This window comes from Prauserella salsuginis, from assembly GCF_024648885.1.
Lineage (GTDB): Bacteria > Actinomycetota > Actinomycetes > Mycobacteriales > Pseudonocardiaceae > Prauserella > Prauserella salsuginis.
The window spans coordinates 1,092,960-1,136,177 of record NZ_JANBBF010000008.1 but is presented as its reverse complement, the minus strand read 5'-3'; the positions used below and the strand labels follow the sequence as shown (position 1 = coordinate 1,136,177).

Annotated in this window: 41 protein-coding genes and 1 pseudogene (1 of these 42 cut by a window edge); 18 read left to right on the top strand and 24 right to left on the bottom strand. The window is 70.7% G+C overall.

The genetic code is table 11. The features are described 5' to 3' along the window. Positions 1-426: 426 nt before the first annotated feature. The 5 genes from LY40_RS06760 to LY40_RS06740 all read right to left on the bottom strand — a co-directional run bounded on the left by LY40_RS06760 (position 427) and on the right by LY40_RS06740 (position 4,454). Positions 427-786, bottom strand: a complete 360-nt coding sequence (locus LY40_RS06760; protein ID WP_258936242.1) for an Imm1 family immunity protein — start codon at positions 784-786, stop codon at positions 427-429. A 172-nt stretch (positions 787-958) separates the two neighbouring features. After that, entirely contained in the window at positions 959-1,930 is a 972-nt protein-coding gene (locus tag LY40_RS26345) for a GlxA family transcriptional regulator (RefSeq protein WP_258936241.1), read from the bottom strand. 12 nt (positions 1,931-1,942) lie between these two features. After that, complete coding sequence (locus tag LY40_RS06750) at positions 1,943-2,551, bottom strand: cysteine hydrolase family protein (RefSeq protein WP_258936240.1); 609 nt, start codon at positions 2,549-2,551, stop codon at positions 1,943-1,945. Positions 2,552-2,697: 146 nt separating this feature from the next. Next, positions 2,698-3,522: an ABC transporter permease gene (locus tag LY40_RS06745; protein WP_258936239.1), complete on the bottom strand. Its 825-nt coding sequence runs from the start codon at positions 3,520-3,522 to the stop codon at positions 2,698-2,700. Further along, positions 3,519-4,454, bottom strand: a complete 936-nt coding sequence (locus tag LY40_RS06740) for an ATP-binding cassette domain-containing protein (RefSeq protein ID WP_183778197.1) — start codon at positions 4,452-4,454, stop codon at positions 3,519-3,521. Before LY40_RS06740 ends, LY40_RS06745 begins: the two co-directional genes overlap by 4 nt. A gap of 77 nt (positions 4,455-4,531) precedes the next feature. Between LY40_RS06740 and LY40_RS06735 the strand changes: the two genes are divergently transcribed. Further along, entirely contained in the window at positions 4,532-5,326 is a 795-nt protein-coding gene (locus tag LY40_RS06735; protein ID WP_183778195.1) for a TetR/AcrR family transcriptional regulator, read from the top strand. A 158-nt stretch (positions 5,327-5,484) separates the two neighbouring features. Further along, positions 5,485-6,420 carry a neutral zinc metallopeptidase gene (locus tag LY40_RS06730; protein WP_258936238.1) on the top strand — a complete coding sequence of 312 codons (936 nt, stop codon included), beginning with the start codon at positions 5,485-5,487 and terminating at the stop codon, positions 6,418-6,420. Between the two features lie 16 nt (positions 6,421-6,436). Here the strand turns inward: LY40_RS06730 and LY40_RS06725 are convergent, their stop codons facing one another. Continuing rightward, positions 6,437-7,321 carry a PP2C family protein-serine/threonine phosphatase gene (locus LY40_RS06725; protein ID WP_307876538.1) on the bottom strand — a complete coding sequence of 295 codons (885 nt, stop codon included), beginning with the start codon at positions 7,319-7,321 and terminating at the stop codon, positions 6,437-6,439. 294 nt (positions 7,322-7,615) lie between these two features. On the opposite strand from LY40_RS06725, the gene dnaE reads away from it, so the two are divergent. Next, positions 7,616-11,182, top strand: coding sequence for a DNA polymerase III subunit alpha (gene dnaE / locus LY40_RS06720; RefSeq protein ID WP_258936237.1), 3,567 nt, complete (start codon positions 7,616-7,618; stop codon positions 11,180-11,182). A gap of 203 nt (positions 11,183-11,385) precedes the next feature. Then, positions 11,386-12,798 carry an MFS transporter gene (locus LY40_RS06715; protein ID WP_183784749.1) on the top strand — a complete coding sequence of 471 codons (1,413 nt, stop codon included), beginning with the start codon at positions 11,386-11,388 and terminating at the stop codon, positions 12,796-12,798. Here the strand turns inward: LY40_RS06715 and LY40_RS06710 are convergent. The 5 genes and pseudogenes from LY40_RS06710 to LY40_RS06690 all read right to left on the bottom strand — a co-directional run bounded on the left by LY40_RS06710 (position 12,791) and on the right by LY40_RS06690 (position 17,474). After that, positions 12,791-13,537: an SIR2 family NAD-dependent protein deacylase gene (locus tag LY40_RS06710; protein ID WP_183778188.1), complete on the bottom strand. Its 747-nt coding sequence runs from the start codon at positions 13,535-13,537 to the stop codon at positions 12,791-12,793. The genes LY40_RS06715 and LY40_RS06710 overlap by 8 nt on opposite strands. Positions 13,538-13,803: 266 nt before the next feature. Then, positions 13,804-14,430: pseudogene (locus tag LY40_RS06705) on the bottom strand (DedA family protein); the annotation flags it as partial. Between the two features lie 120 nt (positions 14,431-14,550). Further along, positions 14,551-15,564: a lipoyl synthase gene (gene lipA / locus LY40_RS06700; protein ID WP_183778187.1), complete on the bottom strand. Its 1,014-nt coding sequence runs from the start codon at positions 15,562-15,564 to the stop codon at positions 14,551-14,553. Positions 15,565-15,601: 37 nt separating this feature from the next. Beyond that, complete coding sequence (locus LY40_RS06695) at positions 15,602-16,555, bottom strand: oxidoreductase (RefSeq protein WP_258936236.1); 954 nt, start codon at positions 16,553-16,555, stop codon at positions 15,602-15,604. Positions 16,556-16,937: 382 nt separating this feature from the next. Continuing rightward, complete coding sequence (locus LY40_RS06690; RefSeq protein WP_258936235.1) at positions 16,938-17,474, bottom strand: hypothetical protein; 537 nt, start codon at positions 17,472-17,474, stop codon at positions 16,938-16,940. 153 nt (positions 17,475-17,627) lie between these two features. Between LY40_RS06690 and LY40_RS06685 the strand changes: the two genes are divergently transcribed. After that, positions 17,628-18,230, top strand: a complete 603-nt coding sequence (locus tag LY40_RS06685; protein ID WP_183778184.1) for a TetR/AcrR family transcriptional regulator — start codon at positions 17,628-17,630, stop codon at positions 18,228-18,230. Positions 18,231-18,578: 348 nt separating this feature from the next. Next, entirely contained in the window at positions 18,579-19,511 is a 933-nt protein-coding gene (locus LY40_RS06680; RefSeq protein ID WP_183778183.1) for an LLM class F420-dependent oxidoreductase, read from the top strand. Positions 19,512-19,599: 88 nt separating this feature from the next. Here the strand turns inward: LY40_RS06680 and lipB are convergent, their stop codons facing one another. The 5 genes from lipB to lpdA all read right to left on the bottom strand — a co-directional run bounded on the left by lipB (position 19,600) and on the right by lpdA (position 25,522). Continuing rightward, positions 19,600-20,343, bottom strand: a complete 744-nt coding sequence (gene lipB / locus LY40_RS06675; protein ID WP_258936234.1) for a lipoyl(octanoyl) transferase LipB — start codon at positions 20,341-20,343, stop codon at positions 19,600-19,602. After that, positions 20,340-21,017: a phosphatase PAP2 family protein gene (locus tag LY40_RS06670; protein WP_258936233.1), complete on the bottom strand. Its 678-nt coding sequence runs from the start codon at positions 21,015-21,017 to the stop codon at positions 20,340-20,342. The genes lipB and LY40_RS06670 overlap by 4 nt, the downstream gene beginning before the upstream one ends. A gap of 12 nt (positions 21,018-21,029) precedes the next feature. After that, the gene (locus LY40_RS06665) at positions 21,030-21,917 is read right to left on the bottom strand and encodes a TIGR01777 family oxidoreductase (RefSeq protein ID WP_183778177.1); all 888 of its coding nucleotides are present in this window, start codon (positions 21,915-21,917) and stop codon (positions 21,030-21,032) included. 347 nt (positions 21,918-22,264) lie between these two features. After that, the gene (gene sucB, locus LY40_RS06660; protein WP_258936232.1) at positions 22,265-24,091 is read right to left on the bottom strand and encodes a 2-oxoglutarate dehydrogenase, E2 component, dihydrolipoamide succinyltransferase; all 1,827 of its coding nucleotides are present in this window, start codon (positions 24,089-24,091) and stop codon (positions 22,265-22,267) included. 57 nt (positions 24,092-24,148) lie between these two features. Next, positions 24,149-25,522, bottom strand: coding sequence for a dihydrolipoyl dehydrogenase (lpdA, locus tag LY40_RS06655; protein WP_183778173.1), 1,374 nt, complete (start codon positions 25,520-25,522; stop codon positions 24,149-24,151). 250 nt (positions 25,523-25,772) lie between these two features. On the opposite strand from lpdA, the gene LY40_RS06650 reads away from it, so the two are divergent. Then, positions 25,773-26,144, top strand: a complete 372-nt coding sequence (locus tag LY40_RS06650) for an oxidoreductase (protein WP_183784747.1) — start codon at positions 25,773-25,775, stop codon at positions 26,142-26,144. Positions 26,145-26,388: 244 nt separating this feature from the next. Then, entirely contained in the window at positions 26,389-27,963 is a 1,575-nt protein-coding gene (locus LY40_RS06645; protein ID WP_258936231.1) for an alkaline phosphatase D family protein, read from the top strand. A 92-nt stretch (positions 27,964-28,055) separates the two neighbouring features. Here the strand turns inward: LY40_RS06645 and LY40_RS06640 are convergent, their stop codons facing one another. The 4 genes from LY40_RS06640 to LY40_RS06625 all read right to left on the bottom strand — a co-directional run bounded on the left by LY40_RS06640 (position 28,056) and on the right by LY40_RS06625 (position 31,278). After that, positions 28,056-28,442 (bottom strand): type II toxin-antitoxin system death-on-curing family toxin, encoded by a 387-nt coding sequence (locus tag LY40_RS06640; protein WP_183778171.1) that lies wholly within the window; start codon positions 28,440-28,442, stop codon positions 28,056-28,058. Then, positions 28,443-28,643 (bottom strand): hypothetical protein, encoded by a 201-nt coding sequence (locus LY40_RS06635; protein ID WP_258936230.1) that lies wholly within the window; start codon positions 28,641-28,643, stop codon positions 28,443-28,445. A 76-nt stretch (positions 28,644-28,719) separates the two neighbouring features. Further along, entirely contained in the window at positions 28,720-29,733 is a 1,014-nt protein-coding gene (locus LY40_RS06630) for an SMI1/KNR4 family protein (RefSeq protein WP_258936229.1), read from the bottom strand. 51 nt (positions 29,734-29,784) lie between these two features. Beyond that, positions 29,785-31,278 carry a leucyl aminopeptidase gene (locus LY40_RS06625; RefSeq protein WP_183778165.1) on the bottom strand — a complete coding sequence of 498 codons (1,494 nt, stop codon included), beginning with the start codon at positions 31,276-31,278 and terminating at the stop codon, positions 29,785-29,787. 110 nt (positions 31,279-31,388) lie between these two features. On the opposite strand from LY40_RS06625, the gene LY40_RS06620 reads away from it, so the two are divergent. Continuing rightward, complete coding sequence (locus tag LY40_RS06620) at positions 31,389-32,450, top strand: hypothetical protein (RefSeq protein ID WP_258936228.1); 1,062 nt, start codon at positions 31,389-31,391, stop codon at positions 32,448-32,450. A gap of 11 nt (positions 32,451-32,461) precedes the next feature. Here the strand turns inward: LY40_RS06620 and LY40_RS06615 are convergent, their stop codons facing one another. Next, positions 32,462-32,821 carry a hypothetical protein gene (locus LY40_RS06615; RefSeq protein ID WP_183778161.1) on the bottom strand — a complete coding sequence of 120 codons (360 nt, stop codon included), beginning with the start codon at positions 32,819-32,821 and terminating at the stop codon, positions 32,462-32,464. A gap of 60 nt (positions 32,822-32,881) precedes the next feature. On the opposite strand from LY40_RS06615, the gene LY40_RS06610 reads away from it, so the two are divergent. Further along, entirely contained in the window at positions 32,882-33,985 is a 1,104-nt protein-coding gene (locus LY40_RS06610; protein WP_183778159.1) for a branched-chain amino acid aminotransferase, read from the top strand. A 289-nt stretch (positions 33,986-34,274) separates the two neighbouring features. Here the strand turns inward: LY40_RS06610 and cobT are convergent, their stop codons facing one another. Genes cobT through LY40_RS06595 form a run of 3 tightly spaced genes read right to left on the bottom strand, consistent with a single transcriptional unit; the run spans position 34,275 to position 36,543 of the window. Then, positions 34,275-35,309 carry a nicotinate-nucleotide--dimethylbenzimidazole phosphoribosyltransferase gene (cobT, locus tag LY40_RS06605; protein ID WP_258936227.1) on the bottom strand — a complete coding sequence of 345 codons (1,035 nt, stop codon included), beginning with the start codon at positions 35,307-35,309 and terminating at the stop codon, positions 34,275-34,277. A 4-nt stretch (positions 35,310-35,313) separates the two neighbouring features. Further along, positions 35,314-36,273 carry a sugar-binding transcriptional regulator gene (locus tag LY40_RS06600; protein WP_183778155.1) on the bottom strand — a complete coding sequence of 320 codons (960 nt, stop codon included), beginning with the start codon at positions 36,271-36,273 and terminating at the stop codon, positions 35,314-35,316. 3 nt (positions 36,274-36,276) lie between these two features. Continuing rightward, on the bottom strand, positions 36,277-36,543 hold the full coding sequence (locus LY40_RS06595; RefSeq protein ID WP_183778153.1) for an HPr family phosphocarrier protein: 267 nt from the start codon (positions 36,541-36,543) through the stop codon (positions 36,277-36,279). Positions 36,544-36,800: 257 nt separating this feature from the next. Between LY40_RS06595 and srlA the strand changes: the two genes are divergently transcribed. The 8 genes from srlA to LY40_RS06555 all read left to right on the top strand — a co-directional run. Then, positions 36,801-37,451: a PTS glucitol/sorbitol transporter subunit IIC gene (srlA, locus tag LY40_RS06590; RefSeq protein ID WP_228725936.1), complete on the top strand. Its 651-nt coding sequence runs from the start codon at positions 36,801-36,803 to the stop codon at positions 37,449-37,451. Continuing rightward, positions 37,448-38,560, top strand: coding sequence for a PTS glucitol/sorbitol transporter subunit IIB (locus LY40_RS06585; protein WP_183778151.1), 1,113 nt, complete (start codon positions 37,448-37,450; stop codon positions 38,558-38,560). Before srlA ends, LY40_RS06585 begins: the two co-directional genes overlap by 4 nt. Before the next feature lie 33 nt (positions 38,561-38,593). After that, positions 38,594-38,968, top strand: a complete 375-nt coding sequence (locus LY40_RS06580; protein WP_183778149.1) for a PTS glucitol/sorbitol transporter subunit IIA — start codon at positions 38,594-38,596, stop codon at positions 38,966-38,968. Continuing rightward, positions 38,965-39,360, top strand: a complete 396-nt coding sequence (locus tag LY40_RS06575) for a transcriptional regulator GutM (protein WP_258936226.1) — start codon at positions 38,965-38,967, stop codon at positions 39,358-39,360. The genes LY40_RS06580 and LY40_RS06575 overlap by 4 nt, the downstream gene beginning before the upstream one ends. Positions 39,361-39,747: 387 nt before the next feature. Further along, positions 39,748-41,049 carry an NAD(P)H-dependent oxidoreductase gene (locus LY40_RS06570; protein WP_183778145.1) on the top strand — a complete coding sequence of 434 codons (1,302 nt, stop codon included), beginning with the start codon at positions 39,748-39,750 and terminating at the stop codon, positions 41,047-41,049. Then, the gene (locus LY40_RS06565) at positions 41,046-42,077 is read left to right on the top strand and encodes a thiamine pyrophosphate-dependent dehydrogenase E1 component subunit alpha (RefSeq protein WP_258936225.1); all 1,032 of its coding nucleotides are present in this window, start codon (positions 41,046-41,048) and stop codon (positions 42,075-42,077) included. Before LY40_RS06570 ends, LY40_RS06565 begins: the two co-directional genes overlap by 4 nt. Further along, positions 42,074-43,144, top strand: coding sequence for an alpha-ketoacid dehydrogenase subunit beta (locus tag LY40_RS06560; RefSeq protein ID WP_183778143.1), 1,071 nt, complete (start codon positions 42,074-42,076; stop codon positions 43,142-43,144). The genes LY40_RS06565 and LY40_RS06560 overlap by 4 nt, the downstream gene beginning before the upstream one ends. Next, positions 43,138-43,218: the beginning of a dihydrolipoamide acetyltransferase family protein gene (locus LY40_RS06555; protein ID WP_258936224.1), read on the top strand. It continues 1,278 nt past the right edge of the window; 81 of the gene's 1,359 nt are visible here — the first part of the coding sequence; its start codon is at positions 43,138-43,140; its stop codon lies off the right edge, out of view. The genes LY40_RS06560 and LY40_RS06555 overlap by 7 nt, the downstream gene beginning before the upstream one ends.

Genomic DNA, 43,218 nt, shown 5'->3' with positions numbered 1-43,218 from the left:
CACCGGCGAGCACGACCGCACCGAACGCGACCATGGCCGGGGTAGCAGATCAGGCGGGCGACGATCCAACTCGGCGGAGCGGACGAGGCGCGAGTGCGGGCGACGGTAGGAACGGGCGAGACTGTCGAACATGGCGAGTGCACTCCGATGTCGAGGGGCAAGGAGTGCGCCGTGCAAAGAAGATCGTTTAGCGAACCCATAACTTTGGGTGCAACGCTCGTGGCCGACCAGCATTCATGCAGGTCGAGCACACCGCTCGGGCCAACATGTCTTACAAGCAGGGGGTCGCTGGTTCGAACCCAGCTGTGCCCACCATATTTGACCAGCGGAAACGCTGATTCGGGGCTGCGTTTGCTGCGTGCACGAACGCACCGCGACTCGATAACTTCGCCCCATGCGTGACAACGGGAGTCGTTGATCCCGTTGTCACGACCGGTCTTCGGCCCACTGTATGCAGGTCGGCCGCTGACCGGTTACGACGAACTCGCCTACGACGCGGTGCATCGTCTCGACGGGCGCCTCGGCGCCTGCCTCCTGCGGGTGGTGGTGGCCGTCCCACGTGAAGTAGTCGATCGGCTCGGTGTTCACGCCATCGGCGGGAACGAGCATGGTGTCCCAGTCGGCCCACACGAGGCATCCGCGGTCGCCGCGGATGCCCACGATGAGCATCCGGTCGTCGGCGCGAGGTCGAACCGCACGCCCGCGCCGTCGGGCCGGGCGATGTCCGGCCTGGGCCATGACGCGCAGCAGCTCGTTTGTGTCGTCGACGGTGGCGACGTCGTGCAAGCCTGTGGTGTGAGCGCGGACGTCATGCGGTCCCCCGTGGGTCTGCGTGAACGGCTGGCCGGTCTGTCGCGCCGTGCACGGTCAGGGTGTGCCCGGTCGGAAGGCAGCGCGGCAGCACCGCGCGGCAGCTGAGGGAACCGGCGACACCTTCGGGGCCTGCCGGAATCGCTCCTCACGCGTGCGGAGGTGCGTCCGCGACCGTTGCCGTGTCGTCGCCGTGCGCCGCCTGCGTGCGGATGCGGCGCAGCATGCGGGCATCGGCGAACCCGACCGCGTGGGCGGCGGCCTCTGCGGTCGCCCCCTGATTGAGCAGGTGGTCGGCGCGTTCCAGCCGGAGCGCGTGCTGGTATCGCAGCGGCGTCAACCCGGTGGCGCGTACGAACAGCCTGGTCACCGTGCGCTGGCTGCAGCGCGCCGCCTCGGCGAGGGTGGCCAGCGGGAGCGACTCGGTGAACCGCGCGTCGATCACGTCCTGCACCCGGTGCACCGCATCGTCGAGATGCCCGCGGTGCCGCAGCATCACGCTCTCCTGGTGCTGATCGCCGTTCCTGCGGGCGTAGACGACCATCTCGCGCGCCACCCGCGCCGCGACGCCGGGACCCTCCCGGGTCGCGAGCAGGTGCAGCGCCAGGTCGATACCGCTCGCGACGCCCGCCGACGTCACGACCCGCCCGTCGGTCACGAACAGCACGTCCCGCACCACGCGGGCAGTCGGGTAACGCCGCGCGAGCTCGTCCTGCAACTCGTGGTGCGTCGTGCAGCGGCGCCCGTCGAGCAGCCCCGCACGCCCGAGCGCGTCGGCTCCGGAACACACGCTCGCGACCGTGCCGCCGCCGCCGTGGTGCCGCCGCAGCCGTTCGGCCGTCTCCGGGTGCACCGCAGGCCAGCCGGGTGGCCGGCCGATGCGCGATCCCGGCACCACGACGAGGTCCCCGGCGTAGAGGTCGGGCCACGCGGTCTCGGCCCGCAACGGCAAGCCCTGGGCGCTGTGGACGTCCCCGCCGTCGTCGCGGGACCAGGCGGGCTGGGCCACGTAGTGCAACGCGTGGTCGCAGCCGAGCTCGGCCGCGGTGGAGAACACCTGCGCCGGTCCCGCGAGGTCCAGCAGGTGCAGCTGCGGCAGGAGCACGAACACGACACGCACGATCCGGTCAGCCTACGCCGGCCAGCCCGAACCGGTCACCTCGGCGACGCTGCGGATCGTGGCGAACCGTCCGGACAACGCGTACTCGGTGCGCGCGATGATCTCGCCGGTCTGCAGGGTGCGCGGGTCGGCGAGGAGCTCGCCGACCGAGCGCCCTGCTGGAGCGTCGCGGTGCGCGACCGGATTGGTCGCCGTGGCGTCTGTGACGAAGTCGACGTCGTAGCCCAGGTCGGCAGCGATCCGCGCGGTCGTCTCACAGCATTGCTCGGTCCGGATGCCGCACACCGCGAGCTCCCGCACTCCCAGGCGGGTCAGGATCCGATCGAGACCGGTCGTGGTGAACGCGTTGTGTGCCGTCTTGGTCAACACCGGCTCGTCCCCGGCCGGTGTCAGGTCCGCCATCGGACGGACGTGCCCGCTCGAAGGGTCGAAGACGTTGCCGGTCCCCGGTTCGGTGTGCAGCACCCACACGACCTGGTCCCCCTCGGCCCTCGCGTGGTCGACCAGCGTGGACACGGGCGCGACGATGTCGGGATTCGAGATCGTCGGCCACAGCTCGTGCCGCCGGAACGACTCCTGCACGTCGACGACCAACAGCGCGCGATTCCCGGATCCGTTCATGCCTGCGAGTCTGGTGCGGCCCGCGTCACGGCGGAAGGCACGATCAGGCCGGTCGGGTGCACGATCCGGTCAGCCTCACCGCCGCGAACGCGGCATGAGTGGCATCGACGGAGTGGCATTGCCGCTTTGGCACGCCGTGGCCGGTGTCAGCGGGCGATCTTCCTGGGGAAGAGCACGGCGGCGAGCCACACCGCGACGGCGATGAACCCACCGCACCAGAGGAGGCCGATCCACCATTCGTCGCCCGGATTCCCGCCGCTGAGCAGGACGCGGGAGGCGTCGATGATCGGCGTCATCGGTTGATGACCCGCGAAGCCCTGCAACCATCCGGGCATCGTCTCCACCGGCGCGAAACCCGAGGAGACGTAGGGCAGGAACAGCAGCACGAAGCCGTAGCCGCTCGCGGCCTCCGCCGACCCGGCCACCATGCCCAACACGGCGAAGACCACGGTGATCACCAGGATCCACAGCGCGATGAGCCCGACCGCGCCCGCGAACTCGGCGATACCCACCTCGGTGCGGAACCCCAGGCCGAAGGCGATGGCCAGCACCACTCCGGTGGCCAGCAGATTGCGCACCATCGACGCCGCGGTGTGCCCCAGCAGCACCGTCACCGCGGGGAACGGCATCGTGCGCAGCCGGTTCATGAACCCGGTCGTCATGTCGTTGGAGACGACGACGGCGGTGTACGACGCGCCGAAACCGGCGGCCGTGAGGGCGACGGCGGGCAGTACGTACGCCAGGTAGTCGCTGCGGTCGCCGCCCTGCCCCGCGGCGATGGACTCGCCGAAGATGAACACGAAGATCAGCATGAGCATCACCGGGAGCAGGATCGCCATCAGCAGCGACTCGGTGTCCCGGAACGAGTGCTTCAGGCTGCGGCCGGTGAACACGCGCAGCCCGGTCAACGCTCCGGCGCCGTTGCCGGGGGACGCGGCCTGCACCTCTCTCGGTGGTGTCGTCGTGGTCATGCCGCCACCTCTTCCCGGTCCGCGTCTTTCTGATCTGGGGCGCCGGCCTGTTCGCCGGTGAGTTCGAGAAACACCTCGTCGAGGGTGGGGCGGCGGACGGTCACGTCCACGTCGGGCCGAGTGCGCGCGACGGTGTCGAGGTGGCGGGCGACGTCGATCGCCGACCCGCGGGTGGGGATCTCCTCGAGGATGTGGCCCGCGTCGTCGTGGAGCTGGATGGTCGACCCGCCGATCCGGCCTTTCAGCTGCGCCGCGGTGCCGTCGGCGACGATGTTGCCTTCGTGGAGCACCACGATGCGCTCCGCGAGCGCGTCCGCCTCTTCGAGGTACTGCGTGGTGAGGAAGACCGAGGCCCCGGAATCGGCCAGTGCGGTGATCTCGTCCCAGAGGGCCTGCCTGCTCCGTGTGTCCAGCCCGGTCGTGGGCTCGTCCAGGAAGATCAGCTGCGGGTGTGCGATCAGTCCGGCCGCGATGTCCAACTTGCGGCGCATGCCGCCGGAGTAGGTCGCGACGCGTGCGTGCGCTGCCGTGCTCAGTTCGAACCGCTCCAGCAGGTCGTCGGCGCGTCGCTGGGCATCGCGGCGGGAGAGCCCGAAGAGCTGGCCCATCATGAGCATGTTCTCGGTGCCGCTGAGCTTCTCGTCCACGGCTGCGTACTGCCCGGTCAGCGAGATGAGGCCCTGGAGGGTTTTCCGGTCCCGCCGCGGGTCAAGGCCGAGCACCCGGACCTCGCCCGAGTCGTAGGGGAGGAGGGTCGAGAGGATGTTGACCAGGGTCGTCTTGCCCGAGCCGTTGGGGCCGAGCAGGGCGTGGACGCCGGGCGGCAGCGTCAGGTCCAGGTCGGTCAGCACGCGGTGCCGGCCGTAGCTCTTCGACAGCCCCCTGATCCGGAGGAGTGGCGTATCGGTGTACGCCGGATCTGTGTATGCCATACACCGAGTATGTCATACACTGTTTATTACGTACACTCGTGGCGGCCGGTGGTATCGGTGATGAGAAGATGCGCGGCATGGTCGAACCCACCGAGACCGGACTGCCGCGACCCGTCACCGTCGCCTGGGGTATGCAGGAGGTGCCCCAACGCGGCCCGAACCGCGGACTGAGTCACGAACGGATCGTGGCCGCCGCCATCGAGATCGCCGACACCGAAGGGCTGGCCGCGGTCACCATGCAGGCGGTGGCGAAGTCGCTCGGGTTCACGACGATGTCGCTCTACCGGTACGTCTCCGGCAAGGACGAACTGCTGCGCCTGATGCAGGACGCCGCACTCGCCGTGCCGGAGCAGGTCACCCTGCCCGGCGACTGGCGTGAGGCGCTCCGGGCCTGGGCCGGTCTCGTGCGTGACGGCTTCCGCGGCCACCCGTGGGTACTGGGAATTCCCCGCGGTCAGATCTCGGTGCTGATGCCGAACAGCGTGCGCGTGGCCGATCTGGGCCTCGCCGCGCTGCGGGAGCTGCCGCTCGACGACGAGGAGAAGGTCGGCGTCATCCTGATGGTGTCCCAGCACGTGACGTCCACTGTGGAGCTGGAACTGAGCCTCGCCGACGAGGGCACCGTGGCGGTGTCGCGGGAGGGCCTGGACCTGCTCGGCGAGGTCATCACGCCGGAGCGGTTCCCGCACCTGGCGCCCGTGCTGCAGGCGGGCCACTTCCTGGACACCGAACCCGCAGCCACCTCGAGGGAAGGCGCCGAGGTCGACCACGGACTCGACGCCGACTACGGCTACGGCCTGGATCTGATCATCGCGGGCCTCGAACAGCGGGTGCGCGACGTCTCGTCCGGCGCGGCCGACGACGACGTCTGAACGTCGGCCCTGACGGTCACCGCGGCGACCGGTCCCGGGGTGAGGCCGCCGCATCGGGCGCGGCCGCTGCGCATGGACCGGACAACCGCGCGACGGGTTACGCTCGACGGCGCCCCGGCCGTTTCCCCCGACGGCCTCACCCCGACCCGAGGTTGTCCGTGGACCCCGACGACACCAGCATCGGACGCGCCGGTGCGGACCACCCCGAGCCCGCATCCGCGCGCGGTACGCGGTCGCGCTGGCTGCCCGTGGCGATCGCGGTGGCGGCGGCCCTGCTGATGCTGGCCGCCGTGGTCGTCGTCAGCGACCTCGCCGCGGGTGACGGCGACACGGCGTCGGACATCACGCCCGCTGCCGATCCGAGCGCTCCGGACTCGGCTGCGACCGCGCTGCGCGACAGCGGGGCGCAACTGGCCACCGTCGACTGCGACCCCGCCGACCTGCGACAGGGCCGCGACGCCGCCCGTGCCTACTACCGCGACGTGCTCGACTGTCTCGACCGCGCGTGGCGGCCGGTGCTCGATCGCATGGGGGTCGAGCACCGGCCTGCGTCCGTCGACGTCGCCGACGTCCGCACGACCGAATGCGGCGAACTGCCGCCCGCCGACCGTGCGCTCGGCCTGTACTGCGACGCCGACCACACGATCCATCTGCCGTACTCCCGGCTGGCCACGGCCGTCGGCGGCACGGACGAGCCCGCGTTCCTCGCCACGCTCGCGCACGAATACGGCCACCACATTCAGGCGCTCACCGGTGTGTTCACCGAGGCGGGCAATGCGATGTCCGATGTGGGCGCGGCGGCGGAGAGCGAAGTGGGCAGGCGGTTCGAACTGCAGGCGACCTGCTTCGCGGGTCTGTTCCTCGACGCCGCGCGCGACACCGGGTTGGGGGATCCGAGCCGCGGTCCCGAGGTCGCCGTGCAGGACTTCGCCGATTGGAGCGGCGTCGAGAGCCACGGCGGTGCCCGCCTGCAACAGCAGTGGGCCTCCACCGGATTCACCGGCGACTCGGTCGCCGCGTGCGACACCTGGAGCGCCCCCGCCGCCGACATCGGCGGCGCGGGGGAGCGGAGTGGTGCGCCCGCGTCACCGTGAGCGCACGTGCGGGCCGTCAGTCCGACTCGGTTGCGGTTCCGCCGCCCGCGCCGGCCGTGTCGGTGTCATCCGTGCTGCCGGTGTCAGCTGCGTCGGCGTCGCCGGTGTCATCGCTGGCGTCGGCCGCGTCCTCGTCGCCGGTCGACCCGTCGCCGGCAGCCGGGTCGACCACGTGCACCACGACGCACGTGATGTTGTCCGGACCGCCCGCCTCGTTGGCCAGTTCGATGAGTGTCGCCACGGTGTCGGCAGGCTCGTCGGTCGAGCCCAGGACCGCGCCGATCTCCTGGATGGACACGACGTCGGTGAGCCCGTCGGAGCACAGCAGGTACCGGTCACCCGGTTGCGCCTCGTGCATCTCGAGGTCCGGCTCGGCCGCCTGGCCCGCCAGTAGCGCCTTGATCAGCACCGACCTGCCGGGGTGTACGGCCGCGCTCTCCTCGTCGAGCTTGCCCTCGTCGACGAGTGACTGGACGAGCGTGTGGTCGCGGCTCAGCTGCGTCAGCTCGGCGCCCCGCAGCCGGTAGGCACGCGAGTCCCCGATGTGCCCGAGCGCGAACTCGCGGCCCAGCCACAGCATGACGGTGAGCGTGGTGCCCATGCCGGAGAGTTCGGGGTCGGCGCCGACCCGCTCGTCGAGCACGCTGGAGGCCTGCGTGAACACGGCGGCCAGTTCCTCGAGCGGGTTCAGGTCACCGTTCTCGGCGAGCCGGGTGTCGAGCTCGCCGACGGCGTCGACCGCGATCGCGCTGGCGACCTCGCCCGCCGCGTGCCCGCCCATGCCGTCGGCCACGGCGACCAGGTGCGCGGTCGCCAGCGCCGAGTCCTCGTTCCCGCTCCGCCGTTGGCCGACGTCGGAGCCTGTTGCGCACCTCAGCTCGAGCGCCTCGTCACGTGTCATGTCTGCAGTGAACCATCACCGCCGCGCGCGTGTGACGGTGGCACGGGAAGAACGGGGCATTTCGCGCACATCACCCTGACCTCGTGGGGTGAATGATCGCGTTCGGCCGCCGGATCGGTGCGTATCGTGATCGACTCGGTGGCATTCCGTGGTGGCTCCGACAGGTGGTGCGAATCGCACTCGACGGGCGTCCGGGATGTCGTCGCGTGAGCCCGACGGCGGCCCATTAGGGTGGGCACTTCACCGAGTTTCGCGGGCCCGCGCACGCGCGCGGTCGAAGGGGAGGTTTCGCCGGTGTCCACGGATTCCTTCGTCCACCTGCACGTGCACACCGAGTACTCCATGCTCGATGGTGCGGCGAAGATGGCTCCGCTGTTCCAGGAGGCCTCGCGGCTCCAGATGCCGGCCGTCGGGATGACCGACCACGGCAACATGTACGGCGCCGACGAGTTCTACCAACAGGCGAAGCAGGCGGGCATCAAGCCGATCATCGGCATCGAGGCCTACATCGCGCCGGAGAGCCGTTTCCACAAGAAGCCCGTCTTCTGGGGGCAGAGCAACCAGCGCGGCGCCGACGAGTCCGGTGAGGGCGGTGACGTCTCCGGTGGTGGTGCCTACACCCACATGACGATGCTCGCCCAGAACGCGACGGGGCTGCGGAACCTGTTCAAGCTGTCGTCGCTGGCGAGCATGCAGGGCTACTACCGCAAGCCCCGCATGGACCGCGAGCTGATCGCCGAGAACGCCGAGGGCATCATCGCCACCACCGGCTGTCCTTCCGGTGAGGTGCAGACGCGGCTGCGGCTCGGCCAGCCGGAGAAGGCCTTGGAGGCCGCGGCCGACTACCGGGACATCTTCGGCAAGGAGAACTTCTTCCTCGAGTTGATGGACCACGGCCTGGCCATCGAACGTTCGGTGCGCGAGGGCCTGCTGAAGATCGGCAAGGAACTCGGGCTGCAGCCTCTCGCCACCAACGACTCGCACTACGTCACCAAGGACCAGGCCGACGCGCACTCGGCGCTGCTGTGCGTGCAGTCCGGCAAGACGCTGTCCGACCCCAACCGGTTCCAGTTCAACGGCGACGGCTACTTCCTCAAGTCGGCCGAGGAGATGCGCGAGTACTGGGACTCCGAGGTGCCCGGCGCGGCCGACGCGACGTTGATGATCGCCGAGCGTGTGGAGTCCTATGAGGACGTCTACGCGCACAAGGACCGGATGCCGCGGTTCGAGGTGCCGGAAAGCTACAACGAGTCGAGCTGGCTGCACCACGAGGTCATGCGCGGTCTCGAATGGCGTTTCCCCGAGGGCGTTCCGGACGGCTACGAGGAACGCGCCGAGATGGAGCTCGGCGTCATCGCGCAGAAGGGTTTCCCCGCCTACTTCCTCGTCGTCGCCGACCTCTGCAACTACGCCCGCAGCGTCGGCATCCGCGTCGGCCCCGGTCGTGGCAGCGCGGCGGGCGCGCTCGTCGCCTACGCACTCGGTATCACCAACCTGGACCCACTGCCGCAGAACCTGCTGTTCGAGCGGTTCCTCAACCCCGAGCGCGAGTCGATGCCCGACATCGACATCGACTTCGACGACCGCAGGCGCGGCGAGATGGTCCGTTACGCGACCGAGAAGTACGGCGCCGACAAGGTCGCGCAGGTCATCACGTTCGGCACGATCAAGACGAAGGCCGCGATCAAGGACGCCGCCCGCGTCCATTACGGCCAGCCGGGCTTCTCGATCGCCGACCGGATCTCGAAGGCCCTGCCGCCGCCGATCATGGCCAAGGACATCCCGCTGGCCGGCATCGTCGACCCGGAGCACGAGCGTTACGGCGAGGCCGCCGAGGTGCGCTCGCTGATCGAGAGCGACCAGGAGGTCTCGACGATCTTCGAGACCGCCCGGGGGCTCGAAGGCCTGATCCGCAACGCGGGTGTGCACGCGTGCGCGGTCATCATGTCCAGCGAGCCGCTGGTCGACACGATCCCGCTGTGGCAGCGCGACGACGGCGCGGTCATCACGGGCTGGGACTACCCGTCCTGTGAGGCCATCGGCCTGTTGAAGATGGACTTCCTGGGGTTGCGCAACCTCACGGTCATCGGCGACGCCATCGACAACATCAAGGTCAACCGCGGCGAGGAGATCGACCTCGACCGGCTGGGCATGGACGATCCGGAGTCGTACAAGCTGCTGGGCCGCGGTGACACCCTCGGCGTGTTCCAGCTCGACGGCGGCGCCATGCGCGATCTGCTGCGCCGGATGCAGCCCACGGGCTTCGACGACATCGTCGCCGTGCTCGCGCTGTACCGGCCGGGTCCGATGGGTGTGAACGCCCACAACGACTACGCCGACCGCAAGAACGGGCGGCAGGAGATCACCCCGATCCACCCTGAGCTCGAAGAGCCCCTGAAGGAGATCCTGGCCTCGACCTACGGCCTGATCGTCTATCAGGAGCAGATCATGCAGATCGCTCAGAAGGTCGCCGGTTACTCCATGGGCCGAGCGGACGTGCTGCGCCGGGCGATGGGTAAGAAGAAGAAGGAGGTCCTCGAGAAGGAGTTCGAGGGCTTCCACGCCGGCATGCGCGACCAGGGCTTCTCCGACGAGGCCATCCAGGCGCTGTGGGACACGATCCTCCCGTTCGCCGGGTACGCGTTCAACAAGTCGCACGCCGCCGGGTACGGCCTGGTCTCGTACTGGACGGCCTACCTCAAGGCGAACTACCCGGCCGAGTACATGGCCGCGCTGCTGACGTCGGTGGGCGACAACAAGGACAAGTCGGCGGTCTACCTGTCGGAATGCCGCAGGCTCGGCATCAAGGTGCTGCCGCCGGACGTCAACGAGTCGGGTCCGCGATTCACGGCCGTCGGCGACGACATCCGCTTCGGCATGGGCGCGGTGCGCAACGTCGGCGGCAACGTCGTCGACTCGATCATCAAGACCCGTGAGGAGAAGGGCAAGTACTCCTCGTTCACCGACTTCCTCGACAAGTCGGAGCTCGTGGCGTGCAACAAGCGCGTCCTCGAGTCGCTGATCAAGGCGGGCGGGTTCGACTCGCTCGGCAACACGCGGCTGTCGATGGTGCGGGTGCACGAGGACGCGGTCGAAGCGGTCGTCCCGCTGAAGCGCCAGGAGGCGATGGGACAGTTCGACCTGTTCGGCGCGGGAGCGCCGGACGAGGGCGCAGAGGCCGCCGCATCGTCCTCGCCGCTGGCGCACCTGAAGTTCGACGACGAGGAGTATCCGCGAAAGCAGAAGCTCGCCTACGAACGGGAGATGCTCGGCCTGTATGTGTCGGGCCACCCGCTGGACGGCGCCGAGCGGATCCTGCGCAAACACGCGAAGAAGCCCATCGCGGCGATCCTCGCCGACCCGCCGAAGGAAGGCGAGATCGAGATCGCAGGCCTGCTGACCTCGGTCGAGCGGCGCGTCAACAAAAAGGGTGAACCGTGGGCGATCTGCACCGTCGAGGACATGGACGCCTCGCTCGAGGTGCTGTTCTTCCCGAAGTCGTACGCGATCTTCGCCGCCGACCTGGTGGAGGACAACGCGGTCGTCGTCAAGGGACGCGTCAACTGGCGTGAGGACAAGATGTCGGTGTTCGGCGGCGGTCTCGTGCCGCTGGACCTGTCCGACATCGCCGCGGGCGACGAGGAACCGCCGCTGATGCTCGTCGCCTCGGCCGAGAAGCTGGACCAGAGCGTGGTCGTCGAGCTCAAGCAGACGCTCAAAGCGCATCCGGGGGAGACGCCGGTGCGGCTGAAGCTGGTCGGCAAACGCGAGACGCTGTTCGCGCTGTACGACTATCCGGTGAAGGTCAGTTCGATGCTGATGGGCGAGCTCAAGGGCATCCCGGGCATCATGGCCGGCTGACGTCCGGGCGGCCGCCCCAAGGGCACCTTGGGGGCGTTCGACGCCCCGGAACCTCCCTCGACCAAGCTCCGCCACGGTGGCCGGCTGACGCCGGCGCTCGCGATCGCCGCCGCGCCCGCCTGACGTCGGGGTCCTACCGTGGCGATGTGAGCGAAACCGACGTAGCCACACCGGATCCGCGACGCTGGCGGGCCCTCGCCGTCATGCTGACCGCCGGGTTCATGTCGTTGCTCGACGTCAGCATCGTCAACGTCGCATTGCCGTCCATCCAGGACGCTCTGGACGCGACCGTCGCGGGCACGCAGTGGGTCGTGTCCGGCTACGCGCTGACGTTCGGGCTGGTGCTCGTCACGGGCGGCCGACTGGGCGACGAGCTCGGCAGAAGGCGGATGTTCCTCTTCGCACTGTCGGCGTTCGTCGTCACCAGCGGCATCGCGGGCGCCAGCTCGAGCGAGGGCATGCTGATCGCGGCGCGGTTGGCCCAGGGTGTCGCCGCCGGCATGCTCGCGCCGCAGAACACGGGACTGATCCAGGAACTGTTCCACGGCGCCGAACGGGGCAGGGCGTTCGGCATGTTCGGCGCTACCGTCGGCCTTTCCACGGCCGTCGGCCCGGTGCTGGGCGGGCTGATCATCGCGGCGTTCGGCGACGACGGCTGGCGCTGGGTGTTCTACGTCAACCTGCCGATCGGCCTGGTCGCGCTGGCGTTGGCGGCACGGTGGGTGCCGAAGCGGGAACCCGCACGCCGCGGTGTGGTCTCGCAGCTGGACATCCCCGGCATCGTGCTGCTCGGCCTGGCGGTCCTCGGGGTGCTGTTGCCGCTCGTGCAGTCGGAGCACGGCGGACTGACCTCGCTGTGGTGGATGTTCCCGTTGGCCGGAGTGTTCGCATGGCTGTTCGTGGCCTGGGAACGCGCGGTCGTGCGGCGCGGCCGGATGCCGGTGCTGCACCCACGGCTGTACACGAGCACGCCCGGCTATGCCCTCGGTGCGACGGTCGGTGCGACGTACTTCTGCGGGTTCGGCGGTATGTGGCTGGTGTTCGCGATGTTCTTCCAGCAGGGACTCGGCTACTCGCCGTTGGAGTCGGGACTGCTGGTGACACCGTTCGCGCTCGGCTCCGCCGTGTCGTCGGCGCTCGCCGGCCGTGCGGTCGCCCGATGGGGCAGGCGGGTGACGCTCACCGGGCTCGGCCTCGTGGTGATCGGCGTCGGGCTCGTCGCCGTGTTGGTGCCACTCGTGCCGGACGCCGCGGTCGGCTACGCGGTCGCGGCGCCGCTGCTGCTCGGCGGCATCGGCGGCGGCATGGTGATCGCGCCGAACACGACGCTGACCCTGGACCGCGTGCCGACGAACATGGCCGGCGTGGCCGGGGCCGCACTGCAGACGGGGCAGCGGCTCGGCACGGCGCTCGGCGTGGCCGTGCTCGGTGCCGTGTTCCACGCGGGCGTGACGGGCGGCGAGGGCTACCGCACCGGCCTGGCGATGGCCATGCTGTGCACGGTCGGGTTCACGCTCGTGGCGATGACCATGGCGCTGTTCGACGCGCGGCGGCATCCGCAGCGCAGGCTCGCCGGCCAGCAGGCTCCGGCCTCGCGCGAGGGCCCGCTCACGTGAGCTGCGGCAGCACCTCGGCCAGCGGCTCGCGCAGCACCACGTCCGCGAGGTCGTCGTACGGAGTGGGCGAGGCGTTGCAGATGATCACCGATGCGCCGGTGCCCACGGCGATGTCGACCAGCCCGGCCGCCGGATGCACGGTCAGTGACGTCCCCGCGGCCACCAGCACGTCGCAGGAGATCGCGGCGACGCGGGCGCGGTCGAGCACGTCGGCGTCGAGCGCCTGACCGAACGAGATGGTGGCGGATTTGAGGATCCCGCCGCACACGGTGCACGGCGGATCGTCCACACCGGAGCGCACCCGGTCGAGCACACCTGCCATGTCCCGCCGATCGCCGCAGCCGAGACATTCGGTGTGGAACATCGTGCCGTGCAGTTCGATGACCGTTTCCGGATCCGAGCCGGCCCGCTGGTGCAGTTCGTCGATGTTCTGCGTGATGATCGCGGTGAGCGCGCCGCCGCGTTGCAGAGCGACGAAGGCGTCATGGGCCGGATTGGGCTTCGCCTGCCACGCCGGGTGGCCGAGCCGGGCCTGCCAGGCGCGCCTGCGGACGTCGGCGCTGGCGAGATAGTCCTGCAGGTTCGACAGCTTCTCGGCCTCGGGGTCCCGTGTCCACAGTCCGTTCGGGCCGCGGAAGTCGGGGATACCGGAATCGGTCGATATCCCGGCGCCGGTGAGCGCTGTGATGCGGCTCGCACCGGTGACCAGGTCGCGAGCGCGCCGGAGGTCGGCGTTCATGCGTTCCATGATGCGCCCGGCCGTCGTCGAGTCGGCAGGGCGGGCACCGGACCGTCTCAGCCCGGGGAGGTCGACGGCCGGTCGTCGGGATCCGCTCCGGTGGCCGGTGTGGCCGCACCATCGGCAGGGGAGGCGAGGGCACCCTCGCCGTCGGCCGTGACGGCGGTGGCGGCAGTGGCGGACCCATCGGTGGTGATGGCACCGTCGGCGGTCACGGCCGTGGCGGCACCGTCGGCGGTGATGGCACCGTCGGCGGTGACCGCGCTGTCGGCAGGGGCCATCGCCGTCATCGCCTTCTTGCGCTTGTACCGCAGCAGCGCGAACACGGCGACCGCCGCGAGGACGCCCACCACGATCATGCCGCCGGTACTCATGGCGTCCTCGACCTGCTTGGCCGCTTCACCGAGCGCCGCACCCAGCGCGATGTGCAGGGCGGACCAGCACGTGGCCCCCGCGACCGCGGCAGGCAGGAACTTGTGGAACGGCAGTCCGGACGTGCCGGACGCGGCCGGCGTCAGCGTGCGCACGACGGGGAAGAACCGGGCGAAGAACACCGCCCATGCGCCGCGGCGCTGGAGGATGCCGGTGGCCTTGTCCCACGCGTCGACGCCGTATTTCTGGATCAGCTTCGTCTCGCGCAGCTTCGGCCCGAAGCGCCTGCCGATCGTGTAGCCGATCGAGTCGCCGATGCCCGCGCAGATCGTCACGACGATCCACAGAATGAGGAACCGCGGCACCGTGGTGGCGGTTGTGGCCGCGATCAGCAGTCCCGACTCTCCCGGCGCGAGGAACCCAAGGCCGATCGTGCATTCGAGCAGCACGAGCAGACCGGTCGCCCCCACCAGCGCCGGTTGCGGCAGGCTCTGCAGCCAGTTCAGTAAGTCGGTGACCACTGTTTACCCCTGTTCGTCATCCCCACCAGACGCGGCCGCCGAAACAGGTCGCCGCGTGTGCGAGACGACACTATCGGTCGGCGCGCACACGCGGCGTCAGGGATCACCCGGAAGTCCGGGTCAGGACGAGGACTCGCGGGCCAACACGCTGCTGGCCTCCTGAGCCGCGGGCGCTTCCGCAGCCAGGTGCTGCAGGTTCTCGGAGAGCTCCTCGCCGCGGTGCGCCTTGGTCTTCGCGTAGAGCTTGCCGGCGCGGTACGACGAGCGCACGAGCGGACCCGCCATGACCCCGGGGAATCCGATCTCCTCGGCGGCCTTGGTGTGCTCGACGAATTCCTCCGGCTTGACCCAGCGGTCGACCGGGTGGTGGCGCGGCGAGGGGCGCAGGTACTGCGTGATCGTGAGGATCTCGCAGCCCGCGTCGAACAGGTCCTGCATCGCGGGCGCGACCTCGTCAGGCGTCTCGCCCATGCCGAGGATCAGGTTCGACTTGGTCACCAGCCCGGCCTTGCGGGCCTCGGTGATGACCTGCAGCGAACGCTCGTAGCGGAACCCGGGCCGGATGCGCTTGAAGATGCGCGGCACGGTCTCCGTGTTGTGGGCGAGCACCTGCGGCTCCGAGCTGAACACCTCGGCCAGCTGGTCGGGATTCGCGTTGAAGTCCGGGATCAGCACCTCGACGCCGGTGCCCGGGTTGAGCTGGTGGATCTGGCGGACCGTCTCGGCGTACAGCCACGCGCCGCCGTCCTCGAGGTCGTCCCGGGCGACGCCGGTGACCGTCGAGTAGCGCAGGCCCATCGCCTGCACGCTCTCGGCGACGCGGCGCGGCTCGTCGGTGTCGAGCTCGGCGGGCTTACCGGTGTCGATCTGGCAGAAGTCGCACCGGCGCGTGCACTGGTCACCGCCGATGAGGAAGGTGGCCTCGCGGTCCTCCCAGCACTCGTAGATGTTGGGACAGCCCGCCTCTTCGCACACGGTGTTCAGACCTTCGCGGCGGACGAGTCCCTTGAGTTCGGTGAACTCGGGCCCCATCCGGGCTCGGGTCTTGATCCACGACGGCTTTCTCTCGATCGGGGTCTGGCTGTTGCGCACCTCGAGACGCAGCAGCTTCCGACCCTCCGGCAACGCAGTCACGGCCCCCACCCTACGCGCCCGCGCGGAGCCGACAAGGTCATGCCGGGTCGGGCGTGACCCCCGTCAACTCGGCCGTGAGTTCCCACAACGCGGTACCGGCTGCCTGGTCGGTGGCCGTGGCGAGCGGGCGGACCGTGCCGGGACGGCCGCGCATCTGGCCGGGACCGAGCGGGCCGAAGTAATCGCCGCCGGAGACGCCCGGTGCGGTCGCGGCGTAGAGCTGCGGTGCGGCTCCCTGCTCGGTGTTCTGCGCCAGGAGTAGCCCGCCGAGCCGTCCGCCGACGTTCATCACGGTGCGGAGCACGCCGTTGCGCTGCGCCCGCGCCATGGCCGGTGCCAGGCCGGTGTCGCTGTAGCCGGGGTGAGCGGCGACGCTCACGACGTCGTCGCCCGCGGCGCGCAGCCTCCGGTCGAGTTCCAGCGCGAACGCCTGGTTGGCCAGCTTGGACTGGCCGTAGGCCGCCACCGGGTTGTAGCGACGGTGTTCGAAGTGAGGGTCGGCGGTGTCGATGCGTCCCGCGCGGGCGGCGAGGCTGGAGACCGTGACGACGCGTGCGTGCTGGCGCGCGCGCAGTGCGGGCAGGAGCAGCCACGTCAGCGCGGCGTGGCCCAGGTGGTTGGTGCCGAACTGGAGCTCGAACCCGTCGCGGGTCGTCTCGTGGGGCGGGGCCATCACGCCCGCGTTGTTGACGAGGATGTCGAGACCGTCCCCGGTGCGGTCGCGGACGTCGGCGGCTGCCCTGCGGACGGAGGCCAGGTCGGCGAGGTCGAGTTCCACCAGCTGCGGCTCGGTCGCCGCGCCTGCCGCGATCGTCGCGAGGGCCTGCTTGCCGCGTTCGGGGGAGCGGCAGGCGAGCAGCACGGTGGCGCCCCGTGCGGCCAGCACCCGGGCGGTGTGCAGGCCGAGGCCCGAGTTCGCGCCGGTGACCAGCACCGTCCTGCCGCTCTGGTTCGGGATGTCGGATTCGGTCCAGATGTCCGTGCGCGCCATGGCGACAACCTACCGGTGAGTAGCGAGGACGCGCCAGCTGAGCTGCCGTGCCGCCACGGTTGACGCGCAGCCACGGTTTCGCGTGGTGAGCTTCGTGGAGTCGGCCGCTCGGCCGAGCTCGATCGGAACGATGGGCCGAGCCGGAGATATCGGAACGATGGGCCGAGCCGGAGATGTGGCCGCATGCCGGCTGTCGCCGTGTCGGGCCTGCGGGCATGCGTAAGGCCAGGGTCCCGGTAACGCTCCGGGTGGCACCTGGCCTTGCGGCTCGCCCGACACCGCGTGATGTCGAACTCCCGGCCGGGAGTCCGCAGCGTTGGCCCGCCGCGGTGCATCGCCCGGATCGGTGCTCGGACTCGGATGCCGGACTCGGATGCCGGGCTCAGCCGGCCGGGGCGAGCTTGCGGAGGAGCTGGCCGACCGGATTGCGGGGCGCGGCATGGTCGGACGCACGGGTGCGCATGAGTTCGACGAGGGTGTTGCCGACCTGCGTGACCTCGTCGGCGGGTTCGCCGGGTTCGGCGAGTCCTGCCGTGATGGCCAGCATGCGCAGCTGCGCCTCGTGGGCACGGCGCAGTGGCGGATGGTCGTCCAGGTGTGCGTCCAGCACGGCGCGCAGGGTCGCGTGGTCGGAGCACGTCTTGCGCCATGCGCGCGACACGGCGTCGACATGGTCCGCGTCGCGGCCGCCCGGCAGGTCCGCGGAGTCCTCGGGGCCGCCGACCTCGGTGCGCAGTCGCCCGCTGAGTGCCTGCTGCCAGCGATAGTGCAGGGCGAGCAGCACCTTCTCCTCTGTGCCGAACTCTTCGGTCGCTCCCGGGATCTCGGCGATCGACAGTGGCGCCTCGGGATTGCGCCGGGCGCGGCGCACGACGGTGTCGAGGATGTCGCGTCGTCTGTAGTAGTCGTTCCAGCTCATGGGATCCCCCTGTTGCGTGGTTTACGCGACTCTGGGTCGGGACACATGGTCATACCGCGGGTTTGCGGCATACCGTGGGTATGGAGCCGACAGCACGAACATACCACCGGTATGGCGGTGGGAAACCCGAGTACAGTTGTGAGCGTGGTGACAATGCGGTCCAGGCGTGACGATTACTCGGAATCGACGCGAGCTGCCCTGGTCAAGAGTGCCGTCAGGCTGTTCACGGAACGCGGCTACGCGGGCACGTCGCTCGACGAGATCGCGAAGCGCGCGCGTGTGACGAAAGGCGCGCTGTACCACCATTTCAGCGGCAAACAAGCGGTGTTCGAGGCCGCGTTCGACGAGGTCGAAAGCGACGTCAAAGGGCGGCTGGAGAAGATTCTGAGCGGGCCGGAACCGCCGTGGGACCGCGCACTGAACGGGCTGCGCGAGTTCATCGGCAGCTGCCTCGACCCGGCCTACCAGCGGCTCGCGTTGCAGGAGGCACCGGTCGTCATGGGCTGGGCGCGCTGGCGCGAGGCCGAGGACCGCTACAGCTTCGGGCTCATCAAACAGGCGCTGCAGGACCTCATCGATGCGGGCGAGGTGCTCGCCGTGCCCGTCGAGGTGACGTCCCGGCTGCTGTTCGGCGCACTGTGCAGCGCAGCCACCGAGATCGCCCACTCCACCGACCAGCGCAAGGTCGGTGACGAGATCGAGGACGTGGTCGTGCGGCTGCTGAACCAGGTGCGCAGACCTGCCGCCGACGCATGACCGGCCGGCGCGAAGGGGACCGCGCCGAGGGGGCAGGCCGGGGACCGCGCCGAGGGGGCAGGCCGGGGACCGCGCCGAGGACGCTGCCGCGCGGTAGCGCGTCGTCGGGGCGGTGGTTGGGCGACGGGCGAGTGCAGAACTCACGGTACTGAGTGACTCACGGTACTGAGCGCAGATCTCGTGATGCTGAACGCAGAACTCGCGGTGTTGCGTCCAGAACTCGATGCGGCGGCCCGCCCGTCTCCCACCGCCGCCCAAGCGGACGCGCTGCGCGCGACCTTCTAGCCCGCCCGTCTCCCGCCGCCGCCCAAAGGGACGCGCTGCACGCGACCTCTTAGTCTTTGGACCGTGGAACTCAGGATCTTCACCGAACCCCAGCAAGGCGCCGACTACGAGGACCTCCTCCGGGTCGCGAAGGCAACCGAGGACAACGGCTTCGGCGCGTTCTTCCGCTCCGACCACTACCTGAAGATGGGTGACGCGTCCGGCCTCCCGGGGCCGACCGACGCGTGGCTCACACTCGCAGGTCTAGCCCGTGAGACCTCGACCATCCGGCTGGGCACGCTCGTCACTGCGGCGACGTTCCGGCATCCCTCCGTGCTGGCGATCTCCGTGGCGCAGGCCGACCGCATGTCCGGCGGCCGCATCGACTTCGGTTTCGGCTCCGGCTGGTACGCCGACGAGCACACCGCCTACGGCATCGACCTGCCGCCCACGAAGACACTGTTCGACCGCTACACCGAGCAGCTGGCTGTCATCACCGGCCTGTGGGACACACCCGAAGGGGAGACGTTCTCGTTCTCCGGCGACCACTACACGCTCGACGGCGCCCCCGGCCTGCCGAAGCCGGCGCAGCGACCGCACCCGCCGGTGATCCTCGGCGGCGGTGGCAAGAAGCGCACGCCCGCGCTCGCGGCGCGCTACGCCGACGAGTTCAACACCCCGTTCATGGACGCCGAGTCGGCGGCGGCGCAGTTCGAACGCGTCGACGTGGCCGCGAAGGAAGCCGGTCGCACCACGCCGGTCCGCCGGTCCGCCGCACTCGTCGTGGCCGTCGGACGCGACGAGGCCGAGATCTCCCGGCGTGCGAACGCCATCGGGCGCGAGGTGCCGGAACTGAAGCAGAACGGCCTCGCCGGCACACCCGCCGAGGTCGTCGACACGATCGGCCACTGGCGTGAGAAGACCGGCGTGTCGCGGCTGTACCTGCAGGTCCTCGACCTGTCGGACCTCGACCACCTCGAACTCATCGGCTCCGAGGTCGCCCGCCAGCTCGACTGAGCACCCGCGACGATGGGTGGGGTACCGGACTGCCCCCAGGGGCACTTTAGTTGCACTCAACGCAACCAAAGTGCCCTTGGGGGCATTCTCAGTTCTGGAGGGCGAACGTGACGCCGGGGGCGGATGGCTGCTGGCGGGGGAGCCAGCGGTCGTCGCTCACCGGCAACTCACCGTCGAGCGCCGCCAGCACCGCATCGCGCGCGTACGGCAACGCCTCGGCGACCGGCACGTCACGGCCGAGCTCCTTCGACAGCGACGTCGTGCCCGCGTCGCTGATGCCGCACGGCACGATCCGGTCGAACGCGCTGAGGTCGGCGTTGCAGTTGAGCTCGAATCCGTGCATGGTCACCCCGCGCTGCACGCGGATGCCGATCGCGGCGATCTTGCGTTCCGGGCCGCGGTCGTCGGCCGGCAGCCACACGCCGCTGCGGCCGTCGACACGGCCCGTGTGCACACCGAAGGTCTCGCACACGTGGATGAGGGCCTCCTCGACCCGGCGGACGTACTGCACCACGTCGACCGGGTCGGCCAGCTTCACGAGCGGGTAGCCGACGAGCTGTCCCGGCCCGTGCCAGGTGATCCGGCCGCCGCGGTCGACGTCGATCACCGGCGTGCCGTCGGTCGGCCGGTCCTCGGGCTGGGTGCGTTTGCCCGCCGTGTACACCGACGGGTGCTGCAGCAGCAGCATCGTGTCCGGACCGGTTTCGTCGGCGCGGGCGTCGGCGTACTTGCGCTGCAGTTCCCACGCCTCGAGGTAGTCGATCGTGCCGATCTCCCGCACGTCGACCGGGTCGGAAGCGGTGCGGCAGGAAAGGTTCGCGTTCGCAGTCACGGAGCCGACTCTACTCCCGGCCTTCGTGGCGGGACCGGCGTCAGTCGCAGCGCCACCGTCGTCACCAGGCCGGCACCGGCGACGCCGACGACCGCGCCCACCGTGTCGGTCAGCCAGTGCACCTCCAGCACGATGCGGCTCGCCGCGCACACCGCGACGGCGACGCCGGCCGTGGCGGCAGCCCGGCGGCGCAGCTGCGGCGCCACCCACGCCGTCAGCAGCCAGACGGCGAACCCGGTCGCCGCCACCGAGGTGACGTGTCCGCTGGGAAAGGCCCAGTCCGGGAACTGCCGGGGCCGGTCGCGCGCGAACAGCGGTTTCGCCACGGCGCTGACCATGCGACATGCGCCGAGCACGACGAGGACACGTACCAGCAGGCCCGCGAGGTATGGATCGGACCGGCGGTACCGCAGCGCGGCCACGACGAGGGCGGCGGCCAGCAGGAGGGGCAGAACCGGGCCCAGCACCATGCCGACGACCGCCGCGACGTCACCGGCCGTGGTGCGCCACACGCCGTGCAGGCCTTCGGTCAGCGCGCGATCGACGCCCGTGCCGTCACGGGCGACGAGGCCGAGCGCGGTGAACAGCACCAGCAACGCGAGGCCGGTGCTCGTCAGCCGGGTACGGCCCGTCCCCGGGTGCGGCCTGCGCGTCGACGTGGGCGGTCCGGGCATGGCATCGGAACGTCATCGGGTGACTGCGGCCAGCGCCTGGTCGATGCGTGGGTGGCTGAACGTGAATCCCGCCTCGGGCAGTCGGGACGGCACGGCACGGGGGCCCGACAGCAGCATCTCGTCGGCCGCTTCGCCGAGCACGGTCCGCAGCGCGAAGCCCGGCACGCGCCACGGTGTCGGACGGCGAAGCGCCTCGCCCAGAGCTCGGGTGAACTCGGCGTTGGTGACCGGTTCGGGCGCGGTCAGGTTCACGGGGCCGGACACTCCGGCGCCGCGCAGCAGCCACTCCATCGCGGCGACGTGGTCGTCGAGCCCGATCCACGGGAAGTACTGCTTGCCGTCACCGAGCTTGCCACCGAGGCCCAGTCGGAACAGCGTGCGCAGCGGGGCCAGCAGTCCGCCGGTGGACGACAACACGGGGGACGTGCGCAGCAGCACGACGCGGGCGCCCGCGCGCACCGCCGGCTCGGTGGCGGACTCCCACTCGCGGCAGAGGTCGGCGAGAAAACCGGATCCGGTCGGCGCGGTTTCGTCCACCTCGCGGTCGCCGGTGTCGCCGTAGACGTTGATCCCGGAGGCATTGAGCAGCACCGGAATCCCGTGACGGGCTACGGTCTCGGCGATGACCTCCGTGGGCTCGACACGGCTGTCGACGAGGTGCTGTTTCCGGGCGTCGCTCCAGCGGCTGGACGCCAGCGGCGCGCCGCACAGGTTCACCACGGCGTCGACACCGTCGAACGCGCCGTCGTCGATCCGTCCTGCGGGTGGCTCCCAGCCCCGTTCGTCGGCGGCCCGCGGGGTGCGCCGGACCAGCCGCAGCACGTCGTGTCCGGCCGTGCGCAGCCGCGTGACCAGCGCCCCGCCCAGCAGTCCGCTCGAACCCGCGACCATGACTCGCATAACGCCCCACCCTATCGGTGATGCGCCCCCGCCGCGCCGCTGTCGCTACGGACGGGCGTGGTCGAGGACGTCACGTCGTTCTCACCGCGCCGGCGTACCGGAGCCGCGCGGAATGCGCTCAACCCTCGACGTCGCATCATCCGGCGCGACGATGAATCGAGGGTCTGAACCCGATGGCGGCACCGGGTTCAGACCCTCGATTCGGTTACGGGCTCACGCCCGATTCTGCAGTTGTGCCCCGGACGATTGGTGCTCCGGCCGATTTGTGCTCCGGCCGATTTGTGCACTGACCGATCGGTGCATGCCCGATCGGGTTGTCCCCGGCGCGGCGCCGGGGACAACCGGTGTCAGAGGCCCAGCTCGTCCTCGAAGTTGCCGTCCTCGAGACGCTGCTTGATCGTCGTCACGAAGCGGCCCGCGTCGGCACCGTCGATCAGCCGGTGGTCGTAGGTCAGCGGCAGGTACGACATCGACCGCACGGCGATCGTGTCGTTGCCGTCCTCGTCGGCCACCACGACCGGGCGCTTGACGACCGCGCCGGTGCCGAGCATGCCCGACTGCGGCTGCACGATGATCGGCGTGTCGAACAGGGCACCGTTGCTGCCGATGTTCGTGATCGTGAACGTGCCACCGGTGAGCTCGTCCGGCGTGACCTTGTTGGTGCGCGCCCGCTCGGCCAGGTCCGCGATGCGGTGGGCCAGGCCGGACAGGCTCAGCTCACCGGCGTCGTGGATGACCACCGACAGCAGCCCACGCTCGGTGTCCACGGCGACGCCGAGGTTGATCGAGCCGTGGTAGGTGATCTCCTTCGTCTCCTCGTTGTAGGAGGCGTTGACGTTCGGGTGCTGCTTCAGCGCCTCGACCGTGGCCTTGGCGAAGAACGGCAGGAACGTCAGGTTCACACCTTCGCGCTCGCGGAACGCCGACTTGGCGCGCTGACGCAGCTTGGCGATCTTGCTGACGTCGACCTCGTGCACCTGCGTGAGCTGCGCCGAGACCTGCAGCGACTCCTTGGTCTTCTCCGCGGTGATCTGGCGGATCCGGTTGGCCTTCTGCACGGTGCCGCGCAGTGCGGCCTTCTCCGCGTCGGAGACCGGCGCCGCAGCGGCGGGCTTCGACGGTGCGGCCTGCGCCGCCGGGGCCGTCGATCCGGCCGGCGCGGCGGCCGGGGCCTGCTGCTGCTTCGCGTCGACGGCGGCGAGTACGTCCTGCTTGCGGATACGGCCGCCGACACCCGAACCGGTCAGGGTCGACAGGTCGATGCCGTGCTCGGCGGCGAGCTTGCGCACCAGCGGCGTCACGTACGGCGTGCCACCGCCGTCACCCTGTGCCGGAGCCGGTGCGGACTGCGCCGGCGCGGCGGGTGCCTGAGCCTGCTGGGCCGGAGCCTGCTGGGCGGGCGCCTGCTGGGCTGGGGCGCTCGGGGCCTGCTGTGCGGCAGGGGCGGGAGCCTCCTGCTGCGGTGCCGGGGCCGGTTCGGGCTCCGGCGCGGGCTCCGGCGTCGGCGTGGATGCGGGAGCCGGTGCGGACGGTGCCGCGTCGGCCGAGCCGATCACCGCGAGCTGACCGCCGACCTCGACGGTCGTGTCCTCGCCAGCCGAGATCTCCAACAGCGTGCCGGCGACCGGTGAGGGCACCTCGGTGTCGACCTTGTCCGTGGAGATCTCGAGCAGCGGCTCGTCCACCTCGACGGTGTCGCCGACCTGCTTGAGCCACCGGGTGACGGTGCCCTCGGTGACGCTCTCGCCCAGTTCGGGCAGGGTTACCGGGCTGCCGGATGCGGAGCCACCGGAAGCAGCCGCGGGCGCAGCGGCGGGTTCCGGGGCTGCCGCCGGAGCGGACTCGGCAGGTGCGGACTCGGCGGGTGCGGGCGACGCTGCGGGTGCCGACTCCGCGGGCGCGGCCGGCGCAGCGGGTGCCGACTCGCCGCCACCGGAGCCGTCGTCGACCAACGCCAGCTCGCCGCCGACCTCGACGGTGTCGTCCTCCTTGGCGATGATCTTCTGGACCGTACCTGCGACGGGCGAAGGGACCTCGGTGTCGACCTTGTCGGTGCTGATCTCCAGCAACGGCTCGTCGACCGCGACCGACTCACCCTCCTGCTTCAGCCACCGGGTGACAGTGCCCTCCGTGACGCTTTCCCCGAGCTCCGGCAATGTGACGGAGTACGCCATCGTTTGCTGACTCCCTTGGTTCGTTGTCGATGTTGGTCTTGGGTGCGAGCCGGGGCGTCAGCCGTGGACGTGCAACGGCTTGCCCGCGAGTGCGAGATGTGCCTCGCCGAGCGCCTCGGACTGGGTCGGGTGGGCGTGGATCAGCGGAGCGACGTCCTCGGGGAAGGCCTCCCAGTTGTAGATCAGCTGCGCCTCGCCGATGAGTTCGCCGACGCGGTCGCCCACGAGGTGCAGCCCCACGACCGGTCCGTCCGGCGCCTTGACCAGCTTCACCGCGCCGGAGGTCTTGAGGATCTGGCTCTTGCCGTTGCCGCCGAGGTCGTAGGTGAACGCCTCGACCTCGGCGCCGTACTGCTCCTTGGCGGCGGCCTCGGTGAGGCCAACGGAGGCGACCTCGGGGTGCGAGTACGTCACCCGCGGGATGCCGTCCTCGTCGATCGGCGACGGGTTGAGTCCGGCGATCTCCTCGGCGACGAACACGCCCTGCTGGAAACCGCGGTGGGCCAGCTGCAGGCCCGGGACGATGTCGCCGACGGCGTAGACGTTCGGGTTGCTCGTGCGCAGGCGCTCGTCGGTGACGACGAACCCGCGGTCGAGCTGGACGCCCGCCTCCTCGTAGCCGTGGCCCGCGGTGTTGGGCCCGCGGCCGACGGCGACCAGCAGCACGTCGGCCTCGAGCGTCTCGCCGGACTCGAGGGTCACCGTGACGCCGCTGTCGTCCTGCTTGGCCTCGGTGAACTTCACGCCCGTCTTGTAGCCGATCTTGCGGCGGCGGAAGGCGCGCTCGAGCTGCTTGGAGGCGAACTCGTCCTCGTTGGGCACGAGCCGCGGCAGGGCCTCGACGATCGTCACGTCGGTGCCGAAGGACGCCCACACGCTGGCGAACTCGACGCCGATGACGCCGCCGCCCAGCACGATCGCCTTCTTCGGCACGTAGTCGAGCTGGAGGGCTTCCTCGCTGGCGATGATCCGCCCGCCGAGCTCCAGGCCCGGCAGCGTCTTCGAGTACGAACCGGTCGCCAGGATGATGTTCTTGCCGGTGTAGCGGGTGCCGTCGACCTCGACGGTGGTGCCGCCGACGTAGGTTCCCGAGCCTTCGACGAAGGTGACCTTGTGGGCCTTGGCCAGCCCCTGCAGACCCTTGTACAGCCGGGTGACGATGCCGTCCTTGTACTTGTGGACCCCGGCCATGTCGACGCCCTCGAGGGTGGTCTTCACGCCGAACTGCTCGCCTTCGCGGGCCGAATCGGCGACCTCGGCGGCGTGCAGCAGCGCCTTGGTCGGGATGCACCCTCGATGCAAGCAGGTGCCGCCCAGCTTGTCCTTCTCGATCAGCGTGACGGACATGCCCAGTTCGGCGGCCCGGAAGGCCGCGGCGTAACCGCCCGATCCGCCACCCAGGATCACCAGGTCGGCTTCAGCGTCGCTCACTTGTCCAACTCCCTCGCGCAGGTTTCCTCCGGCACCCGGTCGGCCCTGTGAACACTACGCGGCGCTGTGGCGCGTCGGCTGTCCACGCGGCCTCCCAGAGGGTGTCTGTGGTGTACGCACGCGCGCACGCGCGCGCTTGTCATGCCACATCCTGTCACTTCGTGCCTGGGAGGCGCGAAGTGTGGTCGGTGAGGCTGTCCCACGAGTTCGGAAATAAGGGACAATGATCGTCGGAGGCGAACCTGGAGAGGTGATCGACGTGGGGCTGTTCGACCGGCTGCGGAGCAAGCGCGGTGGGAAACAGCGGCCCGGGACGTTGCGTGGGGCGAGCGACGCCGACACGGCCCATCTGGACGCGTGGGCGTCGCAGCGGCGTGGGGTCGAGGCGTACGTGGAGCCCAGGACGAACGTCACCGAGACGACGGTCGTGCTGGTCGCGCACGACGGTGAGTGGACCCGCAGGCGTATCGGCAGTCTGGGGCAGGCGCAGGACTTCGGCAGCAAGCGCTCGATCCCGGTGTACGAGGTGGAACGCACCGGATATCCGCAGCGCATGCGCGACTACACGAAGCGCCAGAAGATCCTGGAGCGGCGCAGGCGAGAGGCCGAACGCGACGCGTGAGGCGCAACGCTCCGGTGCTCGGCGCGGCTGCCTGCGCGCCCGGACGGCAGGCCTGTTCGGCGGTGCTGTCCGGTGGTTCCTTGGGTGGTCTCTGTTCAGCGGTGCTGCCGGGTCGTGCTGTTCAGGGTGCTGTTCAGCGGGTCGCCCGATGCATTCCATACGAGCGACCGCGACCGGCCATTCCGTGATCAGGTCGGCCTGATGACTTGTCCCTCCGATCGGTGAACACGACGGAGGAGACGTCATGAACGGCTTCGATCGACGCAGGTTTCTGGGACTCGGCTTTCTGGGACTCGGCGGCGCGGCGGGCGCCGCACTGGCTGCGGGCGGGCTGGCGGCCGGAGCGACCTGGGCCTCCCCGGCGCAGCGCTCCCGGTTCACGAGCCACCCGTTCGCGCTCGGGGTCGCGTCCGGTGATCCGCTGCCCAGCGGGGTGGTGCTGTGGACACGGCTGGCGCCCGAACCCCTCGCCGAGGACGGCTCCGGCGGGATGCGGGGTCGGGGCGCGGTGCCGGTCCGGTGGGAGGTCGCGGAGGACGAGCGTTTCTCCAGACGGGTCGCCCACGGCGTGGCCAACGCCACAGCGGAACTGGGTCACTCGGTCCACGTCGAGGTCGACACGCTGCGGCCGGACCGCGAGTACTTCTACCGGTTCCGGGCGGGCGGCGAGATCAGCCCCGTCGGGCGGACCCGCACAGCCCCCACGGCCGCCGCGAACCTCGACCGGCTGGCGTTCGCGTTCGTGTCCTGCCAGAACTATCCGGCCGGCTACTACACGGCACACCGCCACCTCGCCGACGAGGACCTGCGCGCGGTGGTGCACCTCGGCGACTACATCTACGAGGGCGGCGCGACCGGGAACATCGGCCGTGCGCACGCGCCCGCACACGAGGTCCACTCGCTGGCGGACTACCGCATCCGGCACGCCCAGTACCGGACCGACCCCGACCTGCAGCGGTCGCACGCGGCCTTCCCGTGGATCGTGACCTGGGACGACCACGAGGTCGAGAACAACTACGCGGACGAGATCTCCCAGCACGACGGCGTCGCCCCCGGCGACTTTCTCGTCCGCCGCGCCGCGGCCTACCAGGCCTACTACGAGCACCTGCCGTTGCGGCGCTCGTCGGTGCCGAAGGGCCCGGACATGCGGATCTACCGGCGGTTGCGGTTCGGCGCGCTGGCCGAGTTCAACGTGCTCGACGGCCGGCAGTACCGCAGCGACCAGGTCGACCGGAACTCGCCGGAGGCGCAGGATCCCGACCGCAGCATGCTCGGCGCGGAGCAGGAACGGTGGCTGCTCGACGGCCTCGGTTCCTCGACGGCGCGGTGGAACATCCTCGCCCAGCAGACGGTGATGGCCAGGGCCGACCGCGACCCCGGCGAGGGCCTGCGACTGCCGATGGACAACTGGAACGGCTACGAACCGGCCCGGCAGCGCCTGTTCGACGGTGTCGTCGAACGGGGCGTCGAGAACATGGTCGTGATCACGGGCGACGCCCACTGCAGCATGGCCGCCGATCTGAAGCAGGACTTCGCCGATCCGGAGTCGCCCACGGTGGGTGCGGAGTTCCTCGGCACGTCGATCAGCTCGGGCGGCGACGGCGCCGACACGGACCGGCGTGGTGAGCAGTGGCTGGCCGCCAACCCGCACATGAAGTTCTACAACCAGCGGCGCGGCTACGTGCGCTGCACGGTCGACCGCGACAGTTACCGCGCCGACTACCGCGCGGTGCCGTACGTCACGCGGCGCGGCGCGCCGGTGAGCACGCTGGCCGGGTTCGTCGTCGAGAACGGCAGGCCAGGAGTTCAGGAGGTGTGAGAGGGCCGGCGGTGGTGTCGGAGGCGGCCGGCACCACCGTCAGACGCTCGCCTCCAGCAGGCGCAGCTGCTCCTCGAGTACCGAACGGATGCCTACGTCGCCAGAAATGCGCGGAGCCCTTCGGCGATCTCAGGGACATCGATCACGCCTTTCGCCGCCGAGGTCACGAGTTGTTCGGCGCTGTCGACGTCGATGGGATCCCGCAAGCGGTGTCCGTTGACCTCGAGGAACACCCAGGCTCCGGCCCAGGCGGCTCGCTTGTTGCCGTCGACGAGTGCGTGGTTGCGGACGAGCGAATGCAGGAGAGCGGCGGCTTTGGTGAGCAGGTCCGGGTAGGCGTCCTGGCCGAACACGGTCGCCGACGGCCGGGCCACGGAAGCGGACAGGAGCCCGAAATCGCGTACGTCGACCGCGGCGCCGGAGGCGTGATGAGTGGCTGTCAGGACGTCCTCGACATCGAGGTAGTAGACAGCCGGCACTTACTTGGCCAGCCGCTCGTTCAGCTCTTCGCTGATCCGTGCGACTCGTTGTGAGGCTTCGGCCACCAGGTGTTTCCGCGACGACACGACCGACACGACGGCGTCGTGTGCGACGGTCTTCAACGACCGGCCCTCCCGGTCCGCCGTCGCACGCAGGTCGGCCATCTCCTCGTCGGAGAACTGCAGGTTCAACGCGGGCATGTGTGAACGGTACCAAAATTGGTACCGGGGTGGCACGTATGCATCGTGCGAGGCCGGACGGCTGCCGGCACCACCGTCAGACGCTCGCCTCCAGCAGGCGCAGGTGGTCCTCGAGAACCGAACGGATGCCGGGGTGGACGCTGCGGCCGAACAGCTCGTCGTCCTCGGTGACCTCGCCGGACGGCCAGAGCGTCAACCCGGGCGGATCGCTGATCACGATGCCGGGGCCGGACGCACCCGTTTCCGCGCCGTGGCGGAGTTCGGCCACCCCGAGCAGCCGCGGGAACACGACGTCGGCGCGCAGGCCGTCGCAGATGCCGAGGAACGTGCGGAACTCCTCCGGCAGGGTTCGGCCGAGCCGGTTCTCGGCGTGGTCGATCGCGGCGACCGACGCGGGCGGCGGCACGGCGTCCGGTTCGCCCCGCAGCCGCATGATCGCGTCGATCAGCTCCTGCCAGTCGGCGTCGCGGGGCTCGCGACGATACCGCTGGTCGAGAGCGGCGACGAGTGCGCCCGTGTAGCTCTGTGCCCACTCCGCGTCGACGGCCAGCTCCCCGGCAACCAGCAGCGTCGCGACATGCCGGCATGCCGCGAGGGTGGCGGCGTCCGGCTGCGGGATCTCCCTGGCGACATCGGTCCACCGGTGCAGCGCCTCACGGGCGGCGTCGGTGTCCCCGGCGGCAGCGGCCCGCTCCGCGTCGGCCGCGGCCTCACGTTGCCGCCTGCCCCGCGGAGGCAGCGCGTCCCGCTCACCGAGCACCTTCTCGTGCTCGGCCTGTTCGGCGTCCAGGTCGAGCGGTACGAGACCCTCGGCCCAGTCCGGCCGCCGGGATTCCTCCTCCGACAGGTCGTCGCGGGCGGCCAGCAGCATCGCCCACGCCCGCGCGGTGACGGCGGTGGCGGCGAGCCGGTCCACGCCGCGGCCGGTGGCGGTCGTCCAGTGCCGCACCAGCCGGTCCGACTCGCCGAGCGCACCCGCACACGCGAGCAGCAGCGCCTCGCGGGTGACGGTCGCGTCGACGGCGTCGTCGGTTCCCGTGAGCACCGTGCGGACCGATCCCTCTGGATGGTCGCCGCGGCCCGCCGTCACCCGCACGCCTCCTGCTGCTCGCGTGTTTCCGCTGCTCCGGCCCGTGACCGCTCAGCCGTTGTCGGCGATGTCGGCGAGCACAGCCGCGATGGTGCGGACCGGCACGCCTGTGCCGCCCTTGCCGGTGTAACCCCACGGCGAACCGGTGTTGTACGAGGGACCGGCGATGTCGATGTGCGCCCACGGCAGGTCGTCGGCGACGAACTCGCGCAGGAAGATGCCCGCCGCGAGCATGCCGCCCCAGCGCGCCCCCGTGACGTTCGCCAGGTCGGCCAGCTTCGAGTCCAGTTCGGACCGCAGCTCCTCCGGCAGCGGCATCGGCCAGGCGTTCTCACCGGAGGCCTGGCCCAGTTCGGCGACGCGGTCGCGGAACTCGTCCGAGCCCATCACGCCCGCGGTCCGGTTGCCCAGCGCGACGACCTGTGCGCCGGTGAGCGTCGACGTCTCGATCAGGTAGTCCGGCTCGTCCTCGGCCGCCCGCACGATCGCGTCGGCGAGCACCAGCCGGCCCTCGGCGTCGGTGTTGAGCACCTCGACCGTCTTGCCGCCGTACATGGTCAGCACGTCACCGGGCCGGTACGACGTGCCGGACGGCATGTTCTCCGCCAGCGGGATGTAGGCGGTGACCTCGAGCGGGAACTTCAGCTTCGCCGCCAGCAGCACCGACGACAGCACCGCGGCGGCGCCGGACATGTCCGAGGTCATGTTGTCCATGTTCGCCGCGGGCTTGAGCGAGATGCCGCCCGTGTCGAACGTGATGCCCTTGCCGACCAGCGCGATCTTCTTGCGAGCCTTGGCGCCCTTGTAGGTCACCTTGACCAGCCGCGGCGGGCGCGACGAGCCCGCGCCGACACCGAGGATGCCGCCGAAGCCCTTGCGCTTGAGCTGCTTCTCGTCGAGCACCTCGACGGCCACACCCGCGTCCTCGGCCAGCGCGCGCGCACGGTCGGCGAACGATGCGGGGAACAGGTCGTTCGGCGGGGTGTTGATGAAATCGCGGGCCGTGCAGACCGCCTCCGCGGTGGCCGTCGCGGCCTTCAGCGTGGCGCGGTGCTGCTTGGTGGTGCCCTCGGCGGGCGCGGCGACGTCCACGGTCTGCACCGGCTTGTCGCCCTTCTCGGACTTGTACTCGGTGAACGCGTAGGCACCGAGCGCGATGCCTTCCGTCGCGGCCTGCAGATCGACGGCCGACAGTGTCGTGAGCGCCCGCTTCGTGCCCGCCAGCGCGCGGCCCGCGGCGCCGGACGCGCGGCGCACCTGTTCGGCCGTCACCTCCGGCTGGCCGAGCCCGACCGCCAGCACCACGTCGGCCGCCAGCCTGCCGAGCGACGGCACCTTCACGACCTCCTCGGCCGCGCCGGTCGCCCCGAGCGTCGAGAGCACCTCGGCGAGTGTGCCGCCGTACGCCGCGTCCACGGCCTCGGCCCCGGGTGCCAGTTCGAGGCCGCCGGTGGCCTGCACGGTGCCGACCACGACGATCTGCGCGCGGGTCTTCGCCAGCGACGCCTCGGTCAGCTCGGTCAGGGCAAGTTTCGGAACGGCCACGCTCGGACTCCTCATCTCGGGTGTTCACTCGTCAGCCATGCTATTGACGCCTCCTGCGGCCGCCGGAGGTAGGTGTGCCGGTGACGGCGGACGAAGGCAGGTGAGCAGCGGTGTGGATCGCGCTGGGCGTGCTCGGCGGGCTCGCCGCGGCCGTGGCGGGAGCCGGCTGGTGGGCCCCGGTGGGCATGGCACTGGCCACGGTGTTCGTGGTGGTGGCCGAACCCGGTACGGCTCGCCTCGGCAGCTCGCGCAGCGGCGTGCCCGACGGCCGGGCTCCCGGCTACGGCGACTCCCGCGACGGCGACGACGGGACCGAGCCGGGCGTCGAGCGCGGCGACGCCGTACCGGGCGGCAGGGCGGCAGCCGGGGTGATGGCCCGGCCGGGTCTCGCGCGACTCGTCGACGGCTTCGGCCGCGCGGCACGCCTGGCGATCGTGGTGCTGGCCGCCTCGACGTTCGCGGCCTACCTGGTGCCGGACCACCGGCCCGCCGCGGCCGTGCTGGTGGTGGCCGCGGTCGCGGTCGCCGACGTGGCGGGGGTCCGGCTCGACGCGTACTGGCGCCGTTGGGTGGGTGGCCTGCTGCTGCTCGCGGCCGCCGCCTTCGTGGCGGTGTGTCTCGGGGTGAGCCCGGCACCGTCGCCGGTGGCCGAGCCGCTCGGCGGGGACACGCCGTGGGGCGTTCTCGGCGGGGTGCTGTCGGCCGCCGCGGTGTTCGTGCCCGTGCTGCGTGGCCGGTCGCGGCGCACGGTCGTGATGGGTGCCGTCGCGGCGCTGGGCGTGGCGGTCGCCGCGCTGTACCAGCTCGGCCCGCTGCGGCTCGGCCTGTCGACCACGTCGCTGCGGGACACGTTCGCCGCGGCGGACGCCCAGGCACTCGCGCCTGCACTGGGCGCTGTCGTGACGCTCGCGTGCCTCCCGGCGGCACTCACCGCGTTCGGTGCGGCCAGTGAGCGCGCGCATCCGTCACGGATCACGGCCGTGGTCGTGCCCGCCGCGGTGGCCGCGATCCCGGCGGCTCTGCTGGCGCCGGCGGCGGCGGTGACGGTGGCGGCGATGCTGGCGCTCGCGGAGTTCGCCGCCCGCGCCGCAGCGGGTCCGCGAGGCCCCAGGCAGGTGGCCGTGGTCGTGACGGCCGTCCTGCTGTTCGGCGGGTTGCTGACCCGCCTGTGACCGGGACTCGGTCAGGTCATGGCGGCCGCGAGGCCGAGCAGTACGAGGGACGCCACGGCGAGACCGCCGAGCGACTTCGTCGGGAACCCCTCGCGCGGGAACACGTTGCCGCCGTGGACGCCCGCCAGCCACACGATGCCGAAGATCGCGCCGAAAATACCGATGATGGCGCCGAAGCCCCCGATCATCAGGTAGCCGATCAGGACCGCCATCCCGCCGGCGAACGTCAGCAGCGCGGCACCGGCGAGGGTGCCGAAGCCGCCGCCCGACGGCGATGGCTGCGCCTCCCCGCCCGTCGGCTGGGAGGTCGGCGGGTAGGGCGCGGACTGCGCCGCGTACGGGGTGCCCGGGTGCTGCGGATTCATGTTCACGCCCAGATGGTAACGACCGGGTATGGCGTTGTGGGGCCATCGGGGCGATATGCTCCGAGCATGACGACGACAACCCTGTTCACCCGTATTCCCAGCACGCACGCGACCTCCGCGGAGCGCGTAGCGGAGGTACTGGAGAATCCGGGTTTCGGCGTGCGGTTCACCGACCACATGGTCACCGTGAAGTGGAACGCCGAGCAGGGGTGGCACGACGCCGAGGTGCGCGAGTACGCGCCCTTGACGTTCGACCCGGCGACGCAGGTCCTGCACTACGGGCAGGCGATCTTCGAGGGTCTCAAGGCGTACCGCCAGCCCGACGGCACCATCGGCGCGTTCCGGCCCGATGCCAACGCGCAGCGATTCCGCGACTCCGCCCGCCGGCTCGCCATGCCGGAGCTGCCCGACGAACTGTTCCTGGGGTCGATCGCCGAACTCCTCGACATCGACAAGCGTTGGGTGCCGACGCGTCAGGGTGATGCCCTGTACCTGCGGCCGTTCATGATCGCCACCGGTGAGGGGCTGGGCGTGAACAGCCCGTCGGCCGAATACCTGTACCTGCTCATCGCCTCGCCGGCCGGGTCGTACTTCGCCGGCGGGGTCAAGCCCGTGACGGTGTGGCTCTCGACCGAGTACGTGCGGGCCGCGCCGGGCGGCACCGGTGAGGCCAAGTGCTCCGGTAACTATGCGGCCTCGTTCGTCGCGCAGGCGCAGGCCGTCGAACAGGGCTGTGACCAGGTGGTGTGGCTCGACGCGGCCGAGCACCGCTGGGTCGAGGAGATGGGCGGGATGAACCTGTTCTTCGTCTTCGGCTCGGGCAGCGATGCGACCGTGGTGACGCCCGAGCTGAGCGGATCCCTGCTGCCCGGCGTGACCCGCCGGTCGCTGCTGGAGCTGGCGGCCGACCGCGGCCTCCGGGTCGAGGAGCGGCGGATCTCCACCGAGGAGTGGGAGAGCGCTGCGAAGTCCGGGGAACTGACCGAGGTGTTCGCCTGCGGCACGGCCGCGGTGATCACTCCGGTGGGGCACGTCAAGCACGCCGACGGCGAGTTCACCGTCGGCAGCGGCGAGCCCGGCGAACTGACGATGGCGCTGCGCGAACAGCTCACCGGCATCCAGGAAGGCACCCGCACCGACGATCACGGCTGGGTGCACAAGTTCGACTGACCGCATCCCGGTGTCGGCCCGCGGACTGCTGCTTCCGCGGGCCGACACCGTGAGGCCGAGCCCACGCGTTGTTGAGGCCACACGTTCTGAGGCCGCGGTTCTGACGCCGCGGTTCCGGCGCTGAGAAGGTCCGGCGCTGAGAAGGTCCGGCGCTGAGAAGGTCCGGCGCTGAGAAGGTCCGGCGCTGAGGACCTGACGCTGCGGGTCCGCCACTGCGGGTCCGGCGACCGCGCGGTGCGGACCCCGTACTCACGTTCGCGTGGTTGCGGCGGTCGCGCCGGGTGCCAGGTCAGGTGATGTCGGCGTCGGCGGGCAGTGCCGGCCGCTCGGCGACGTCGGTGAGTAGCCGTGCCGCGGAGGCGAGCATCGGCAGCACGGTCGCGGCCCCGGTGCCTGCGCCGAGCCGAAGGTTCAGGTCGAGTACCGGATCCAGGTCCAGGTGCTCCAGCGCGATCACCTGGGCGGGCTCGGCCGCGCGGTGAGCGGCCAGCCACCAGGACCGCGCGCCCGGCGCGATTTCCTCGGCCAGCAGTGCCGCCGCGGTCGAGGGCAGACCGTCCAGCACCACCGGGGTCCGCCGAGTGGCCGCCTGTGCCAGGAATCCGGTCATCGCGGCGAGATCCGCGCCGCCCGCGGTGCGCAGCAGTCCGAACGGGTCGCCGGTGACCGGCCGGCAGCGCCGCAGCGCATCCCGGACCGCGGTGGTCTTACGCATCCACGCCCGGTCGTCGATCCCCGAACCGCGTCCGACGACGGCGACGGGTTCGGTGTCGGTCAGTGCCGCGACCAGAGTGGCGGCGGGGGTCGTGACGCCCGCACCGAGCTCGGCGGCCACGAGGACGTCGGCACCCTCGTCGATCTCCGCGTCGGCCGCACGGATCCCGGCACGCACCGCGGCCTCGGTCTCCTCCTCGGTCAGCGCGTCCGCCGTGGCGATGGAAGAGGACCCGCTGCGTACGTGGTCCGGCCCGGAGCCGCCTGCCGTACCCACGTCGACCACCCGGATCCCGGCGCCCGCCACCTCGGCGAGGACGTTCAGCGGTGCCGAGCCGGTGTCGAGCGCGTCGAGCAGCGCCCGCGTCGTGCCGGGACCGCCGAGGGACACCCCCTCGGCGGTGACGCCGTGATCGGCGGCGAACACCACGACGCGCATCCGCCGCAGCGGCCGGGGCGGGGTCCGACCCTGGCACGCGGCGAGCCAGGCGCCGAGTCGTTCCATCCTGCCCAGCGAGCGCGGGGGTGACAGCAGCGCAGCGTGCCGCTGCAGCGCACCGGCGCGCGCGTTCTCGTCGGGGAGAGTGACGGGACCGAACTCGATGTTCACGAGCTCAAGCTACCGCGCCCCGTTCCGAGAGCAGCGCCCTGGCCAGTGAGCTGTCGCAGATCAGCACGTCGAGCACGGTGGTGTGCAGCGCTCCGAGGACGCCGTCGGCTTTCTCGGGTCCCGCCGCCACACCGGCGACCGTCGGGATCGCCGCCAGGTCGGCCAGCGATACCGCGAGCACCCGGTCGTCGGCGGGCCCGGTGACGGCCTTGCCCGCGGCGTCGAAGAACCGTGCGCAGACGTCGCCGACCGGCCCTGCGGCGTCGAACCCCGCCCGTTCCTCGGCGGACAGGCTCATGGCCGTCACCAACGACGCCGACGAGCCGCGGCCGACCCGGCCGACGCCCGCGAGCGCGACCTGCACCCGCCGGGCGGCGTCCAGGGTCGCCTGGACGCTCGGTTCGGCCAGGAGCACGTCCCTGCCCTCCTTCGAGGTCAGCAACGCGGGCGCGTGGAGGCGCTGGTATCTGCCGCCGAGCCTGCCCGCCAGGTCGCGGACCAGTTCCTCACCGCTGATAGCGGTGTCCACTACGGACAGTCCGCCGACCAGTGGCAGCACTTCGACGTCGAGTCCGCCTTCGTCCGGGATGGACTGTACGAGCGCCTGCAGGCCCGTGCCCCAGGAAACGCCGATCCGCTGTCCCGGTTGGACCGTGTCCAGCAGCCAGCGCGCGCCGAGGTCGCCCACGCGCTGCAGTGGGCGGTCGCCACTGTGGATCTCGGCGACACGGCAGTCGCGCAGTCCGAACCGCTCGGCCAGTTCCGCCTCGAGATCCATGTCACGGCCCGTCGGGTCGTTGATCTCGATGCGCACGATGCCGTGTTCCCGTGCGGCCGTGAGCATCCGGGACACGCTGGAGCGACTGATGTTGAGCGTCTTGGCGACCTCGTGTTGCGAGCGGCCTTCCTCGTAGTACAGCCGCGCCGCTGCGACGAGCGACTGCTGGTCTCGGGGCGGTGGCATCGATCACGCGTCCAAATCGGACTCGAGCATGCGGGACAGTTCGGTGAGGGCATCGCCGGCGCCCTCGCCGTCGGTGCGCAGGACGACCTCTTCGCCGTGCCCGATGGCCAGGCTCAGTACCGACAACATGCTGCGAGCGTCCACGAGGTCGGAGCCCGGCCTGCCGATGCGGACGTCGCTGCCGCTGGCGGTCGCGGCTTTGACGAACTGACTCGCCGGCCTGGCGTGGAGTCCGACGGACGAGCCGACCTTGACGTGGATCTCCGGCATTGAGGTGCTCCCTTGCTTCCCGGTCCCGGTCGCCTCCGGGGCCTTGTCGACGGTTCGACGGCATGTTACACACATCACTGGCAAACGTGAACAAGGTTTGCACATATGTGCAGTCAGCGCAATGTGCAACGGGTGCGAACGAGAACGGGCAACGGACTCGGGGCACCGATCATGCAGGCGCCGGACCGGCCGGATGACGGCCGGGTCCGCACGTCTATCAGCGCATATCCGCCGGGGGCCGAGAAGGAGGCCAGGGAATGCAAGTGCTTGCTGTAATGGCGCAGCAGCAGCCGGCTCAGCCGGAGGGTGAGACGAGCGGGGGTGTGCTGGGTGTCTTCGAATGGCTGGGAACCCATTTCATCGGCCTGTTCGAGGAAGCGGGCTCGCAGTTCGTCGAGCTCGTGACCGGCATCCTGCCGACACTGATCGTGCTGCTCACGTTCATGTACGCGCTCACCACGTTCATCGGCGAGCAGCGCGTCACGCGTGCGGTCGAGTGGTGCGGCCGGTGGTGGATCACCCGCTACTCGGTCATGCCGATCCTCGCGCTGCTGATGCTGACGAACCCGATGGCCTACTCGTTCGGCCGGTTCCTGCCCGAGCGGTACAAGCCCGCGTTCTACGACTCCGCGGTGTCGTTCGTGCACCCGGTGACGACGTTCTTCCCGTACGCGAACGCCGGTGAGCTGTTCGTCTGGTTCGGCATCGCCAACGGCGTCACGCAGCTCGGCGAGTCCACGGTGCCGCTGGCGCTGCGGTACTTCCTCGTGGGCATCCTCGTGATCTTCATTCGCGGCATCATCACCGAGAAACTCACCGCGTTCATGATCAAGCGGACCGGCCGTAGCGAGGTCTTCGCCGATTTCGACCGGCAATTCGAGCAGGCGAAGGCGGGTGAGAAGGCATGACCGACCACGAGACGACGGCTGGGCAGGACACGACAGCGACCGATACGGAATCGTCCACGGTCTTCGTGCGCGCGGGCGCAGGTGGCTGGGGGCCCGGCCTGACACTGCGGGCGGACGAAACGCGCACGAAGGTCCTGTCGGTGACCGGCGGTGGGATCCACCCGGTGGCGCAGAAGATCGCCGACCTCACCGGGGCCGAAGCGGTGGACGGGTTCAACACGTCCGTGCCCGACGACGAGGTGGTGGCGGCCGTCATCAACTGCGGCGGCACCGCGCGCATCGGCGTCTACCCGCGCAAGGGCATCCCCACCGTGGACGTCTATCCGGGAGCTCCCGGCGGCCCGCTGGCGAAGTTCATCACCGAGGAACTGTTCGTCTCCGCGGTGGGGATGAACGAGATCGCCAGGTCCACATCGGACGGCGAAGTCGCGGCGGGGGGCGTTCCGAGCGCCGCCGAGAGCAGCGGCGCGTCGGGTGGTGCGGCGCCCGGCGGCGGCGTGCCGCCCCGGGATGACCGGCCGTCCGCGTCGGCGGTGGCGGCGACCCTGCCGGTCGGCGGCCCGGTGGGCAAGGCGTTCCACGCGGTGACGAACGTGTTCGTCGGATTCGGTTCCGCCGTGGGCACCTTCGTCAACACGATGCTGGCTGCGGGCAGGCAGACGGTCGACCTGACGCTGAAGACCATCCTGCCGTTCATGGCCTATGTGAGCCTGCTGCTCGGTATCGTCATGTACACGGGCGTGGCCGAGTGGATGGGCCGGGTGCTCTCGCCGATCGCGAGTAACCCGTTCGGCCTGCTCGCGATCAGTTTCGTGGTCGCGCTGCCGTTCCTGTCGCCGGTGCTCGGTCCGGGCGCCGCCATCGCGCAGGTGGTCGGCACCCTCATGGGCAGTCAGATCGCCATCGGTGCGCTGCCGGTGCAGTACGCGCTGCCGACGTTGTTCGCCATCAACGGGCAGGTGGGCTGCGACTTCGTGCCCGTCGGCCTGGCGCTCGGTGAGGCGAAACCGGAAACCGTGGCGGTCGGCACACCTGCCGTGCTGATCAGCCGCATGATCACGTCGCCACTTGCGGTCGTCATCGCGTGGGCCGCAAGCTTCGGTCTCTAGCGGGCCGGCGAGTTCGGGTTCGAGGAGGAACACATGAGCTTCTATTACGAGAGCACGGTCCTGCGTGCCGGGGACGAGGCCGCGGAGATGGTCGAAGGCGGCGTCGTCATCCTGTACGCCGACCCCATCCCGGACGCGCTGGAGAGCGTGAGCGTGGTGCACGGCCCCGCTACGGGCCCGGCGCGGGAGATCCGCACCGGCGACGTGTTCAGCATCGGTGACGAGGAGGTCGAGGTGACCGCGGTGGGGGACAGGGCCCACGAGAACCTGAGCACGCTCGGGCACATCGTCGTGTACCTGAACCCCGACGACGGTACCGAGCTGTTGCCGGGCGCCGTGCACGCCAAGGGCACGGTCTCGACGCCCGCAGCCGGTGCGCGGGTCGGGTTCCGGGGAGCGACGCCGTGACCTGGCAGGCCGTGGTGCTGATCCTCGGTGCGTTCGTGGTGGCGGGCGTGCTCAGCTACCGGCAGCACCTGGCGTACCAGAGCGCGGTCAACGCGCTCGCCGACGACGAGAACCGCAGCGGCATGCTCCTGGTCAGTGGGCGGGCGAAGGGCCGACTCCGCGGTGCGATCGTGCTGCTGGTGGTCGACCGCAAGCGGGGTGAGATCACGCGGGCGCAGGCGATGCAGGGAACGTCGGTGTTCGCGCGGTTCACGGAGCGGACCGAGCTGAGGGGTCCGGTCGACGGTGCCGAGGAGCGGGCCGGATCGGCGGCACTCGCCAAGGCGGTGCGCGAGGCGATCGGCATGGCGGGACGACTCAACGCGGGCGGGCTGCGCTCGGCCCGAACCTGACCGCACCGCCGGCGATCCGGCGGACACACGACAAGCGCGGGCGGCCGCGTCTCCCGGCACGAACGGGATGCGCGGCCGCCCGTGTGTGTGCCCACGGCCGCGGACCCGGACTGCGGCCCCGGGCCGAGGTGTGGGTCGACGCGACGACGGACGGTGGGGCGCGGCCGCGATGGCGTGGGCACGCGGCGCAGCGCACATCTGTGAGGCAGCGGCGCAAGTGCACATATGTGCGCATCTCTGAATCTTGTGTGCTGCAGATCTCCCGTGCTACCAAGGAAGAACCAAGGTGCACACCGTAATCACATATGTGCAAACGCGGCCGTGCAATGCGGAGGTGTGCACGTTCACCCGCATCAGGCGCGACGAAGCGGACCGGAGGAAACGCGGATGAGGTATGTCGATCGGCTGCGAGCACGGGAACGGGAACTGGGCCGTCCGGTCCGGGTAGGGCTCGTCGGTGCGGGGCAGATGGGGCTCGGGTTCGTGGTGCAGGCGAGCCGGATCGCCGGGATGGAGGTCGCCGCGATCGCCGACATCGCCCCCGATCGCGGCCGCCGCGCTTTCGCCGAAGCGGGGTGCGGGGACGCCGTGCTGAGCGGTGACCGCGCCGAGCTGTCGCGGATGATCGAGGCCGGCACGCCGGTCGTCACCGAGGACGCGACCGCGCTGACCGCGCTGCCGCTGGACGTACTCGTGGACGCGAGCGGCGTCCCCGAGGTCGGTGCCCAGGTGGCGTTCCACGGCCTGCTCGCGGGCCAGGACATCGCGATGCTGAACGTCGAGTGCGACGTGACCATCGGCTACCTGCTGAAGACCGTCGCCGAACGGACCGGCCGCGTGTACACGGTGTGCCGCGGCGACGAACCCGTCGAATGCAAGGCCCTCGCCGACTACGTGCGCGACATCGGGTTCGACGTCGTCTGCGCGGGCAAGGGCAAGAACAATCCGCTCCGCCCATCGGCCACGCCCGCGTCGCTGACCGAGGAGGCCGAGGCGAAGGGCATGAACCCGCACATGCTCGCCAGCTTCGTCGACGGCTCGAAGACGATGATCGAGATGGCGGCGCTCGCCAACGGCGTGGATCTGGCCGTGCCGTCCCGGGGCATGACCGGTCCGCACAGCACGGTCGAGGCGCTTGCGGAGACGTTCCGGCCGGAGGCCGACGGCGGCGTGCTGCCCGGGGAGGGCATGGTGGACTACTGCACCGGCCCGGTCGCTCCCGGCGTGTTCGTCATCGGCCGCAGCGACCACCCCGCGGTCGTGTCCGAGATGGCCTACCTGGGCATGGGCAAGGGCCCCTACTACGCGTTCTACCGCCCGTACCACCTGGCGAGCGTCGAGGCGCCGCTGTCGGTCGCCGAGGCCGTGCTGGACCGCACGCCGAGTCTCGCCCCGGTCGCGTGGAACGCCGAGGTCCTCGCGGTCGCCAAGCGCGATCTCGCCGCGGGCGAGGCGATCGACGGTATCGGCGGGGAGACCGTGTACGGCATCACCGACCGGGCCACGGCGGTGCGCGACGACGGGCACCTTCCGCTCGGCCTCGTCGCGGGCGGCAGGGTGCTGCGTGACGTCCCGGAGGGCACGGTGCTGACGGCCGAGGACGTCGCCGTGGACGAGAGCACGACGATCGCCACGCTGCGGCGGCTGCAGGACCGGCTGCTCGCGGGCGAGGAGGTGACGGTCCGGTGACGCTGACAACCGAGGCGGGCCGGGCCAAACACGCCCTCACCACCATGTGGACGATCCGCCGCTTCGAGGAGGCGGTGGACGACATGTTCGCGCGCGGGCTCATGCACGGCACGATGCACCTGTCGATCGGCCAGGAGGCCGTGCCGACGGGCGCCTGCATGGCACTGTCCGAAGGCGACTACATCACCTCGACCCACCGCGGCCACGGACACTGCATCGCGAAGGGCGCGAAGCTGGACGCGATGATGGCCGAGCTGCTGGCCAAGGAGACCGGCTACTGCCGGGGCCGCGGCGGTTCGATGCACATCGCCGACGTCGCCACCGGAAACCTCGGCGCCAACGGCATCGTCGCGGGCGGCGTACCCATCGCCGCGGGTGCCGGCCTGGCGGTGCGCATGCGCGGGGGCTCGCAGGTCGTCGTGAGCTTCTTCGGCGACGGCGCGGTCAACGAGGGTGCCTGGCACGAAGGCGTCAACCTCGCCGCGATCTGGGACCTGCCCGTCGTGTTCGTGTGCGAGAACAACCGCTACGGGATGTCGATGTCGGTGGACCGGGCGTTCAACGTCGACACGCTCGCCGAACGCGCCCGCGGGTACGGCATTCCGGGTGTGACGGTGGACGGCAACGATCCGCAGGCCGTGCACGACGTCGTCGCCGAGGCCGTGCAGCGCGCCCGGTCGGGCGGTGGGCCGTCCTTCGTGGAGGCGCTGACGTACCGGTGGAAGGGGCATTCCAAGAGCGACAAGAACCTCTACCGCACCCGCGAGGAGATCGAGAGCTGGCGCGAACGCGACCCGATCGCGGCGTTCGAAGCGGTCGTCACCGGCGGAGGTGCGGCGGGATCGGCGTCGTCCGAAGTACCCACGCTGTCCGAATCGGACGTCGAGGAGTGTCGCACGCTCGCCCGCGACCGGGTGCGGGAGGCGATCCGCACGGCGACCGCCGCGCCGGACGCCGACGCCGCCACGTTGACCGACGCCGTGTACGCCCCAGCAGGGGAATCGATCGCCGGAGGAACCCGAGGATGACGACGACGAGCGAAACGGTGAACGGCGCCGCGGCGCCCGAGTCGGGACCGGTCACTGGTTCGGCGACCCCCGCGGCGGCCGAGCCGCGCACGCTGACCTACTCCGAGGCCGTACGCGAGGCGATGGCGCAGGCCATGGCTGCCGACGAGCGGGTGTTCCTGTTCGGCGAGGACGTCGGCACCTACGGCGGTGCGTTCGGCGTCAGCGGCGACCTGGTCCACCGGTTCGGCACCGAACGGGTGCGCGACACCCCGATCAGCGAACTCGGCATCGTCGGCGCCGCTGTCGGCGCCGGGCTGGCCGGCATGCGCCCGATCGTGGAGATCCAGTTCTCCGACTTCACGGCGCAGGCGATGGACCAGATCGCCAACCAGGCCGCGAAGATCCACTTCATGCTCGGCGGTGCCGCGACCGTGCCGATGGTGCTGCGGGCGCCCGGCGGTTCCGGAACCGGGGCGGCCGCCCAGCATTCGCAGAGTCTTGAGGCGTGGTTCGCCCACGTGCCGGGGCTGAAGGTGGTCATGCCGAGCACGGCCGCGGACGCGAAGGGCCTGCTGCTCAGCGCCATCGACGATCCGAACCCGGTGATCGTCCTCGAACACAAACTGCTCTACAAGCAGAGCGGTCCGGTGCCGGAGGAACCCGTGCGGGTGCCCCTGGGCGAGACGGCGGTCCGGCGCACCGGTGGGGACGTGACGATCGTGGCCACCGGCGTGATGGTGTCGCGCGCCCTGGAGGCGGCCGAGCGACTCGCCGCGGACGGCGTGTCGGCGAGCGTGCTGGACCCGCGCACGCTCCGTCCACTCGACGATCAGACCATTGTGGACAGTGTCGCCGCGACAGGGCGGGCACTGCTGGTACAGGAGGCTCCCAAGACCGGCGGGTTCATGTCCGAGATCGCGGCGAGGATCGTCGAGTCACCCGCGTTCGGCAGGTTGCAGGCGCCGGTGTCCCGGCTGTGCGGACTCGACGTGCCGATCCCGTACGCGCCGCAACTCGAACAGGCGGCCGTCCCGCAGGTCGACGACATCGTGGCGAAGGCGGGGGAGTTGGTGCGGCGATGGTGAACAAGCAGGTACCCCTGGTCATGCCGAAGATGTCGATGACCATGACCGAGGGCGTGTTCGTCGCGTGGCACAAG

Bases quoted from the DNA above. Each gene is read 5' to 3' on its own strand.
- LY40_RS06685 (WP_183778184.1), top strand. From the start codon at position 17,628: ATGCGGTCCAGGCGTGACGATTACTCGGAATCGACGCGAGCTGCCCTG.
- LY40_RS06600 (WP_183778155.1), bottom strand. From the start codon at position 36,273: ATGCCACCGCCCCGAGACCAGCAGTCGCTCGTCGCAGCGGCGCGGCTG.
- LY40_RS06715 (WP_183784749.1), top strand. From the start codon at position 11,386: ATGCTGACCGCCGGGTTCATGTCGTTGCTCGACGTCAGCATCGTCAAC.
- LY40_RS06580 (WP_183778149.1), top strand. From the start codon at position 38,594: ATGAGCTTCTATTACGAGAGCACGGTCCTGCGTGCCGGGGACGAGGCC.
- LY40_RS06665 (WP_183778177.1), bottom strand. From the start codon at position 21,917: ATGCGAGTCATGGTCGCGGGTTCGAGCGGACTGCTGGGCGGGGCGCTG.
- LY40_RS06610 (WP_183778159.1), top strand. From the start codon at position 32,882: ATGACGACGACAACCCTGTTCACCCGTATTCCCAGCACGCACGCGACC.
- srlA (WP_228725936.1), top strand. From the start codon at position 36,801: ATGCAAGTGCTTGCTGTAATGGCGCAGCAGCAGCCGGCTCAGCCGGAG.
- LY40_RS06740 (WP_183778197.1), bottom strand. From the start codon at position 4,454: ATGGCATACACAGATCCGGCGTACACCGATACGCCACTCCTCCGGATC.
- LY40_RS06585 (WP_183778151.1), top strand. From the start codon at position 37,448: ATGACCGACCACGAGACGACGGCTGGGCAGGACACGACAGCGACCGAT.
- LY40_RS06635 (WP_258936230.1), bottom strand. From the start codon at position 28,643: ATGCCCGCGTTGAACCTGCAGTTCTCCGACGAGGAGATGGCCGACCTG.
- LY40_RS06595 (WP_183778153.1), bottom strand. From the start codon at position 36,543: ATGCCGGAGATCCACGTCAAGGTCGGCTCGTCCGTCGGACTCCACGCC.
- LY40_RS06670 (WP_258936233.1), bottom strand. From the start codon at position 21,017: ATGCCCGGACCGCCCACGTCGACGCGCAGGCCGCACCCGGGGACGGGC.
- LY40_RS06745 (WP_258936239.1), bottom strand. From the start codon at position 3,522: ATGACCACGACGACACCACCGAGAGAGGTGCAGGCCGCGTCCCCCGGC.
- LY40_RS06560 (WP_183778143.1), top strand. From the start codon at position 42,074: ATGACGACGACGAGCGAAACGGTGAACGGCGCCGCGGCGCCCGAGTCG.
- sucB (WP_258936232.1), bottom strand. From the start codon at position 24,091: ATGGCGTACTCCGTCACATTGCCGGAGCTCGGGGAAAGCGTCACGGAG.
- LY40_RS06710 (WP_183778188.1), bottom strand. From the start codon at position 13,537: ATGAACGCCGACCTCCGGCGCGCTCGCGACCTGGTCACCGGTGCGAGC.
- LY40_RS06725 (WP_307876538.1), bottom strand. From the start codon at position 7,321: ATGACACGTGACGAGGCGCTCGAGCTGAGGTGCGCAACAGGCTCCGAC.
- LY40_RS06570 (WP_183778145.1), top strand. From the start codon at position 39,748: ATGAGGTATGTCGATCGGCTGCGAGCACGGGAACGGGAACTGGGCCGT.
- LY40_RS06695 (WP_258936236.1), bottom strand. From the start codon at position 16,555: ATGGCGCGCACGGACATCTGGACCGAATCCGACATCCCGAACCAGAGC.
- LY40_RS06735 (WP_183778195.1), top strand. From the start codon at position 4,532: ATGGTCGAACCCACCGAGACCGGACTGCCGCGACCCGTCACCGTCGCC.
- LY40_RS06690 (WP_258936235.1), bottom strand. From the start codon at position 17,474: ATGAGCTGGAACGACTACTACAGACGACGCGACATCCTCGACACCGTC.
- LY40_RS06750 (WP_258936240.1), bottom strand. From the start codon at position 2,551: ATGAACGGATCCGGGAATCGCGCGCTGTTGGTCGTCGACGTGCAGGAG.
- LY40_RS06645 (WP_258936231.1), top strand. From the start codon at position 26,389: ATGAACGGCTTCGATCGACGCAGGTTTCTGGGACTCGGCTTTCTGGGA.